This is a genomic window from Mesorhizobium sp. RCAM 05104 (genome assembly GCF_059683645.1).
On the sequence record NZ_CM185033.1, the window covers coordinates 1,909,095 to 1,965,401 of the forward strand.

54 protein-coding genes and 1 pseudogene (2 of these 55 running past the window's edge) are annotated in these 56,307 nt (G+C 62.7%); 20 read left to right on the forward strand and 35 right to left on the reverse strand.

Features of this window, described 5'->3' with window-relative positions:
- The 5 genes from AC56QP_RS09530 to AC56QP_RS09550 form a co-directional block, all read right to left on the reverse strand.
- Window positions 1-265, reverse strand: the 5' end (the start) of a protein-coding gene (locus tag AC56QP_RS09530; protein WP_489859935.1) for an ABC transporter ATP-binding protein. Its footprint begins 440 nt before the window's first position; 265 of the gene's 705 nt are visible here — the first part of the coding sequence; its start codon is at window positions 263-265; its stop codon lies beyond the left edge, outside the window.
- Window positions 265-984, reverse strand: a complete 720-nt coding sequence (locus AC56QP_RS09535; protein ID WP_489859934.1) for an ABC transporter ATP-binding protein — start codon at window positions 982-984, stop codon at window positions 265-267. The genes AC56QP_RS09530 and AC56QP_RS09535 overlap by 1 nt, the downstream gene beginning before the upstream one ends.
- 166 nt (window positions 985-1,150) lie before the next feature.
- The gene (locus AC56QP_RS09540; RefSeq protein WP_489859933.1) at window positions 1,151-2,431 is read right to left on the reverse strand and encodes an ABC transporter substrate-binding protein; all 1,281 of its coding nucleotides are present in this window, start codon (window positions 2,429-2,431) and stop codon (window positions 1,151-1,153) included.
- A 39-nt stretch (window positions 2,432-2,470) separates the two neighbouring features.
- Window positions 2,471-3,532, reverse strand: coding sequence for a maleylacetate reductase (locus tag AC56QP_RS09545; RefSeq protein ID WP_489859932.1), 1,062 nt, complete (start codon window positions 3,530-3,532; stop codon window positions 2,471-2,473).
- Entirely contained in the window at window positions 3,529-4,392 is an 864-nt protein-coding gene (locus AC56QP_RS09550) for a dioxygenase family protein (RefSeq protein ID WP_489859931.1), read from the reverse strand. The genes AC56QP_RS09545 and AC56QP_RS09550 overlap by 4 nt, the downstream gene beginning before the upstream one ends.
- A gap of 91 nt (window positions 4,393-4,483) precedes the next feature.
- Here AC56QP_RS09550 and AC56QP_RS09555 point away from each other — a divergent pair, with 91 nt between their 5' ends.
- Window positions 4,484-5,434, forward strand: coding sequence for a LysR family transcriptional regulator (locus AC56QP_RS09555; RefSeq protein WP_489859930.1), 951 nt, complete (start codon window positions 4,484-4,486; stop codon window positions 5,432-5,434).
- 43 nt (window positions 5,435-5,477) lie between these two features.
- Here the strand turns inward: AC56QP_RS09555 and AC56QP_RS09560 are convergent, their stop codons facing one another.
- The 5 genes from AC56QP_RS09560 to AC56QP_RS09580 all read right to left on the reverse strand — a co-directional run bounded on the left by AC56QP_RS09560 (window position 5,478) and on the right by AC56QP_RS09580 (window position 11,006).
- A complete protein-coding gene (locus AC56QP_RS09560; protein ID WP_489859929.1) occupies window positions 5,478-6,347 on the reverse strand; it encodes an aldose 1-epimerase in 870 nt (289 codons plus the stop codon).
- 249 nt (window positions 6,348-6,596) lie between these two features.
- The gene (locus AC56QP_RS09565) at window positions 6,597-7,379 is read right to left on the reverse strand and encodes an SDR family oxidoreductase (protein WP_489859928.1); all 783 of its coding nucleotides are present in this window, start codon (window positions 7,377-7,379) and stop codon (window positions 6,597-6,599) included.
- A 90-nt stretch (window positions 7,380-7,469) separates the two neighbouring features.
- A complete protein-coding gene (gene araH, locus AC56QP_RS09570; protein ID WP_489859927.1) occupies window positions 7,470-8,420 on the reverse strand; it encodes an L-arabinose ABC transporter permease AraH in 951 nt (316 codons plus the stop codon).
- Between the two features lie 11 nt (window positions 8,421-8,431).
- Window positions 8,432-9,943: an L-arabinose ABC transporter ATP-binding protein AraG gene (araG, locus tag AC56QP_RS09575; RefSeq protein ID WP_489859926.1), complete on the reverse strand. Its 1,512-nt coding sequence runs from the start codon at window positions 9,941-9,943 to the stop codon at window positions 8,432-8,434.
- Between the two features lie 70 nt (window positions 9,944-10,013).
- Complete coding sequence (locus AC56QP_RS09580; RefSeq protein ID WP_489859925.1) at window positions 10,014-11,006, reverse strand: arabinose ABC transporter substrate-binding protein; 993 nt, start codon at window positions 11,004-11,006, stop codon at window positions 10,014-10,016.
- 259 nt (window positions 11,007-11,265) lie between these two features.
- On the opposite strand from AC56QP_RS09580, the gene AC56QP_RS09585 reads away from it, so the two are divergent.
- On the forward strand, window positions 11,266-11,955 hold the full coding sequence (locus tag AC56QP_RS09585) for a FadR/GntR family transcriptional regulator (RefSeq protein ID WP_489863642.1): 690 nt from the start codon (window positions 11,266-11,268) through the stop codon (window positions 11,953-11,955).
- 14 nt (window positions 11,956-11,969) lie between these two features.
- On the forward strand, window positions 11,970-13,118 hold the full coding sequence (dgoD, locus tag AC56QP_RS09590; RefSeq protein WP_489859924.1) for a galactonate dehydratase: 1,149 nt from the start codon (window positions 11,970-11,972) through the stop codon (window positions 13,116-13,118).
- Between the two features lie 94 nt (window positions 13,119-13,212).
- On the opposite strand, the gene AC56QP_RS09595 is transcribed toward dgoD, so the two are convergent.
- A complete protein-coding gene (locus AC56QP_RS09595) occupies window positions 13,213-13,653 on the reverse strand; it encodes an Lrp/AsnC family transcriptional regulator (protein ID WP_489859923.1) in 441 nt (146 codons plus the stop codon).
- A 136-nt stretch (window positions 13,654-13,789) separates the two neighbouring features.
- Here AC56QP_RS09595 and rocF point away from each other — a divergent pair, with 136 nt between their 5' ends.
- Both rocF and ocd read left to right on the forward strand, forming a co-directional pair.
- Entirely contained in the window at window positions 13,790-14,722 is a 933-nt protein-coding gene (gene rocF, locus AC56QP_RS09600; RefSeq protein WP_489859922.1) for an arginase, read from the forward strand.
- A 2-nt stretch (window positions 14,723-14,724) separates the two neighbouring features.
- Entirely contained in the window at window positions 14,725-15,780 is a 1,056-nt protein-coding gene (ocd, locus tag AC56QP_RS09605; protein ID WP_256753008.1) for an ornithine cyclodeaminase, read from the forward strand.
- Between the two features lie 111 nt (window positions 15,781-15,891).
- Here ocd and uxuA read toward each other — a convergent pair whose 3' ends face one another.
- Window positions 15,892-17,076, reverse strand: a complete 1,185-nt coding sequence (gene uxuA, locus AC56QP_RS09610) for a mannonate dehydratase (RefSeq protein ID WP_489859921.1) — start codon at window positions 17,074-17,076, stop codon at window positions 15,892-15,894.
- Window positions 17,077-17,264: 188 nt separating this feature from the next.
- Between uxuA and AC56QP_RS09615 the strand changes: the two genes are divergently transcribed.
- Entirely contained in the window at window positions 17,265-17,999 is a 735-nt protein-coding gene (locus AC56QP_RS09615) for a FadR/GntR family transcriptional regulator (RefSeq protein ID WP_489859920.1), read from the forward strand.
- Between the two features lie 13 nt (window positions 18,000-18,012).
- Window positions 18,013-18,798: an SDR family NAD(P)-dependent oxidoreductase gene (locus AC56QP_RS09620; protein WP_091582696.1), complete on the forward strand. Its 786-nt coding sequence runs from the start codon at window positions 18,013-18,015 to the stop codon at window positions 18,796-18,798.
- Window positions 18,799-19,320: 522 nt separating this feature from the next.
- On the opposite strand, the gene AC56QP_RS09625 is transcribed toward AC56QP_RS09620, so the two are convergent.
- A complete protein-coding gene (locus AC56QP_RS09625) occupies window positions 19,321-19,752 on the reverse strand; it encodes a hypothetical protein (protein WP_489859919.1) in 432 nt (143 codons plus the stop codon).
- A gap of 675 nt (window positions 19,753-20,427) precedes the next feature.
- On the opposite strand from AC56QP_RS09625, the gene AC56QP_RS09630 reads away from it, so the two are divergent.
- Both AC56QP_RS09630 and AC56QP_RS09635 read left to right on the forward strand, forming a co-directional pair.
- Window positions 20,428-21,468, forward strand: a complete 1,041-nt coding sequence (locus AC56QP_RS09630) for a proline racemase family protein (RefSeq protein ID WP_489859918.1) — start codon at window positions 20,428-20,430, stop codon at window positions 21,466-21,468.
- 191 nt (window positions 21,469-21,659) lie between these two features.
- On the forward strand, window positions 21,660-22,649 hold the full coding sequence (locus AC56QP_RS09635) for a GlxA family transcriptional regulator (protein WP_489859917.1): 990 nt from the start codon (window positions 21,660-21,662) through the stop codon (window positions 22,647-22,649).
- 36 nt (window positions 22,650-22,685) lie between these two features.
- On the opposite strand, the gene AC56QP_RS09640 is transcribed toward AC56QP_RS09635, so the two are convergent.
- The 16 genes from AC56QP_RS09640 to AC56QP_RS09715 form a co-directional block, all read right to left on the reverse strand.
- Complete coding sequence (locus AC56QP_RS09640; RefSeq protein ID WP_489859916.1) at window positions 22,686-23,192, reverse strand: hypothetical protein; 507 nt, start codon at window positions 23,190-23,192, stop codon at window positions 22,686-22,688.
- Between the two features lie 349 nt (window positions 23,193-23,541).
- A complete protein-coding gene (locus AC56QP_RS09645; RefSeq protein WP_489859915.1) occupies window positions 23,542-23,826 on the reverse strand; it encodes a hypothetical protein in 285 nt (94 codons plus the stop codon).
- Between the two features lie 318 nt (window positions 23,827-24,144).
- Window positions 24,145-24,906, reverse strand: coding sequence for an SDR family NAD(P)-dependent oxidoreductase (locus AC56QP_RS09650; RefSeq protein ID WP_489859914.1), 762 nt, complete (start codon window positions 24,904-24,906; stop codon window positions 24,145-24,147).
- 22 nt (window positions 24,907-24,928) lie between these two features.
- Window positions 24,929-25,900, reverse strand: coding sequence for a carbohydrate kinase family protein (locus AC56QP_RS09655; protein ID WP_489859913.1), 972 nt, complete (start codon window positions 25,898-25,900; stop codon window positions 24,929-24,931).
- Window positions 25,901-25,932: 32 nt separating this feature from the next.
- Window positions 25,933-26,922 (reverse strand): ABC transporter permease, encoded by a 990-nt coding sequence (locus AC56QP_RS09660; RefSeq protein WP_489859912.1) that lies wholly within the window; start codon window positions 26,920-26,922, stop codon window positions 25,933-25,935.
- Window positions 26,919-27,971, reverse strand: coding sequence for an ABC transporter permease (locus tag AC56QP_RS09665; RefSeq protein WP_489859911.1), 1,053 nt, complete (start codon window positions 27,969-27,971; stop codon window positions 26,919-26,921). Before AC56QP_RS09665 ends, AC56QP_RS09660 begins: the two co-directional genes overlap by 4 nt.
- Complete coding sequence (locus AC56QP_RS09670) at window positions 27,971-29,500, reverse strand: sugar ABC transporter ATP-binding protein (protein ID WP_489859910.1); 1,530 nt, start codon at window positions 29,498-29,500, stop codon at window positions 27,971-27,973. The genes AC56QP_RS09665 and AC56QP_RS09670 overlap by 1 nt, the downstream gene beginning before the upstream one ends.
- 99 nt (window positions 29,501-29,599) lie before the next feature.
- Window positions 29,600-30,604: a sugar ABC transporter substrate-binding protein gene (locus AC56QP_RS09675; RefSeq protein ID WP_489859909.1), complete on the reverse strand. Its 1,005-nt coding sequence runs from the start codon at window positions 30,602-30,604 to the stop codon at window positions 29,600-29,602.
- An 85-nt stretch (window positions 30,605-30,689) separates the two neighbouring features.
- Complete coding sequence (locus tag AC56QP_RS09680; RefSeq protein ID WP_497100589.1) at window positions 30,690-31,349, reverse strand: L-fuculose-phosphate aldolase; 660 nt, start codon at window positions 31,347-31,349, stop codon at window positions 30,690-30,692.
- Between the two features lie 26 nt (window positions 31,350-31,375).
- Window positions 31,376-32,152, reverse strand: coding sequence for an SDR family NAD(P)-dependent oxidoreductase (locus tag AC56QP_RS09685; RefSeq protein WP_489859907.1), 777 nt, complete (start codon window positions 32,150-32,152; stop codon window positions 31,376-31,378).
- 238 nt (window positions 32,153-32,390) lie between these two features.
- Window positions 32,391-33,293: a GntR family transcriptional regulator gene (locus AC56QP_RS09690; protein WP_489859906.1), complete on the reverse strand. Its 903-nt coding sequence runs from the start codon at window positions 33,291-33,293 to the stop codon at window positions 32,391-32,393.
- Between the two features lie 52 nt (window positions 33,294-33,345).
- Window positions 33,346-34,602 carry an MFS transporter gene (locus AC56QP_RS09695; RefSeq protein WP_489858173.1) on the reverse strand — a complete coding sequence of 419 codons (1,257 nt, stop codon included), beginning with the start codon at window positions 34,600-34,602 and terminating at the stop codon, window positions 33,346-33,348.
- A 9-nt stretch (window positions 34,603-34,611) separates the two neighbouring features.
- On the reverse strand, window positions 34,612-35,064 hold the full coding sequence (locus AC56QP_RS09700; protein WP_489858172.1) for a MaoC family dehydratase: 453 nt from the start codon (window positions 35,062-35,064) through the stop codon (window positions 34,612-34,614).
- Window positions 35,061-35,522 carry a Zn-ribbon domain-containing OB-fold protein gene (locus AC56QP_RS09705; RefSeq protein WP_489859905.1) on the reverse strand — a complete coding sequence of 154 codons (462 nt, stop codon included), beginning with the start codon at window positions 35,520-35,522 and terminating at the stop codon, window positions 35,061-35,063. Before AC56QP_RS09705 ends, AC56QP_RS09700 begins: the two co-directional genes overlap by 4 nt.
- Window positions 35,519-36,679: a thiolase family protein gene (locus tag AC56QP_RS09710; RefSeq protein ID WP_489859904.1), complete on the reverse strand. Its 1,161-nt coding sequence runs from the start codon at window positions 36,677-36,679 to the stop codon at window positions 35,519-35,521. The genes AC56QP_RS09705 and AC56QP_RS09710 overlap by 4 nt, the downstream gene beginning before the upstream one ends.
- Window positions 36,676-38,628: an acetoacetate--CoA ligase gene (locus tag AC56QP_RS09715; protein ID WP_489859903.1), complete on the reverse strand. Its 1,953-nt coding sequence runs from the start codon at window positions 38,626-38,628 to the stop codon at window positions 36,676-36,678. Before AC56QP_RS09715 ends, AC56QP_RS09710 begins: the two co-directional genes overlap by 4 nt.
- Before the next feature lie 135 nt (window positions 38,629-38,763).
- Between AC56QP_RS09715 and AC56QP_RS09720 the strand changes: the two genes are divergently transcribed.
- From AC56QP_RS09720 to AC56QP_RS09750, 7 genes are all read left to right on the forward strand, one after another.
- Window positions 38,764-39,942 (forward strand): acetyl-CoA C-acetyltransferase, encoded by a 1,179-nt coding sequence (locus AC56QP_RS09720; protein WP_489859902.1) that lies wholly within the window; start codon window positions 38,764-38,766, stop codon window positions 39,940-39,942.
- 397 nt (window positions 39,943-40,339) lie between these two features.
- Entirely contained in the window at window positions 40,340-41,422 is a 1,083-nt protein-coding gene (locus AC56QP_RS09725; RefSeq protein ID WP_489859901.1) for a LacI family DNA-binding transcriptional regulator, read from the forward strand.
- A 165-nt stretch (window positions 41,423-41,587) separates the two neighbouring features.
- Window positions 41,588-42,541 (forward strand): ABC transporter substrate-binding protein, encoded by a 954-nt coding sequence (locus tag AC56QP_RS09730; RefSeq protein ID WP_489859900.1) that lies wholly within the window; start codon window positions 41,588-41,590, stop codon window positions 42,539-42,541.
- Window positions 42,542-42,611: 70 nt separating this feature from the next.
- Window positions 42,612-44,135, forward strand: a complete 1,524-nt coding sequence (locus AC56QP_RS09735; protein WP_489859899.1) for a sugar ABC transporter ATP-binding protein — start codon at window positions 42,612-42,614, stop codon at window positions 44,133-44,135.
- Window positions 44,132-45,169: an ABC transporter permease subunit gene (locus AC56QP_RS09740; RefSeq protein ID WP_489859898.1), complete on the forward strand. Its 1,038-nt coding sequence runs from the start codon at window positions 44,132-44,134 to the stop codon at window positions 45,167-45,169. Before AC56QP_RS09735 ends, AC56QP_RS09740 begins: the two co-directional genes overlap by 4 nt.
- Before the next feature lie 76 nt (window positions 45,170-45,245).
- Complete coding sequence (locus AC56QP_RS09745; RefSeq protein WP_489859897.1) at window positions 45,246-46,625, forward strand: hypothetical protein; 1,380 nt, start codon at window positions 45,246-45,248, stop codon at window positions 46,623-46,625.
- Window positions 46,626-47,326: 701 nt separating this feature from the next.
- Complete coding sequence (locus tag AC56QP_RS09750; protein ID WP_256752464.1) at window positions 47,327-47,509, forward strand: hypothetical protein; 183 nt, start codon at window positions 47,327-47,329, stop codon at window positions 47,507-47,509.
- Here the strand turns inward: AC56QP_RS09750 and AC56QP_RS09755 are convergent.
- Both AC56QP_RS09755 and AC56QP_RS09760 read right to left on the reverse strand, forming a co-directional pair.
- The gene (locus AC56QP_RS09755; RefSeq protein ID WP_489859896.1) at window positions 47,506-47,667 is read right to left on the reverse strand and encodes a hypothetical protein; all 162 of its coding nucleotides are present in this window, start codon (window positions 47,665-47,667) and stop codon (window positions 47,506-47,508) included. The genes AC56QP_RS09750 and AC56QP_RS09755 overlap by 4 nt on opposite strands.
- A 422-nt stretch (window positions 47,668-48,089) precedes the next feature.
- Window positions 48,090-48,221, reverse strand: a pseudogene (locus tag AC56QP_RS09760) (transposase); the annotation flags it as partial.
- 41 nt (window positions 48,222-48,262) lie between these two features.
- Here AC56QP_RS09760 and AC56QP_RS09765 point away from each other — a divergent pair.
- Window positions 48,263-48,439, forward strand: a complete 177-nt coding sequence (locus AC56QP_RS09765; protein ID WP_489859895.1) for a hypothetical protein — start codon at window positions 48,263-48,265, stop codon at window positions 48,437-48,439.
- A gap of 468 nt (window positions 48,440-48,907) precedes the next feature.
- Here the strand turns inward: AC56QP_RS09765 and AC56QP_RS09770 are convergent, their stop codons facing one another.
- From AC56QP_RS09770 to AC56QP_RS09785, 4 genes are read right to left on the reverse strand one after another with little or no spacing between them, the layout of a single operon-like run.
- Window positions 48,908-50,512, reverse strand: a complete 1,605-nt coding sequence (locus tag AC56QP_RS09770; RefSeq protein ID WP_489859894.1) for a GMC family oxidoreductase — start codon at window positions 50,510-50,512, stop codon at window positions 48,908-48,910.
- Window positions 50,513-50,566: 54 nt separating this feature from the next.
- Entirely contained in the window at window positions 50,567-51,628 is a 1,062-nt protein-coding gene (locus AC56QP_RS09775) for an SIS domain-containing protein (protein WP_497100588.1), read from the reverse strand.
- 60 nt (window positions 51,629-51,688) lie between these two features.
- Window positions 51,689-52,603 carry an ROK family protein gene (locus AC56QP_RS09780; RefSeq protein WP_489859892.1) on the reverse strand — a complete coding sequence of 305 codons (915 nt, stop codon included), beginning with the start codon at window positions 52,601-52,603 and terminating at the stop codon, window positions 51,689-51,691.
- 6 nt (window positions 52,604-52,609) lie between these two features.
- Window positions 52,610-53,380 (reverse strand): GntR family transcriptional regulator, encoded by a 771-nt coding sequence (locus tag AC56QP_RS09785; RefSeq protein WP_489859891.1) that lies wholly within the window; start codon window positions 53,378-53,380, stop codon window positions 52,610-52,612.
- A 106-nt stretch (window positions 53,381-53,486) separates the two neighbouring features.
- Between AC56QP_RS09785 and AC56QP_RS09790 the strand changes: the two genes are divergently transcribed.
- From AC56QP_RS09790 to AC56QP_RS09800, 3 genes are all read left to right on the forward strand, one after another.
- Window positions 53,487-54,815 (forward strand): ABC transporter substrate-binding protein, encoded by a 1,329-nt coding sequence (locus AC56QP_RS09790; RefSeq protein WP_489863641.1) that lies wholly within the window; start codon window positions 53,487-53,489, stop codon window positions 54,813-54,815.
- Between the two features lie 72 nt (window positions 54,816-54,887).
- Complete coding sequence (locus AC56QP_RS09795) at window positions 54,888-55,754, forward strand: carbohydrate ABC transporter permease (RefSeq protein WP_489859890.1); 867 nt, start codon at window positions 54,888-54,890, stop codon at window positions 55,752-55,754.
- A 44-nt stretch (window positions 55,755-55,798) separates the two neighbouring features.
- Window positions 55,799-56,307 carry the 5' portion of a carbohydrate ABC transporter permease gene (locus AC56QP_RS09800; RefSeq protein ID WP_489859889.1) on the forward strand. Its footprint extends 265 nt past the window's final position, so only the first 509 of its 774 coding nucleotides appear in the window; its start codon is at window positions 55,799-55,801; the stop codon falls past the right edge of the window.

Sequence of the window (56,307 nt, forward strand, 5' to 3'; positions counted from 1 at the left end):
GCTTTCGCCCCTCCGGCACCATGGCGATGCCGCGCGCGACGATGTCGGGGGCGGGCATCGCGCCGATTTCCTCGCCGTCGAAGAGCACGGCTTTCGGCTGGTTGGTGAGAATGCCCGCAATCGAGCGCATCAGCGTCGTCTTGCCGGCACCGTTGGCGCCGATGATGGCGATGGTCTCGCGCGGGTCGAGCGCGATGTCGACGCCGAACAGCGCCTGGAAGTCGCCATAACGGGCAGTCAGCCCCTTTGTCTCGAGCAAGGCCATCAGACTTCGATCCCGAGATAGATTTCGCGGACCTCGCGCGACGCCATGACGGCATCGGGTGTGCCCATGCCGATGATCTTGCCGAAATTGAGCACCAGCAGCCGCTCGACGACCGAGTTCAGCGCGTGCAGCACATGCTCGATCCAGATGATCGACATGCCGGCCCTGTGGATGGTGCGGATCGTGTCGACCAGCATGCCGCATTCGTCTTCGGTCAGGCCGCCGGCGATTTCATCCAGCAACAGCAGCCGGGGCTCGGTCGCCAGTGCGCGGGCAAGCTCCAGCCGCTTGCGCTGCAGCAGGCTCAGGCCGCCGGCCGGGTGGTTGGCGCGGCCGATCAGCCCGGTCTCGACCAGGATCTCGGCGCAGCGGTCGCCAACCTCGGCTTCGGTCTTTTTCGCCCCGAAGGCGCCGGCGACCAGCAGGTTTTCGAACACGGTCAGCTTCTCGAATGGCTGCGGGATCTGGAAGGAGCGGCCGACGCCGGCAAGGCAGCGTTGCATCGGCGGCAGTTTTGTTACGTCGCGACCATCGAAGACGATGGTGCCGGCGTCTGCGGCGATGTTGCCGGTGATCAGGTTGAACAGCGTCGATTTGCCGGCGCCGTTCGGGCCGATGATGCCGAGTGCCTCGCCCTGCCGCAGCTCGAGTGAAACCGCATCGGCGACCGTCAGGGCGCCGAAGCGTTTCGAGACGTTGGAAAGCGCGAGGATGGGCATGGTTAGAAAGCCCGCACTTCCTTCTCCCCGTTCACGGGGAGAAGGTGGCCCGAAGGACCGTATGAGGGGCAGCGCGGACTTCTGCTGGGCTGGCTCCGCCCCTCATCTGCCTGCCGGCATCTTCTCCCTGTGAACGGGGAGAAGGACGCTGTTTCTACCGTCCCACTCATCCGATGGCTTCCATCTTGCCGCCTGTCGGGATGTTCGGCGCGGTCTTGTTGTCGGTGATGACGAGATCGTAGCCGCCGCTGTCCTTCAGCCGCCATTGGCCGCCGACCAGCGGCGTCTTGGCAATGTTCTTGGCGGCAAAGGGCGGAAGCTTGGCACCGTCCCAGGCGATCGGCCCGACCAACGTGTCGAGCTTGGTCGCGGCGATCGCCGCCGCTACCTTGTCGCCATCGCCGGCCTCGCCTGCCCGCTTCATGACATCGGCGGCGATCTCGAACAGGGCATGGACAAAGCCGATCGGCTGCGTCCACTGGCGGCCGGTGGCTTTGGTAAACCCCGCGGCCACCTGCGCCGAGCTTTCGCCGGTCAGCGACGACTTGAACGGATGGTTCGGCGTCCACCAGACTTCCGACGACAGATTGTGGCCGGATTTGCCGAGCGCCTCGACCGATTGCGGGAACAACAGCGCCTTGCCCATCGACGCCACCTTGGGGGTGAAGCCCTGTTGCTTGGCCTGGTTCCAGAAGGTGGTGAAGTCAGGCGGGATCATCACGCCGGTGATGATTTCGCACGATGCGCCCTTGAAGGCGCTGATCTGCGCCGAAAAATCATCGGTCAGGTTCTGGTAGCGGCCGGTGTCGGTCAACCCGTAGCCGCCCTTGGCCAGCACCGGCGGGAAGCCGACCGTGCCGTCGCCCCAGGCGTTGCCGTCGCCGTCATTGGGAAAGAGACCGCCGACCTTCTTGTTGGTCTCGACCTGCGCCCACATGTTGGTGAAGACGGCAATGACGTCCTCCAGCCCCCAGAAGAAATGATAGGCGTAGTTGAACGGCTTCCACGAGGCTGGGTCGCCGGGATTGCCTTGCTGGCCGATGAACCAGGGCTGCCATGGAGCAACGGTCGACAGGCACGGCACTTCTTCGGCTTCGCAGGTGGTGGCGACCGGGTTGGTGGTCTCAGGCGTCGTGGCGACAAGCATCAGATTGACCTTGTCGTTGACGATGAGCTCCTTGGCGACTTCCGCCGCGCGGTTGGGATTCGACTGGCTGTCCTTGACCACGACCTCGTAGTTGAGGCCAGCCGCCTTGGTGGCCGCCAGGAAGCCGTCGATGATGAATTTGTCGGCCTCGGCGAAGGCCGCCAGCGGGCCGGACTGCGGGCTGACATAGCCGAGCTTGATCGGCGCATTCTGCGCGATCGCCGGCATCGCTAAACCGGATGTGCCTGCAAGCATGCCGGTCGCGGCGGTATTCCTGATGAATTCGCGTCTGGTGATCATTGCTGTTCCTCCCTTTGTTGCCGTCAGCTTTGTTCGTCTTCAGTCCTGCGGGCGTCTTCCCTCCCACGCGTCCTGCAACAGGGCGCGGATTGCGGCGCGGTCGAAGGGCCGCGGATTCCAGTATGGATTCCTGGTGGCAATCTCGGCGGCGCGATCGAGGTCAGCCTGCCTAAAGCCGAGCTCCTGCAATGTGAGTGGCGCCCCGACGGACTTGGCGAAATCGTACAGACCGCTACCGGCGCTGTTACCAAGAATGTCGGCGACCGGCTCGAGCAATTCGGGTACGGCGCCGGCGTTGAAGCCGATCGTGTGCGGCAGCATGACCGCATGGGTCTCGGCATGCGGCATGTCGAACGAACCGCCCAGCGTGTGGCAGATCTTGTGGTGCAGCGCCATGCCGACCGTGCCGAGCACGGTGCCGCACAGCCAGGCGCCGTAGAGCGCGTCACTGCGTGCGGTAAGGTTCCTCGGCTCCATCACCAGCAACGGAAGTGCCGCCTTCAGAGCGCGCAGCCCTTCGGTCGCCATCAGCGTCGAAACCGGGTTGCGGTCCTGCGCGTAGAGCGCCTCGGCGGCATGCGCCATGGCGTTGAGGCCGGAGGTGACGCTCATCGCCACCGGCAGGCCGACGGTCAGTTCCGGATCGTAGATCACCACTTCCGGCAGGATTTTTGCATCACGCACGGTGGTCTTCACGCCGTTCTCGGTCTGGCCGAGGATCGGCGTCACCTCGGAGCCGGCATAGGTGGTCGGGATGACGATCTGCGGCAGGTCGGTGCGATACGCGATCGCCTTGCCGAGGCCCGTAGTCGAGCCGCCACCGAGTGCGACGACGCAGTCGACATTAACATCATGCGCCTTGGCCAATGCAGCCTGGGTCACATCGACCGGCGTATGCATGGCCGCACCCGAGAAGACCCCTGCTGCCAGGGGTCCAAGGCGCTTCGCCAGCGCCTCGCCATCGGCCGCTTGGTGCGGCGTCGACAGCACCAGCGCACGCTTGCAGCCGAGTTTCTCGACCCATGTGCCGACCTCGGATGACGCGCCGTTGCCAAAGACGATATGCGCCGGGCTGCCGGAGTAGGTGAATTGCCTCATCATGCCGCCCAGTTCCCCTTGCGTGCCATCGCCATGACGAAGCTGAAGTCGAGCGACCAGCCGTCGCCAACGCGTTTGATGTCGCCGACCAGTTCCGGTTTGACACCAAACAGCGCATCTTCGCCGAGACGTGGGTCGCCACGCTCGAACACTTGCGTGGTCAGCGTCTCGAAATTGTCGGCACGGATGAGGAAATGCAGGTGCGCCGGACGACTGAGCGGATAATTCAGCCGGCCAAGCATCTGCCCGACCGGGCCGTCATCCGGCACGCCGTAGCCGGTCGGCTTGACCGTGCGGTAGTGGAAACGGCCGTCTCTGTCGGTGATGAAGACGCCGCGCAGGTTGAATTCCGGCTGCAGGTCGGGCTGCTGGTTTTCGTAGAATCCTTGCGCATTGGCTTGCCAGGTTTCGACCGTCGCGCCTGGTATCGGCATGCCATCCAGATCGATGACCCGCCCCGAGACGGTGAGCGGCGCGCCGACACCATCGAGCGAAATGTTGGCGCCGAGCGGCAGCCTTGGCGCATCGGCGCGATAGAACGGACCGCGCCCGGTGTTGGGCGTGGCGCCACTCGGGCGGCGGGAATTGATGTCCTCGACCAGCGCGGTGACGCCGAGCAGATCCGACAGCAGCACCCATTCCTGCCTCTTGTCGTCGCTGGCGTGGCCGATTTCAGTGAGGAAGGCTATTGCCTGGCGCCAGTCCGAAGCCGTGGGGCGGGTCTCTTTGACGATCTGATGGAGATGGTCGACGACGGTTGCCAGGAAGCGCGGCAATGGCCCGGCTTTGGCCTTTGACAGGCGCTGGGCGACCATCTCGGCGGAGTTGGCCTCGTTGAACGACGGTATGCCGGCCTGTGACATGTTCCTCCCCGGTTTCATCTCACGGAGGAAGAATAACGCAGGCCGGACACAAAAATGATGATTTTTGCCTGGTTTTATATACCATATCGTTATGAAGCTCGACGAAAGGCATTTGATCCAGCTGGCGGCCGTGGTGCAGGCCGGCGGCGTCACCGAGGGGGCGGCCCTTGTCGGCCTGTCGCAGCCGGCGGTGTCGCGCACGCTGTCGATGCTGGAGAAGCGACTGGGCGAGCCGCTGTTTCTGAAGGGGCGCCGGCCGCTGCAGCCGACCCCGCTCGGCCGGGCGCTCGCCGATCATGGCCAAGTGATGCTGGCGGCATCGCGCAAAGCCTCCGACATTGTGGCCAATTTCAGCCAGGGCCGTTCCGGCGTCGTGCGGGTCGGTGGCACGCCATTCTTCATGGACGCGCTGATCTCCGGCATGATCGCCGACTTCCAGAACGCCTATCCGGATGTGCGCGTCGACCAGAGCTACGGCTATCTCTCGGATTTGCGCGCCGCGATCAACGCCGACCGCATCGATCTTGCCGTGTGTCCGATCGACATCCTGGAAGAAGGGTCGGGCATGGAATTCCGCGAGATCCTGCCCGGCCGCAATGTCGTTGCCTGCCGCGCAACGCATCCGCTGCTGCTGCGGCGCAAGCTGAAGACCGGCGACCTGCTCGACTATCCCTGGATCGCGCCGCCGCCCGGCAGCCCGCTGCTGGAGGATCTGCGCAGCCTGCTGCTGTCACTTGGCGCCACCGAGATAAAGATCCGCTATTCCGGCGGATCATTGACCAGCGCCATCAACTACATGAAGGAAACCGACGCGCTGACCGTGCTGCCACATAGCGTCGTCTTCGCCTTTCGCAAGGAGAAGTCGATTACCGCGCTTCCGGTGGCTATTCCGCATCCCGAGCGGGCACTCGGTCTGCTCCGGCTTGCCGATACGCCGCGTGCGCCGGCCGTAGATGCTTTCGCCCGGCACATCCGCCGGAGCTTCGACGATCTCAAGCACCTCATCAAGCGCCATGAGCAGGCGGTTGTCTGGGGCGCTTAGAGTCCCAGACATTTTCCCGGCGCATCGCGCTTGCCGACCGATGCTACAGCTCATTCCAACCCAGACGCATATGCGCGGTGATCGATCCACCCGGCTCGAGTGTGGCCAGGCCACCGGTGTGATGGGCGTCCACCGTGTGCGAAACAGGTTCGAAACAAAAGAAATCGGCATCTCGCGCTGGCGAATAGAGAACGAAGACGTTCAGCGTCGACAATGTATCGACCGTGACCATGATGGCGTCATCCGGCTGGGTGATCGAGGCACGGCCGTCCCAGCCTTCGAAGGCGTTGTTGATCCAGGTGTCGGGAAGGAGCGCAACTTGCGAAAAATCCCAGTCGGGGCGGGAGGTGAGCGACACCACCGCCGTCGGCAGGTGGCGCTCGTCCTCCAGCCATACCCTGCTGGCCGACGCCTGAAGCAAGGTGCGCGGGCTGCGTGGAAACCACGGATGGAAGCCGAGCCCGTAGGGCAGGCGGATAGTGGCCCGATTCTCGACGGTCAGCACCGCGGCGAGCGCGCCATCCTCCAGCGCGTAGCGGACGCTTGCATGGTAGCGGTAGGGCCCGATTGCCCCGTCTGCCAAAACCAGCTCCATTTCAGTGCCGCTTCGCCGTGTCAACCGCCACGGTCTTTGAAAACCGTCGCCATGGAGCGGGTACGGTTCGCCTTCGACATTGGGTTCGAGCGCATGGAAGCGTCCTTCGAACTCGAAGCCTTCGCCGGAAATACGGTTCGACCACGGAATCAGCAGTTGAGACCCGAACTTCAGCAGGCCAGTCGACGGCTTGATGAGCGGCGTGGGCGCCCGGCCGGGGCGCAGTGCGTCGTAGCGCAGGATGGCGGCGCCATCGCGAGGGCTGACGACCAGGCTTGCACGCCCGTCGGCAAGTTCGACCGCATCACTGTCTGTCATCGAGCGAGCGCCACGGCTACCAGCGACCGTCGACGCTGGTGGCGAGAACCTCGATATTGCTCACGTCGGCGCGATTTACCATGACCGTCGGACACTTGCAGGCAAGCCCGCACGAGGGCGGATTGTTCGCGGTGCGGACAGGCGTTCGAGGCAGGCCAACGTGCCATCGTTGGACCCTACCAATTGCGGCCCTAGAAGGGAGCGTTTTTGCGGGATCGTCAATCAGCTCATGGTGTTCCTCAACTGCAATCAAGCAGGGTGCTGCAATTGACTGAGCCCACCATCGACTACGAGACACGCCGCGTTCATGAACGGGCTCTCGTCTGAAATCATGAATACCGCGGCCAAGGCGATCTCGCGCGTCGAGGCGATGCGGCCGCCGGGATGCAGCGCCATCGTCTTGGCGCGCGCCTCGGCCGGATCGGCAAAGCTGTTCCAATAGTCGATGGCCTTCTGCGTCTCGACATAGCCGGGCGCCAGCGCATTCACGCGAACGCCCTGCCCCGCATATTCGAGCGCCAGCGATTTGGTCAGGCCGAGCAGCGCGTGCTTGGCGACGGGATAAGGGAAAGTGTGCGGAATGATGGTGAAGCTGTGCGTCGAGGCGACGTTGAGGATGGCGCCGCCGCCGCCGCTTGCGATCATGCCCGGCAACACCGCCTTGCTGCAGTTCCAGGCACCCTTAACGTTGACGTCGAAATTACGGTTCCACTCCTCCTCGCTGGTGTCGAGTGGCGTCGAGAACACATTCATCCCGGCGTTGTTGATCAGCGCGTTGATCGGGCCGATCTCGGCGGCTGCCTGACCAACTGCAGCGGCAATCGCGGCACCGTCGCTGATGTCGGCCGCAACATGCCCGACATGGCCTTGCGGCGCGGAAAGGCCGGCGACGGTCTTGTCCAGCAACGCGCCGTCCTGGTCGACCAGGAACAGCTTTGCACCCTCGGCAAGGCAGGCCTCGGCGATGGCCAGCCCGATGCCTTGTGCCGCACCCGTCAGGAAGATGCGTTTGCCGGACAGGCGCTCAGTCATGGTTCTCACTCCAGTCGAAGACGGGTCATTCGCATCTTGCGCCGTGCGCCGTTTATAGCGCGGCTGCAGGCCGACATGCCCTGCCCTTGCTCAACGCCGCCCCAGCGCCGATGAGCGCAGATTGTCGAGCAGCACGGCGAGCAGCAGGATCACGCCACGCACGATGTACTGGTAGAAGGCCGGGATGTTGAGCAGGTTCATGGCGTTTTCGGCAATGCCCATGATCAGCACGCCGACGATGACGCCCGACATCATGGCGCGGCCACCGGCGAGCGAGACGCCGCCGAGCACGCAGGCCGAGATGACGGAGAGCTCGAGCCCGACCGCCGCGTTTGGCTGGCCCGAAGTGATGCGCGAGGCGAGCAGGATGCCGGCGATGCCGCAGACGACGCCCTGCAGCGTGAATATCCAGATGCGTGTCCTGTCGACGTTGACGCCGGCCAGCCGCGAGGCCTCCGGATTGCCGCCGATGGCAAGTGTGTTCTTGCCGAAGACTGTGCGGTTCAAGACGAAGCCGAATATGCCGAACAAAATGGCCAGCACCCAGATCGGCGTCGGGATGCCGAGCAATTTCGACAACGCCAGCTGATAGAAATCCGGGCTGTTGATGCCGACTGCGCGGCCGTCCGACGCGATCAGCGCCAGGCCGCGCACGATCTGCATGGTGGCTAACGTCGTGATTAGCGCGTTAATGCGGAATTTGGCGATGACGACGCCATTGATAAAGCCGACGAACGCGCCGCAAGCGATTGCCGCCAGAAGCCCGAGCAGGATCGAGCCGGTCGCGTTCGACGCCATCACCGCGACCATGCCGGCAAAGGCGACGATCGAGCCGACCGAGAGGTCGAAGTCGCGCGCGGCAAGGCAGAACATCATGGTGCAGGCGACGATGCCGACGGTGACCACCGACTGCAAAAGGCCAAGCATGTTGCGGTCGGTGAGGAAGTTCGGCACCAGAGCCGACACCAGCGCGAAGGCGACGACGAAGATGACGACGAGCCCCTGTTCGCCGAGCAGGATTTTCTTCAACTGGTCGGTCATGGCAGAAGTCCTCAGGATGCGATCGCGTCGGGGGTTTTCGTGTCGGGAAGAGCGGCGGCCAGGATCGCCTTTTCGGCGAACTGGTCACGGGCGAGTTCGGCGCTTATGCGCCCTCCGCACATCACCAGGATGCGGTCGCAGATGCCCATCACCTCAGGCAGTTCGGAGGAGACGACGACGATTGCCATGCCGTCCTCGGCAAGCTGGTAGAGCAGTTCGTAGATTTCCGCCTTGGCGCCGACATCGATGCCGCGCGTCGGCTCGTCGACGATGAGAACCCGCACGCCCTGTTCCGACAGCCAGCGGCCAAGAATGACTTTCTGCTGGTTGCCGCCGGAGAGGTTTATGATGTCCTGCTTGCGTGAGGGGGTGCGCACCTTGAGCTTGTTGATGAAGGTTTCGGCGGTCGCGATCTCGCTGGCGCGATTCAGCACGCCGAAGCGCGTGTGATGGCGCCGCGACGAGATGTTGATGTTCTCCTCGATCGAACGGCCCTGGATGATGCCGTCATGCTTGCGGTCTTCCGAGCACAGCACGATGCCGGCCCGGATCGCGTCATGCGGATCGGTGGCATGAACGACCTTGCCGTCGACGGTAATGGTGCCGCGCGAGCGCGGGTCGGCGCCAAAGACCAGCCGCATCAGTTCCGACCGCCCGGCGCCGATCAGGCCGAAGAAGCCGACGATCTCACCGGCCTTCGCCTCGAAGCTTGCCGGTGCCCTGAGCTTTGCTCCAGAGACAGTGTCGACTTTCAGGCGAACCTCTCCGGCCCGACGCGGACGAAAACCCCAGATGTCGGAGATTTCGCGGCCGACCATCTCGGCGACGACCTGGTCGCGGGTGACACCTTGCAGCGAAGCGTGGTGCGCCGCGAGCTTGCCGTCGCGCAGCACGGTTAGGCTGTCGCAGAGCCGGAACACCTCGTCGAGCCGATGCGACACATAGATGATGACCTTGCCTTCGCCGCGCAGGCGGTCGATCAGGGCAAACAGGATTTCGCTTTCGCGCGACGACAGCGACGAGGTCGGCTCGTCCAGTGCGATGACACGCGCGTCGAGCATGATCGCCTTGGCGATCTCGACCATCTGGCGTTCGCCGATGGACAGCGTCTTGACCTTGCGGCGCATGTCGATGTCGATGCCGGCCGACTTCAGCTTGGCGCCGACGTCGTCCAGCATCCGGCGGCCGGCGATGATGCCGGCGCTGGCGGGAAAACGGCCGAGGCTGAGGTTTTCGGCAACGGTGAGTTCGGGAACGAGCTGCAGTTCCTGGTGGATGACGATGACGCCACTGTCGAAAGCATCCCGGGTCGAGGCATAGGCCTGGACCTTGCCATCGATGCGGATCTCGCCCTCTTCGGCATGCTGGTCGCCGGAGAGAATCTTGATCAGGGTGGATTTGCCCGCGCCGTTCTCGCCCATCAGGCCATGCACCGCGCCCTTGTCGACGCCGAACGAGACGTCCGACAACGCCTTGACGCCTGGATAGGTCTTGGTGATGTGGGAGAATTCGAGAAAGGACACCGCGCCGATCCTTCTTGTGCCATGGCAAACAGGCGGCGGGATGAGCCGCCGCCTGTTTGTACAGGGAGGATTATTCGATGCCGAGGCCCTGCCGGACCTTTTGATAGTCGTCGCGCTTGGCCAGCGCGCCGGAGGTCAGGATCAGCTTCTCCGGTTCCTTGTTGTTGGCAACCCAGTCGTACATGTTGAGCGCCGTCTCATAGCCGTGGCGCTTCGGCGAGATGATCACCGTGCCAACAAAGCCGGTGGCGGTCGGCTTCTTGAACTCGTTGATTGCCGAATCCGCGCCGCCAATGCCAACGCCGATCATGCCGTCGGCCGGAATGCCGACGCTTTCGGACGCGCGCACAGCACCCAGCACCGCTTCGTCGTTGAGGCCGAAGGAAACCCATTTCTTGATGTCGGCATGGGCGTTGAGCACGACCGTCGCGGCGTTGAGCGCGGCTTCCGTGTCGGTCTTGGCCTGCGGGGCGTCGAAGATGTTCTCGGCCTTGAAGCCATTCGCCTTCAGTACCGAGATGGCGCCTTCGACACGGTCGACGGCTGTCGGCAGCTGGTCGTAGGAGACGCGGATGGCACCGACCTCGTCGGCCTTCCAGCCGCGCGCCTTCATTTCGTCGACGATCGCCTGGCCGACGGCCTCGCCGATCTTGGTTGCCGAGATGCCCATATGCGGCACCTCTTCCAGGGCCTTGCCGTCGGCACCGACCAGGCGGTCGTCGACGGTCATCAGCTTGAGATTGTTGGCGGCGGCCTTGGCGACGATGCCGGGGCCAAGCTTCACGTCCGGGGTGCAGACGATGAAGCCCTGGGCGCCCTGGGCGCCGAGATTGTCGATCGCCGACATCAGCTTCTCACCATCCTCGGCACCGATCTTGACGAGGGTAAAGCCCTTTTCCTTGGCGGCCTGGTCGGCGAACTTCCATTCGTCCTGAAACCACGGCTCCTCGGGCTGTTTGACGATGAAACCGATCTTGGTGTCCTGAGCATAGGCAGAAGCGATCGTCGTGACGGACAGCACGGCAAGCGCGCCCGCGACGAGCGCGGTTTTTAAAAGTCGCATGATTACCTCCCAGCGATAGACCGGGCGCTCAGCCCGGGTGCCGGAGTGTTTATTCGCTTTTATCATACTCGTCAATTGATCTGGTATGATAATTAATGTACATGCTCCGACCAACGATCGCTGGCGCAATTGATCCGCATCCGTTAAGGCCGGACAGATTGTGCGAAACCAGCGGATTCGCCGCCTTTGGAGGAGGGCCGAGGTGACCGATATCGTGAAGAAGGCACAGGGCGAAGCGGTCATCCGTCGCCCGCGCGTCATGCCCGATGTGACCAAGGCCATTGCTTCGGACATCTTTTCCGGACGCTACCCGGCCGGATCCTCCTTGCCGACCGAAAACGAACTTGGCGTCGAGTATGGCGTCAGCCGCACCGTCATCCGCGAAGCCCTGAAGGTGCTGGCCGCCAAGGGACTGATACTGTCACGGCCCCGTGTCGGCACCGTCGTCTGCAATGAGGACGACTGGAACATCATCGATCCGCAGGTGCTGGCCTGGCACGCGCCGCATGCGCTGGACGACAAGCTCTTCGACGCCATCCTCGAAACGCGCCGCGCCATCGAGCCGCTGGTCGCCGAGCTTGCCGCCACGCGCGCAACACTGCAGGAGATCGCCGATCTCGAAGCGGCCTGGCGAGGCATGGCAGGCGCGGGTGAGGATCTCGCGATGTTCTCGCGCTCCGACATCGCCTTCCACCAGATCGTCTATGCCGCGAGCCATAACCCGATCTTTCGCCAGATCGGAAATTTGATCGACGCTGGCCTTAAATTCTCGCTGGAAGCGACGGCGACCATTTCGCTCGAGCGGCGCATGGAAGCGGTGGCGGCGCATCGCGAAGTGGTGGAGGCGCTGCGCATGCGCGATGCCCAAGCGGCGCGCGGCGCGGCCAATCGAATTCTCGACCTCGCGGCGCGCGACCTCGTCAGCGCAAAAAAACTCAAGAACAACTGAGACAGACAGACCGCATGAAAATCATCTCGCTCACCACCTATATCGTGCCGCCGCGCTGGCTGTTCCTGAAGATCGAGACCGATGCCGGCGTCACCGGCTGGGGCGAGCCGGTCGTCGAAGGCAGGGCGCTGACCGTCGAGGCGGCGGTCAAGGAGCTTGGCGATTATTTGATCGGCAAGGACCCTCGCCTGATCGAGGACCACTGGACGGTAATGCATCGCGGCGGCTTTTATCGCGGCGGGCCGATCCTGATGAGCGCCATCGCCGGCATCGACCAGGCCCTGTGGGACATCAAGGGCAAGGCACTCGGCGTGCCAGTGCATGAGCTGCTCGGCGGCAAGCTGCGCGACTCTATCAAGGTTTATTCCTGGATCGGCGGCGACCGGCCGGCGGAGGTCATCGCCGGTGCGAAGGAAATGGTGGCGCGGGGCTTCCTGGCGCTCAAGATGAACGGCACCGAGGAACTGCAGATCGTCGATAGCCATGACAAGATCGACGCGGCGGTCGAGAGGGTCGCCATGGTGCGCGAGGCGGTCGGCCCCGGCATTGGCATCGCCGTCGACTTCCACGGCCGGGTGCACCGGCCGATGGCGCGTATCCTGGTCAAGGAACTGGAGCCCTATCGGCTGATGTTCATCGAGGAGCCGGTGCTCAGCGAAAACCGCGAAGCCTTGAAGGAGATCGCGGCCCTTGGTTCGACGCCGATTGCGCTCGGCGAACGCCTCTACAGCCGCTGGGACTTCAAGTCGGTGTTCGAGGAAGGCGTCGTCGACATCATTCAGCCCGACCTGTCGCATGCTGGCGGCATCACCGAGTGCCGCAAGATCGCGGCGATGGCGGAAGCCTATGACGTGGCCGTGGCGCCGCACTGCCCGCTCGGGCCCATCGCGCTTGCCGCATGCCTGCAACTCGACGCGGTCAGTTATAACTGCTTCATCCAGGAGCAGAGCCTCGGCATCCACTACAACGGCGCCAATGACCTGCTCGACTATGCCGCCAACAAGGATGTCTTCCGCTACGAGGATGGCTATGTCGCCATTCCTGATGGCCCGGGTCTGGGTGTCGAGATCGACGAGGACTATGTCAAGGAGCGCGCCAAGGAAGGACACAGCTGGCGTAACCCGATCTGGCGCCACAAGGACGGCTCCTTCGCCGAGTGGTAATTCCATGGCGGAGCCGGCTCGGAGTCGAATTGCATCCCATAGGCTTCGAGACGGCTTTTCGAGTCGGCCGTCAGTCTTCGTCGTCTCGCAGCTTCTAGGTCAGTCGTGCCCGCGTCGTGCGCGGCGTGGCCAGGAGCAGGCTCGTTTCGCTGCCGGTTATGCCGGCTATGAGCCGGATGCGCCGTAGCACGGCATCGAAATCCGTCAGCGAGGCGGTCCCGAGTTCGACCACAAGGTCCCAGCGGCCATTGGTGGTATGGATGGTCGAGACTTCAGGGAAGCCACCCAATGCCCGAACCACGCGGTCAGCGGCATGTCCCTCTATCTCGATCAGCATGATCCCGCGGATGCGCTGATCGACGGCGTCGGCGCGCAGCACCACCGTGTAGCCGATGATCTCGCCAGATCGTTCCAGCCGCTCCATGCGCGCCCTGACCGTGGCGCGCGTGACCCCGAGATCGACGGCGAGGTCCGACACGCTGCGACGCGCATCATGCCGCAGCAAGGTCACGAGCCGTTCGTCCAGCGCATCCATAGAGTCTTACCAATCTGATCAGTTTCAGTACCAATATGATAAAGCAGGCTTCTCGTATTGCCAATTATGCCTGTTCATATCGCCGGCTCGCCATGGTTCCCTCGCGGTCAATCGAACTTGAGCCGCGGAAAAAACAATGCGTTGCAGAATCGTCGGGGCGCCCGTGCAGGACGGCGCTGGCAGAATGGGATGCGAGATGGGGCCGAGCGCACTCAGGACCGCCGGACTTGCCGAGGTGCTGTCCGGCCTCGGCCACTCTGTCGAGGATATGGGCGCCGTCCAGGCAATTCCGGTGCGGCGCGTTGTGCATGGCAATTTGGCGCTGAAGGCCCTGCCCGAGGTATCGGCCTGGACATCCGCCATTGCCGAGGCTGCCTACGTCGCCAGCAAGGACGGCATGCCGATCTTTCTCGGAGGCGATCATTCGATCTCGGCCGGGACCTTGTCGGGTCTCGCCCGCCGCGCCGCAGAGGCCGGGCGCGCGCTGTTCGTGCTGTGGCTCGACGCGCATCCGGACTTCCACACGCTCGACACCACCGCCAGCGGCAATCTGCACGGTGTCCCGCTCGCTTATGCCAGCGGCCAGCCGGGTTTCAGTGGTTATTTCCCGGATCTGCCGGCAGCGGTCGACCCCAAGCGTATCTGCGCCATGGGCCTGCGCAGCGTCGACCCGGCCGAGCGCAGCGCGCTCAACCAGGCGGGGGTCACGGTGCACGACATGCGCGCCATCGACGAGCATGGCATCGCGCCGCTGCTGCGCGCCTTCCTGGCGCGGGTATCTGCCGAAGACGGGCTGCTGCATGTCAGTCTCGACGTTGACTTCCTCGACCCGTCGATCGCGCCCGCGGTCGGCACCACGGTTCCCGGCGGCGCGACATTCCGTGAGGCGCATCTGGTGATGGAGATGCTGTCCGACAGCGGCCTCGTTTCCAGCCTGGACCTGGTCGAGTTGAACCCTTTTCTGGACGAGCGTGGCCGAACCGCGACGCTGATGGTCGACCTGACGGCGAGCCTGATGGGACGTCGCATCATGGAACGCCCGACTCGTAGCCATTCCGGGAGCTTTTGATCATGACCACGGCAAAACTGAACATCGTCCCCTTCGTCAGCGTCGATCGCATGATGAAGCTGGTGATTGCCATCGGTGTCGAGCGCTTCCTGACTGAGCTCGCCGGCTACATCGAGGAAGACTTCCGTCGCTGGGAACTCTTCGACAAGACGCCTCGCATCGCCTCGCACAGCCACGACGGCGTTATCGAACTGATGCCGACAAGCGATGGACGCCTCTATGGCTTCAAATATGTCAACGGCCACCCCAAGAACATGCGCCAGGGTTTGCAGACGGTCACCGCCTTCGGCGTGCTCGCCGATGTCGGCAGCGGCTACCCGATGCTGCTCACCGAAATGACCATCCTGACCGCGCTGCGCACCGCCGCCACATCCGCTGTCGCCGCCAAGTATCTGGCGCCGAGCGGCGCGCGCACCATGGCCATCATCGGCAATGGCGCCCAATCGGAATTCCAGGCGATCGCCTTCAAGGCGCTGACCGGCATAGACCGGCTGAGGCTCTACGACATCGACCGGTCAGCCTCGCTGAAATGCGCGAGGAACCTGGCTGGCATGGGGTTCGACATCACCATCTGCGGGACCGGGCAGGAAGCGGTTGAAGGTGCGGGGATCATCACGACCGTTACCGCCGACAAGCAGTGTGCCACCATCCTCACCGACAACATGGTCGGCTCCGGCGTCCACATCAACGCCGTCGGCGGTGATTGCCCGGGCAAGACAGAACTGCACAAGGACATCCTGCTGCGCTCCGACATTTTCGTCGAGTTCCCGCCACAGACACGCATCGAGGGCGAGATCCAGCAGCTGGATCCCAACCATCCGGTAACCGAGCTCTGGGAAGTGATTGCCGCCAAAGCCCAAGGACGCCGGGACGCCAAGCAGATCACGCTGTTCGATTCGGTCGGCTTCGCGATCGAGGACTTTTCGGCACTGCGGTACGTTCGTGACCAGTTGCAAGCAACAGGCCTTTATGAGGAACTCGATCTGCTCGCCGATCCCGACGAGCCTCGAGACCTGTTCGGCATGCTGCTGAGGGCCGCCATGCAGCCTGCCGCATGAAGATCCGACGGGATGTCCCTCCTCAGGGATATACATCGTTGGAGATGGGGCCTTCGTAGACATAGCACGACACGAGGCGCAAATAGCGACCCTTCGTCCGCCTGGCGACCCTTAGGCCAGCCCGAACCGCTCCACGGCGCGCATGATGCCACGCAGTTCGGCGAGGCCTTTCAGCCGGCCAATCAGCGAGTAGCCGGGATTGATCCTGGTCTTGCCGATATCGTCGGCGAGCAGATGGCCATGGTCTGGTCGCATCGGAATGCGCCAGTCGGCACGGCCTTCGCCGCGACGGCGCGCCTCTTCCCGCATCAAGGCCAGAATGACATGCGCCATGTCGGTGCCACCCTCGAGATGCTCGGCTTCATGGAACGAGCCGTCATCCTCGATGGTGATGTTGCGCAGGTGGACGAAATGGATGCGGTCGGCGAATTCCTTGACCATGCCGACAATGTCGTTGTCGGCCCGTGTGCCGTAGGAGCCGGTGCAGAACGTCAGGCCATTGGCCGGGCTGTCGACGGCATTGAGGATGAACCGCGCGTCGTCGGCGGTCGAGACGATCCGCGGCAAGCCATAGAGCGAGAATGGCGGGTCGTCGGGATGGATGCACATGCGCACCCCCTCCTGCTCGGCCAACGGTATGATCTCGCGCAAGAACCAGGCAAGGTTGTCACGCAATTCCTTCGGCCCGATGGAATCGTATTCGGCCAGGGCCTCGCGAAAACTGTCGCGGTTGTAGCTGCGCTCGGTCGCTGGCAGGCCGGCGATGAGGTTGCGCTCGATCCTGCCGATGTCTTCGTCGCTCAGTTCCCTCAGTCGCGATTCCGCCTCGGCGATACGGGCGGCGGTGTAGCCGGCCTCGGCATTCCTGCGCTTCAGCACAAACAGGTCGTAGGCAGCGAAGTCGATCGCATCGAAACGCAGAGCATAGCCCGTCGTCGGAAGCCGATAGGCCAGATCCGTGCGGGTCCAGTCGACCACCGGCATGAAATTGTAGCAGATCGTCGCGATGCCGGCCTTGGCAAGCGCGCGGATCGTTTCCTTGTACCAGCCGACATAGCGAAGCCTTTCCGCCGAGCCGATCTTGATCGAGTTATGGACGGGAATGCTCTCGACGACCGACCAGGTCAGCCCTGCCGCCTCAATGATCCGCTTGCGCTCCAGGATGCTCTCGAGCGGCCAGGCGCGCCCGTCATAGATATCGTGCAAGGCCGAGACCACGCCTGTCGCACCTGCCTGCCTGACATGATCGAGCGTCACCGGATCGTCCGGTCCATACCAGCGCCAGCACTGTTCCATTGCGACTTTCCTTCTGCGAGAGGTCGGCAATCTATTGTTGGACCACAATGGGAGTCAAACTAAAATTCGACCACCAGCCCTTGAGGTTTTGCCAGTTCTGACCATAATTTCAAGAATTATAGCCAAAATCGGTTGTTCTCCCCAATGTCTGCGATATGTTGGTCCAACAATTAGAGGAAGGCGTGACGTTGAAAGACTCTCAAGCCGTGCGCGAGAATGCCGCCGCGCGGCGCGTCAGCGGCAGGTCCGCGGTCGACACCACGGCCGGGCGGATTCTTGATCTCATCCGCGTGCGGCAGCTGAATGTCGGCGACGTGCTGCCGACCGAGCGTGAGCTTGGCGAGCTCACCGGCGCCAGCCGCAATACGGTGCGCGAGGCGTTGCGCACCATCCGCACCTACGGGCTTATCGAGCCAAAGCCCCGCGTCGGCGCCGTCCTGGCCAACGGGCAGAGCATCGCCATCCAGAATTTTTTCGCCGCGCACATGGATATTTCGCGCTCGTCCTTCGCCGACATACAGGGCTACAGGCGCATCATCGAAGTCGGCATCGGCGACCATATCATCCTGCATGCCTCGAACGAACAGATCGAGGCACTCGACGAAATCAACGCCCGGATCGTTGCGAGCCGCTCGGTCGAAGAGGCCGCCGAGAACGATTTCAATTTCCACATGGCGCTGATCGGTCTGGCGGACAATCGCATGCTGGCGGACATGTATTCCTTCCTTGCCCCAGTGATCCTGCGGATCATGACCATCGGCAAGGAAATGCGCCCGGTGCTGGCCGATACAAGGGCTGCACATGGCGAGATCATTGCGGCGCTGCGCGCGCGCGACAGGCTGGCTTACGCCTACCTGATGAGCCGCCATCTCGATTTCGCCTTGCGTTTCCTGCCGGAAGAGCCGGCTTCCGATCGTGAATGAAGGAGTTCCCACAATGAAGGAGTTCGACGGCAAGGTGGCATTGGTGACAGGGACGACGGGGATCGGACTCGCAACCGCCAGACGCCTTGCGTCGGGAGGTGCCGCGATCATCGCCTGCGGCATCGACCGCGCGGCAAACGCGGCGATGAAAGCAGAACTGGAAGGCTCCGGAGCCGGGGCGCTGGTCATAGGCGCCGACGTCTCCGTGCCCGATCAGGTTCGCGACGCGCTGGCGGCCGGCGTCGAACGGTTCGGCGGCCTCGACATCATCGTCAATTCGGCGGCGGTCCATCCCTATGGAACGGCGACCAGCACCGATTTCGAGACCTGGAACAAGGCGATGTCGGTCAATGTCGGTTCGATCTACCTGACCGCGCATTTCGGCATCCCGGAAATGACCCGCCGAGGCGGTGGCGCCATCGTCAACGTGGCCTCGGTGCAGGGCTTCGCCTGCCAGCAGAACGTCGCCGCCTATGCCACGACCAAGGGCGCCATCCACACGCTGACGCGCGCTCTGGCCCTCGACCATGCTCGCTCCGGCATCCGCGTCAATTCCGTCAGCCCGGGCTCGATCCGCACCCCGATCCTGGAGAAGGCCGCGCGCGGTGACAATGGTAGCGATGCCGATGTCGAGGCCGCCTACAAGCGCTTCGGCGAAGCGCATCCGATCGGGCGCATCGGCGAGCCGGAAGAAGTGGCGGAACTCATCGCATTCCTGTGTTCGGCGAAAGCCGGGTTCTGCACCGGCGCGGACTACAAGATCGATGGCGGCCTGACCGCCGGCATTGGCGTGAAGTAGAACCATGAAGATCGGTCTTGGCCTTTACCGGGAGTCGCTGACCCCAGACAATTTCTGCTTCGCCCGGCAGGCTGGCGCCACCACATCGTTGCCCACCTCACCAACTATTTTCGCGGCCGCGACCTTCTCTTTCCGCCGGTGGCGAGAGGGAAGGCTGGGGCGACTGCTCCACCGATGAGCTCTGGACCTATGAGGCTTTCGCCAGACAAGGAAGGCGTCATTGTCATTCCGCGACATGCGGAGGAAGAGGTGGTTCGGCTGGCCCTCGAAAAGTGCGCGGTGAACGGCTGGTCGCCAAGGCGATCCGGGAGGGCATGAGCGCGGTCGAAGCGTACAGACCTTCGGCGTCATGTGATAAGTCGAGCAGGAAACCAGGTTCTTCAAGGCATAAGGCTGAAGGGCTCGCGAGCTTATTGGCCGCGAGCGCGAGGGCATGCATCGACTGTCACTCTGCAGACCGGGGTCAGCGGGATCATATCGCGGTCACAGACACGCAACGATCCTCACCTCAAGCCGGCCAATTCAGTACATGATCCTTTGCCTCAGCCATGCAAAAAATCCATTCCCTCGAACTGTTGCGCGGACTCGGGCGGCGGCCCAACGCGCTTTCATGGTAGCACCGGCATGGCAATCGCAGACGATCTCGTGCAGTTGCCAGTCGCTCAGTTCGAAGAAACGCTTGGCTTCACCATACGTGTCATCTTTCAGGCCCGAAGCGCGCAGCACCGGGTCTTCGAAGGCAACAGCGATTGGTGATCCTTCCCCACGCACCGTGGCACGTTCCTCCAGGGGCAAATATTCGGTACCTGCAAACGCTGCAAGGCATCGCTCGGGATGTTGCTCGAGAAGTTCAGCCCAGCGCTCGATACGCTGGTTCCGTGTCATTGCCGAATATGCAGCCGAAGATTCAATCTTGGCGACCGCATGCAGTTGATCGAGTGTCTGATGTTTCATGGTCGGCTCCTGTCAAGAGGGAGAAGCACCCACGCCTTCAAGGAAATTATCGCGCGGTGAGGCTTCGACAAGAGCAGGCGCGCATAGCCCACGGCCTGACAAAAGTTCTTCTCGAAATCAGCCTGCCTGCCGGCCAGCGCACCAAGTCCGAAATCGGCCTTGCTGTCACCTACAGGTGTTGATGCCGAGCAGCTGCAGGCCGCGATTTAGGCAGCGGAAGTGATGCGGCATCTCCATTTGCGGGCAAAGGGGGGCAAGTCTCCCCGTTCATGGAAACAGGAGCAAGGAACATGGCGACGAGCGTCGTAGCGGCGATGTCGTGCCGGGCGCCCGTGTAGGCGCGACGTGCGCCGCACAAATTATGATTTCAGTCGTTCGGCTTAGGCTGGACCTAACCAGACCGGCGCCGAAACGCGTCCGCACCGTCGGCAGGCACCATGGCTCACCCACAGACATTGGCGCGAGAATTGCCCAGCCGAGGCACTCCGCCGTAATCGACGTGCCCGCCGTTGTCCCACCCTCTCAGGGACCAGTTGGATTTTTGGGCTGAACACGATCGTATTGGACAACGACGATCCTTTCCCAGAAAGTTTCGCCGTGGGGGCATCCGGGCCTGACCTTCGGGACTCGCTGCTCGTTTCGCCGCAAAGAGCTTGCAATCGACAAGGAAAAACAATGCGTACGAAAACCGCTATTCGTGTCGTCGGCTGCCATGCCGAAGGTGAGGTGGGCGACGTCATCGTGGGCGGCGTGCTGCCGCCGGCGGGCCGCACGATGATGGACAAGATGATCACGATGGAACGTGATCACGACCATATAAGGCGGATGCTGATCTGCGAGCCGCGCGGCAGCGTTGCGCGCCACGTCAATCTGCTCGTTCCCTCGACGCGCGAGGATTGCGTCGCGGGCGCCATCATCATGGAGCCGACCGAATATCCTCCGATGTCCGGTTCCAACACGATCTGTGTTGCCACCGTGCTGCTCGAGACCGGCATGGTGCCGATGCAGGAGCCCGAGACACGTTTCAAGCTCGACATGCCGGGTGGCGTCATCGAGGTGCGCGCCGAATGCCGCGACGGCAGATGCCTGTCGATCACCTTCCGCAACGCGCCCGCCTTTGTAGATCGCCTGGACGCCAACATCGAGGTCGAAGGACTCGGCACGCTTACGGTCGATATCGCCTATGGCGGCATGTTCTATGCGATCGTCGATGCCAGGGCGCTCGGCTTCTCGGTCGCCCCCGACGAGGCTCGCGAACTGGCGGTGGCCGGCGAGAAGGTCCGCCGGGCCGCGCGCGAACAGCTCGATGTCGTCCATCCCGAATTCGACCACGTGCGCGGCGTGTCGATCGTGCAGTTCGCCATGCCGTTCCAGGGCCCGGGCAATGTCACCCGCAACACCTGCATCGTCTCGCCGGGCCGCTCGGACCGCAGCCCTACCGGGACCGGCACATCGGCCCGCATGGCCGTGCTGCAAGCCCGCGGCTTGATGGGGGTGGGCGACGTACTGGTCCATGAATCGATCATCGGCTCCCGCTTCACCGGCAGGATCGTGGCGCTGACGGAGATTGGCGACCGCAAGGCGATCGTTCCGGAGATCACCGGCCGGGCCTGGATCACAGGCGAACACAGCTACTATCTCGATCCGACGGACCCGTACCCCCAAGGCTATGTGCTGTCCGATACCTGGGGCACCTCCACCTCGGTGAAGCAGTAGTGCACCGACGGCAGGGCTGTGGGACGATGGAAAAGTAAGGTGTTTGTGGATTGCCGGCGGACGACGATCGATTGCATCGGCGAACTGATGCAGCCGATCGCCGCGGATGCGATCACTCGTTCCATATGCGCTTGCGGGCACGGTGACATCGTCAGATGCTGTCGCCCCAATAAGCACAGAGGCAGGCGATGATGAAATCAGCCAATGAGGTTCCGGAGATCGACCGATTGAAAATCGGCTTTGTTCTCGCCCGTTCCTTCACCCTTTCCGCATTCGCCCTGTTCGTCGACACGCTCAGATTGGCGAGCGACGAGACCGACAAATCCGGCAGGGTTTTCGCTGATTGGCAGCTTCTGGCGAGCACCCGGAACCTGATCACCTCCAGTTGCGGAGTCCAGGTCGCGCCGACATCGGATTTCGTGGATCCAGGCGAGTTCAACTACATCGTGGTCGTGGGTGGGCTGCTGAACAGCGAATTCCCGGTCGACAGCGACACCGTCAGCTACCTCAAGCGAGCCGCCGCCGCGAAGGTCCCCTTGATTGGGGTCTGTACGGGAACGTTCATCCTCGCCGAGGCCGGCCTGATGAGGCACCATCAGACTTGCGTCAGCTGGCTCCACTTTCAGGCTTTCCGCGAGCGCTTTCCGGATCACGCGGTCAGGGCGGACCGCCTGTTCAATCTTGACCGCACCAGGGGATCATGTGCCGGCGGCAGCAGCGCGGCGGACATGGCGGCGTCGATCGTCAGGCGCCATATCAGCAGGGAGGCCGAGACAAACGCACTCGAAGTGCTGCAGATCGAGAAGGCGCGCTCGGCGTCGGACATCCAGCCGCGCAGGCCGCTTTCCATCGATAGCCGCGATCCCAGGCTCAAGGCGGCGCTCATCATCATGGAGAACCACATTGAGAATACAATCTCCATTCCCAAGCTGGCGGCGTTGGTTGGAATATCCCGAAGGCAACTCGAGCGCCTCTTCATGGAGAAAACAAACAGTTCTCCGGCACTTGTCTACACAAGGGTGCGTCTGGAGCGGGCGAAGCACCTGCTGATGCAGACCCGGGCTCCGATGATCGAGATCGCCATTGAGGTCGGGTTTGAAAACGCCTCGCATTTTTCGAGGCTCTTCCGCCAGACTTATGGTCAGCCGCCCAGCAAGTTCAGATCGGCGGTTTCGAACTGACTTGCCTACATTTTCCAGAATCAGATGCTTCTTTGATCATTGCCTGATGAACGCGCCCGCGTAGGTCTGGCCTGCAAGTGTATAGGTTCCGGCAAGGGTTCCGTCGGGCAGCATCTTAAAGCTGACGTCCGCGCCATTGGGGAGGCGCCCAAGCTTCAACGTAGTCCCCACAATAGTTCCAGCACCAGCGGCCTCTCCGGGATTGTTGTCGCCCACGGTTCCCCACGCATAGGTGACAGTCACCTTTCCGTTCGATGAAACAGATTGAACAGCCAGCTTACCTTCATATGTGCCCTCCAATCGTCCGGCCCATATGCCCGAAAAAGCAGCGTACTTTGTTGGAACGCTCTTCGCAGGTGGAGTGATTGTCACGGATTGATCCAGGATTGCCGAGCCGGGAGAAACAGCGGCGGGATCCAAGGCAGGCTGGGGAGGAGTGGCAACAGGATTCGACGCAGGTTCGAGAGCGGGTTGCGGCGCTTCAGGAGCCGATTGGCACGCGGCGAGCGCGAGCACCGCGAGGCCAAGCATCGTGTTCCGCATCAAATTCTCCACTTTCGTTCCTCCAAGGCAGGAACGGACAATTGAGGTCCCGACGTCCGCCCCAGCCTCAAACCCGCATACCTCCGCTGCAGAGCACTTCACATTAGGCTCATCAACAGCCTATCTCCAATCATGGACCTATCCGAAAGCCCACCGACCGGCAGAAAGTTCCATTCCCACCCAAGGCCAGATGTCGGAGGCGCGGAAGGGAACTGGTGGGCTTGGTAAATAGCCGCACGTCGACCGTCTTCCACGGCCTGGCGCTAGGTGTTCGGTCTCGCCATGTGATGGATTGGGTTTAGCCTGAACCTTTGCGGCTGCTCAATCCAGATTTTGCAGATGTCCTCCGTTAGGGGGTGTGGCCATCCCCGACAATCTTGCTGCCTATAGGAGCCTTGCCGCCGAGAAGATCATACGAGCCAGAGGCGCATGGCTGCTCTTCCCGCCGTCTTACAGCCCAGATCTCAAGCTGATCGAAATGGCAGTCGCCAAGCAACACCAGATCGCGCAGCACCGTGCTCAGGTCGCCGCCGGAGTTGATCAGGCTCGCGACATCCCGCGAGGACAGGATTTGCGACTGATGATTCACGGTCAGATCTGTTCCTGCTGGCACATCGATGGCTGAGACAAGCAATTCAGAGCCTTGCGAAGCTACACGTCTTCCGACAGCTAGACACCCAGATTTTCCTCCGAAGCGGAGGAAGACGCACGACCAGACGCTTCCTAGCCTGATGCCCGAAAGGGCCGTTGGAGCGAATGGAAATCAGGAAGATCTGCACTTCCTTGAGGAGATTCTAATCGAAGGCGGAAAGGCGGCGGGCAAGCCGGTCACCACCATCGTCGTGTAGAACTTCAGATGATTGAGAATGACAGATCTCTGCTGACGATCGCCCAGCCGCTCGTTTTTTGTTCTCCTCGGAGCTTCTTTTGAGTCCGATGCCACAACCATGGCCTAGTGAAAATAAATCCCGCCGCAGACATTCAACGCCTGCCCGGTGACGAAGGCCGACTGGTCGGAGGCGAAGAAACACACTGGCCCGACAATGTCCTCGGGATAGCCAAGACGCTTCAGCGCCGCGACTTCTTCCCAGTGCCGGATGGCCTCGTCGCTGCCGAGATTGTTCTTGCCCATTTCGGTCAGGATGATGCCCGGGCAGATGGCATTGACGGTAACGCCGTCCATGCCGACTTCCTGCGCCAGCACGCGGGTCAGCGTGATGACGGTCGCCTTGGTCGCGGCATAGTGGCCCTGCGTCGGCACGCCCTGGCGTCCGGCGATCGAGGCGATGTTGACGACGCGGCCGGATTTACGCTCCCGCATATGCGGCAGCACCGCCTGGCACATCAAGAGCACGCCCTTGGCGTTGACGTCGAAATGGGCATCCCAGGACGCTTCATCGAGATCCTGGAGCAGGCTGGGCTTGAGGATGCCGGCATTGTTGACCAGCACGTCGATACGGCCGGCATCCTTCAGCAGCGCCGCGGCGGTAGCGTCCACCTCCCTCTTGCTGCTGACGTCCATCGTGTAGACATAGGCCTTGCGGCCGATGGCTTCGATCTCGGCGCGCGTCACGTCGAGCTCCTTGGCCTGCCCCGGCAGATCGGTCACCGCGACATCGTAGCCGAACCTGGCCAGGCCGACGGCGATGGAACGGCCGATGCCGCGGCTGGCGCCCGTGACCAGTGCAACCGTGCCGACTTTGGAATTGCTCATAAGATATCCTTTCAAATGCTGCTCAAGCCGCTGCGTAGGAACGCTTGGGCGTCTTGACCGGAAGTGAATTCATGGCCGCAAGCGTGTCGTCGAAGGAGACCAGCTTGCCATCCGAGCCGAGGCCCATCGCCACCTTGGCCGCGACCGCCGACGCAAAGCGCGCCGACTGATGGAGATCCCATCCCTTGACGATGCCGACGATGATGCCGGCGGTGAAACTGTCGCCACAGCCGGTGGTGTCGACGACCTCAATGTCGAAGGCCGGCAAATGGAACGGCTTGCCATGCTCAGGCGCGACATAGACGCCTTCGCCGCCAAGCGTGAGCAGGCAGTTCTTGACGCCCTTCGACATGAAGTAGGCGGCGACCATGGCGGGATCCTGCTCGTGCGCCATCTCGCTGGCCTCGTCGATGCTCGGCACGAAATAGTCGATGTAAGGCAGGCAGGGCTCGACGAAGGCAATGGTTTCCGGCGTGGCCTGGATGAGATCGAAAGTGGTGGTGCGGCCGAGCTCCTTGGCGCGCTTCAGCAGCCGCACCGTCGGCTCGCCGTCGAAGCTCTTGAGCAGGCCGGTGCCGCCGACATGTACAACAGTCGCGTCGAGCGCGGCGTCGAGATCCTCGTCGGGGACGCGGAACACCGTCGCGGTGCCGGGAACATGCAACGCCGGCCGCTCGCCATTGGGGCGAACCGGCAAAATGGTCGAAGAGGTCTGGACGCTGCCGTCGCGGCGGACCAAGTCGCAGTCGAGGCCGTATTTCTTGAGCTTGGCGACGAACCAGTCTCCCATATCGTCGGTGCCAAGCGTGGTCACGGCCTGTGTCTTCAGGCCAAGGATGGCGCAGTCCATTCCGGTCGCGCCGGCGGTACCGGCAACGGTCATGCGGATTTCCTCGATGTAGTCGGCCCTGCCGCCTTCGGGAATGCGCGAGACCGGACGGCCGAGAATGTCGAGCACGTAGAAGCCGACCGAACTGATATCAAACCTGGGCATGGAACAATTCCTTTGACGAAGCGGCAGTGAGATTAGTGACGGGCACGGCGCAGGCCGAAGCTGACGGCAAGGACCAGGAAGACGAGCACGCCGATGCCGACCTGCTGCCAATAGAAATTCCAGCCGATGAGCAGCAGCCCGTTCTTGACCACCGCCAGCAGCAGCACGCCGAGCAATGTGCCGATCACCGTCGGCCGGCGCTCCGTGCTGAGCGTGGTGCCGATGAAGGTGGCGCCGATGGCGTCGAGCAGGAAGGCGTTGCCCGACAGCGGCACATAGGATTTGACCGTCGCCGAGAGCAGGATGCCGGTGATGCCGCAGAGCAGCGCGCAGCCGATATAGACCAGCGACTGCTGGCGGGGCACCCGCAGGCCCGAATACCAGGCGACGCCCGGCTGCGCGCCCATGGCCTGCACAGCGCGGCCGAAGACCGAGCGATGCAGCAGCAGGTAGACGACGACGATGCAGGCGATCAGCACCAGCACCGGCGTCGGCACGCCGAGCAGCGTGGTCCTGGCGATGGCGTTGAACTGGTCGCCGGCATAGCCCGTGATGAGATAGATCGGCTGGCCGCCGCTGGTCGCCAGCTGCTGCGTACTCTGGCCGATGAACAGCACGCCGAGCGTCGCCAGGAACGGGCTGATCTTCAGCCGGGTGATCAGGATGGCGTTGAGCACGCCGACGACGACCGCCGCCAGCAGCCCGACCGTGACGCCGAAGACGCCGCCATAGCCGGCGGCGAGCAGCATGACGAACACCATCGAGGCCATGTCGACCGAGACGCCGACCGACAGGTCGATGCCGCCCGACGAGATGACGATGGTGAGCCCGAGCGCGACGATGGCCAGCATCACCACATTGTTGACCAGCACGTTGTAGAGGTTGGCGCCGGTCAGGAAGGTCGGGCTGGCGATGGCGAAGAACAGGCAGATGGCGAGGAAGGTGATGACCACGCTGTAGCTGGCGAGGAAGCCGCCGATCTTCTGCGCGCCGGTTGCCTGGATGTTGGGAGCGATGCTCATCGGGATGCCTCCGGTCCGCGGGCAAAGGATGTGACGGCGACGACCAGCAGGATCAACGCGCCCTGCACGCCGTTGACCCAGTAGCTGGAGACGTTGAGCAGTTGGAAGCCGTTGGCGAGGAAGCCGATGAACAACACGCTGAGCAGCGTGCCGCCGATCGTCGGCACCAGTCGCCGCGAGAAGACGGTGCCGAGAAGGGCAGCGGCCAGCACCGACAGCAGCATTTCGCCGGAGCCCGGCGTGCTGGCGCTCAGCCGCGAGACGGCCAGCACGCTGGCGATGGCCGCGCAAAAGCCTGAGAACATGTAGGTGAAGGCGACATAGAGCGGCACGCTGATGCCGGCGGCGCGCGCCGCTTCCGGATGGCCGCCGACGGCATACAGCCTGAGCCCGAAACCCGTCTTGTGGATGAAGACCAGCATGATGGCGGAGAACAGGATCAGGCACCAGGCGAGCGCCGAGATGCCGAGTAAGCTGCCCGACACCAGGAAGGCCAGCAGCGGCGAAGTGGCGCCCACCACCGTGTTCTGCGTCAGCGTCAGTTCGGCGCCGGCGGCGATGTTCATCACCGCCAGCGATGCCAGCAGCGGCAGGATGCCGAGACCGACGACTGCGATGGCGTTCAGCGCCCCGACCGCGATGCCGACGACGATGGCGGCCAGGATCGCCACCACGTCGGGATAGCCCGCCTGCAGGGCTGTCGCGAACACCGCCGCGCACAGGCCCATATTGGCGGCGATCGACAGGTCGATGCCGCCCTCGGTGACATTGGAACCGCCACCGATGATGACCACCGCCATGCCGAAGGCGAGCACGCCGAGGATCGCTGATTGCTCGACGACGTTGACCAGGTTGAAGGAGGACAGGAAGCCCGGCGCGAACAGCGCGAAGTAGGCCAGGATCGCGGCGAAGGTGGCGATGGCGCCAAGCCGCACCGCGACGGCGCCGATGCGCTTGCCGGTGTTTTGCATCCGCGGCTTTTCGCTCCGCACGACGCCAGGGGACGCGCCGGTGGCTTTCACCACAGGTTTCATCGTGGTCGCGGTCATCAGGAGGCCTCCGCTTTCACAATGCGTGCGCCCGACGAGGCGGCAAGCAGCCGGTCGCCGTCGAGGTCGTCGCCGGAAAATTCGCCTGACAGCCGCCCGCGATAGACGACCAGCACGCGGTCGCAGACGCCGACCAGTTCAAGCAGGTCGGACGACAGGAGAAGGATGGCGGCGCCCTCGCCGGCCAGCCGGTTCAGCAGATTGTAGATCTCGACCTTGGCGCCGACATCGACAGCGACGGTCGGCTCATCAAGGATGTAGACGCGCGACTGGCAACTCAGCCATTTGGCGATCGCCACTTTCTGCTGGTTGCCGCCGGAGAGCTGGCGCACCAGCGTATCGCGGCCGGGCGTCTTGATCGACAGTTCGCGGATCAGCCCGTCGATCGCCTTCTTCTCCAGCCCACGCTTGACGAAGCCGCTGCCGCTGTAGCGGCCGAGGCTGGCAAGGCTGATGTTCTCGCGCACCGACAGGTCGATGGCGACACCATGAGCGCGGCGGTCCTCCGGCAGCATGGCGATGCCGCCCTGGACGGCATGCACCGGCGACGACAGCGAGAGTGTCTTGCCCTCGACCTTGATCACGCCACGCTCGGCGCGATCCAGCCCGAACAGACACTGCACGATCTCCTTGGCGCCCGAGCCGAGCAGACCGGTCAGGCCGACGATCTCGCCGCGACGCACCGAGAACGAGATGTCCTCGAAACTGCCGGCCATGCCGAGATGCGAGACTTCGAGCATCGGCGCGCCGATGGCGACCGAGCGCTTGGGAAACATCTCGCCGACATCGCGCGCGATCATCATGGCAATGATCTCGTCGATCGGGGTCCGCGCCGGATCGACGGTGCCGACATCGGTGCCGTTGCGCATCACCGTGACGCGGTCGCAGAGCTGCTCGATCTCCTGCATGTAGTGGGAGATGAAGATGACGGCGATGCCGTCGTCGCGCAGCCGGCGCAGCACGGCAAACAGGCTGTCCACCTCGCGTTTGACCAGTGCCGCGGTCGGCTCGTCGAGCACCAGCACGGAGGCCTTCTGCGCCAGCGCGCGGGTGATCTGGACGATCTTCTGCTGCGCCGTCGTCAGGTCCTGGATCAGGACGCCAGCCGGGAGTTCGAGGTCGAAATACCGCTTGAGCAGTTCGGCGGCGCGCCGGTTCATCGAACGGCGGCTGACGAACGGGCCGAAGCCGAGCTCATGACGCAGGAACACCGCTTCGCCAACCGTCGCGGTCGGCACCAGCAGGCGGTCCTGGTGGATGAAGTGAACGCCGAGCCGCTCGACCGAAAAAGGCGTGATATTGCCGACGGTCTCGCCATTGATGGCGATGGTGCCGCTGTCGGGCTTGAGGATTCCGGCCAGCACCTTGATGATCGTCGACTTGCCGGCGCCGTTCTGGCCGACGAGGCCATGGATGGTGCCACGCGCCACCTGAAGGTCGGCGTCGTGAAGCGCCTGGACCGGACCGAAGCGTTTGGAGATGCCGGTCATCGAGATGGCGATTTCAGCTGCTGCGGGTTGCACGGTCATGCCCTGCTCCTTGCGCGGAGGAATTGAGGACCGCGCCGTCGAAACGGCGCGGCCGGAACCAGTCAATGCTTACCGACTGGAGGGGAGCCTTGGGAGGCCTTATTTCACGCCGGCTTTTTCCGCCGCCTCGAGGAACGGCTTGCCGGTGACGGCGGCGTTCTCCTTGTTGATCAGCACGGCGGGCACGAAGGTGAACGGCGCCACTTTCTGGCCGGCCAGAAATTTGGCGACGTTCTGCACCGATGTCTTGCCGATCTCATAGGGCTGCTGGGCGGCGACGGCGGCTGCCGGCGACTTCTCGTCCATCACCATCTTGATGACTTCCGGGCTACCGTCGATGCCGTAGGTCTTCAGCTCCGGCCGGCCGGCGGCTTCGGCCGCTTGGGTGGCGCCGATCTGCGGCACTTCCCAGCAGGCCCAGACCGCATTCAGCGAGCCCTTCTCCGGCGACTTGGTCAGCATGTCGCTGACGTTGGAATAGGCCGCCTGGACGGTGTTGGGAATGACATCGCGCAGTTCCGGCTCGATGATCTTGACGTCCGGGAACGACGTCAGAACATATTTCATCTGGTCGTAGCGGATCTTGCACACGGGCACGCTGTAGAAGCCGTTGAAGACCAGTACATTGCCCTTGCCGCCCATGTCGGCGACCATCTGCAGCGCGATCTCGGCGCCGATGTTGTAGTTGTTCGAGGTCGTGTTGTTGATGGCGTAAGGCGTCGCCGTGTCGACGGTGAACAGCGGAATGTTGGCTTCGCGGATCTTGGCCAGCCACGGGTTCAGCACTTCGAGGTTGCCGAGCTGCTCGATGATGGCGTCGGGCTTCTGCGCGATCAGCGTCTGCAACTGGGCGATCTGCTGCTGGTCCTTGCGGCCGGCATCGAGCGCGATCACTTCACCGCCGAGGCGCTTGACCTCGTCCTGGATGCCGCGGAACGCCATCAGGTCCCAATAGTGATCGGTGCCGATCGCCGAGACGCCGATGGTCTTGCCTTTCAGGGAAAGCTCTTCCGCCCGCGCACCAGAGGCGGCAACAACGCCGCTGGTGATGGCAAGCGCGAGAGCAACCGCCTTTACAATGCTCTTTCCGGAAATGTTTGACATCGAATTCCTCCCTAGCCAAAGAAACTCCAGAGCCGTCTCTGAAGCGTTGCACCGGACGCATCGCCCGGAATTGGTAGCCGCCTCCTCAGGCGGCATCGGCGGCATCGCGGTGGCCATAGCTGGCCATCCTGCCGATGACATTCCCGATCTCTTCATCCGAAAGCAGTGGCGGCTCGCCGATCTGCAGGCAGCCATGATATTGCCGTGCCAGCGTTTCGACCTCGACCGCCAGCCACATGGCGTTGTCGAGCGAGGTGCCGACGGCGATCATGCCGTGATGTTCCAGGAGGCACGCCTTGCGGCCCTCAAGTGCCTTGACCGCATTGACCGACAGCTCGGCCGTGCCGAAAGTTGCGTAAGGGGCGCAGCGTATATCGCTGCCGCCGGCGACGGCGATCATGTAGTGGATCGCCGGGATCTTCCTGCCCATGATGGCGATCGTCGTGCAGTAGGTGGGGTGCGCGTGGACGATCGCATTGACCTCCGGCCGCGCCTTGAGGATGTCGAGGTGAAAGCGCCATTCGCTCGAGGCGTCAAGCCTGCCTTCGGCGTCGCCGGCCCAGTTCATGAACACGATGTCCTGCGGCTTCAGCGTCGCATAGGGCGTGCTCGTCGGCGTGATCAGCATGCCCTCGCCGTGGCGCACGCTGATGTTGCCTGACGTACCCTGGTTGATGCCGACCCTGTTCATCTCGATGCAGGCATCGATGATCGACTGGCGTATTTGCGTGTCTGAGGCGGACATGTCTTTTCCCATTGCTTGTCGACCCGTCACCAGGCCGTATAACCGCCGTCGATCGACAGGATCGCGCCGGTGACGTAACTCGATGCGGGCGACGCGAGGAACAGGATCGCCGAGGCGATCTCTTGCGGCTCGCCGCAGCGCGCCATCGGCGTCATGTCCATCCACACGTTGAACAGTTCGGGCCGGTCGCGCATTTTCAGCGTCATGTCGGTCGCCACATAGCCGGGGGCGAGCGCGTTGACGCGCACGCCCATTGGCGCCCATTCGACGGCGAGCGCCTTGGTCAGCATGTGGACCGCGCCCTTGCTGACCATGTAGGACGCCGCTGTTTGCGGACGATTTACGATCAGGCCCGACATCGAGCCGAGATTGACGATGCTGCCCTTGCCTTTCGCCACCATGTGCCGGCCGAAGGCGCGCGATGCCCAGTAGACGCCGTTGACATTGACGTCCATGACCAGCCGCCATTCCTCGTCGGGCGTGTCGAGCGCCGAGTTGAGGCGGGCAATGCCGGCGCTGTTGACGAGGATATCGATCTTGCCGAATTCGGCCGCCAGATCGGCGGCGGCTGCCTCCAGCGCGCTCGGGTCGGTCACATCGAGTTGCCGGATGGAGACGCTGGTGACGCCGGCATCGGCGAGGGCCAAGACAGCGGCGTCGAGCGGGCTCCGGTCGAGGTCGATCAGCACGACATGCGCGCCGCAACTGCCGAGGGCCTTCGCGGCCTCGAAGCCGATGCCGCGAGCGCCGCCGGTGACAATGGCAATCTCGCCATCGAGATCGAGCTGACGCCTGTAGTCCATTGCAATTCCTCCACCGCGGACACGGCTTCGCCGAGCGCAGAGCAACAGCTTTGCGCTTGCCGCCAATCGCGCTGGCGGCCTTTGACAGGACCCGTGTCCGGAATACTCCTCCCGCCACCCCGTAGGACGGCGGCATGAGCAGACCCTAAAGTCCTCGATCGCTCATGTCAATCTGGTTATTACCAGAAATAATATTTCCGCTTTCTGACCTAGCCGGCAATGCCTTGCCTTGGCAAACCTAGGCGTTCGTGGCGCTGCTCTGCTCGATCGACATGTGGATGCGGGCCACCGAGGAATTGTAGAGCGCCTGGTAGTATTCAAGCGCCGCACCATCGGCATCGTAGGCGATCGATTCGATCGAGATCAGCGGCGTCGCCGGCGACACGCCCATGCGCTCTGCCTCTTCCTTGGTCGGCAGCGCCGCGGTGAACCAGCGCTCGGCGCGCAGCACGGTCAGGCCGTAGCGTTCGCGGATCGTCTGGAAGACAGACTGGTTCTCGATGTCCACGGTCTCCAGCCCCGGCACCTTGTGGCCGGGCAGGCTGATATGGGTGAGCGTGATCGGCGAGCCATCGGTCATGTAGACGCGTCCGATGCGCACGACGCTGCCGGTTTCCGGGATGCCGAAAACGCTGCTTTCCTTTTCGTTGGGCGGGCAACGGTAGAATTCGAAGGTGCGGGTCGAGACGACGTGGCCCTTCGCGGTCAAGTCGCCGAACACGCTGAGGTTCGAGGTCATGAAATCGACATGCTCGCGAGGTGCCGCGACGAACATGCCCTTGCGGGGCATCTTGATGACCCTTCCGCCATTGGACAGCGAGCCGATGGCGGCGCGCACCACGGGCCGAGAGACGCCGAAGAAGTCACACAGCGCCTGTTCGGACGGAATGCGCGAATTGGCGGCCAGCACGCCGGTGTTGATCGCCTCCTCGATCTGGTTGCGCAATTGCACCCACAGCGGCGCGGCATCGTCGCGGTTGAGCTGGATCTTCTCGCCGATGGCGCGAAAGGTTTCCGCGGCCTCCGCGTCTTCCTGATCGTAGCGCGGTCTTCCCCGGGTCTTCAGCATTCCCCACCTTGACTTCTCGGCCTCGGTCGGCGAACCGGGCACCGGCATCATCGCCGTGCCTGATACACTCAATCTTTGCGCGAGAAATCAAGCCCGGTCGTGCAAGCCGGCAAGGCCCATGAAATCACCGCCTGCCGCCGGCCATCTTCGCAGCGACGGGCAATCCGCGCAGCACGAGCATCGCGGCGGCACCGACGAGCGGCCCGGGCACCAGCATCAGGAACGCCCAGCGCCAGCCGCCAAGCAGGGTCGCGACATGCGGCAGCAGCCAGATCGCAAGCACGGTCAGGGCAAAGCCGAGGCCAAGCTGGACCGACAGTGCCGTGCCGACAAAACGCCGATCGCCAAGCTCGGTCACCGCTGCCGAGAACTGCGCGGAATCACCGATGACCGAAATGCCCCAGATGAGTGCGATCAGTGCGAACAGCCAGAGCGGTCCATCGAAGACGAAGCCGATCGTCAGCGCGCAGAAGCCGGAGACGATCATCATTGCGGCCGTGGTCAAGCTGCGGCCGAAGCGGTCGGACAGCACGCCGCCGAGCAGGCAGCCGCCGACGCCGGCGGCAATCGCGCAGAACGTCAGCAGCGACGCCAGAAAAGGAGAGGCCTGTTGCTGTGTCTCGAGGGCCGCGCGGGTATAGGCCAGCAGCCAGGCCCACATGGCATAGAGTTCCCACATGTGGCCGAGATAGCCGATGTTGACCAGCACCAGCGGCCTGTCGCGGAAGATCGCGCCGATCTGGCGCGGATCGAACACCGCCTTGCCGAACGGATGCGGGCCTTCGCTGGCAAAGAACCAGAAGAGCGCGGATCCAATGACGGTCGCGATGCTTGCGGCCAGCACGACCGACTGCCAGTCGAGCGTACCGGCGAGTGCCCGGAACAGATGCGGCAGCGAAGAGCCCAGCGTCAGCGCCCCTATAACGGCGCCGAGCGCCACTCCCCTGCCCCTTGTGAACCATGTCGAGACCAGCTTCAGCGCCGGCGGGTAAACGCCGGCCAGCGCCACGCCGGTGAGGATGCGGGCGGCGACGAGGCCGACCGGTCCGGGCTGCAACAACAGGCACGCGTTGGCGGCGGCGGCAAGCAGGGCCGAGACCGCCATCAGCCGGTTCAGCCTGACCACGTCAGGCAGGTTGACGAGGCTTGAGACAAGCGCGCCGACAACGAAGCCGATCTGCACGCCATTGGTCAGCCAGGCCTCGATCGTGCCCGACAGATGCCATGCTGCCTTCAGCTCGGGCGTGATCGCGGTTGCCGAGAACCAGGTCGTCAGCGACAGGACGACGGCAAGACAGAGCAGGCCAAGGACGCTCCAGCGATGCGCATCTTCGGCAAGCACTGCCGGCGAAGCCGCATTGGAATCCCGCCAGAGCGTCATCGCCAGAACTCAGGCCTTGGCCAGCGGCACGGTGAACACCGTCGCGGTGCCGGTCAGGCAGACATCGCCGGCCTCGTTGCGCACGGAGGTCTCGATCTTGCAGATCGGCTTGTCGGGCCGCACCTCCTTGATCTCGACGCGGCCCGTGATCATCTCGCCGACGCCGACCGCCTTGACGAATTTCCAGGCGACTTCGAGAAACACGGTTCCGGGGCCGGGAAGATCCTCGGCCACCAGCGCATTGAGGATGCCGGAGGTGACGCCGCCCTGGACGATCAGCTTGCCGAACACGGACGCCTCGGCCAGCGCCTTGTCATAGTGCAGCGGATTGCGGTCGCCGGTCATCTCGGTGAAGGCCTCGATGTCCTCGAGGCGCGTGCGCCGCGAACGCTCGGCGAAAGCGCCGACTTGCGGCCGTCCCTTGACGACGCCGATCCAGCCGTCCTTCGTCTCTGTGCTCATGAGCGTATGTCCTGTCCTGTTGTGGTGTCTGGGGTTGTGTCCTTGGCCGACGGCCTGAACGCCGGCAGCGTGCGGCCGCCGATGCGCGTCGGCGCGAGCACAAGCGGTTGGCCAACCGCGCATGCGGCCTCTTCGGCGACGATGAAACTCAACATGGTCGGCCCTTCCTCGAGCTCGACCAAGCCGACGACATAGGGCGCGGCGGGCAGCCAGCCGGGATGGCCGGGCTTGTGCACGACCGAGAAGGATTTGAGCCGGCCACAGCCCGACGCCTCGCGCCAGACCAGGCGGTTGCTCCAGCAATGCGGGCAGATCGGCCGGGGATAGAACACCGCCTTGCAGCAGGCTTCGCAGGACTGGATGACCAGCCGGCCCTCGGATGCAGCCTGCCAGAATGGTGCGGTCAGCGTGGTAATGGTCGGCCCCGGCGTCTTCAGGAGATCGAGATCGACGCTCATTGATCGGCTCCCAGGACAAGCGCTGTCGCCTCGCTCATCGTCGCGCCATTGCCGGTGACCAGCGCCAGTTTTGCGTTGGCGATCTGCCGTCCGGTTGCCTGCCCGCGCAATTGCCGCACCGCTTCGACGACATGGGTCATGCCGCCGGCGAGATCAGGTTGGCCAAAGCCGAGCTGGCCGCCATGCGTATTCAGCGGCGCATCGCCGGACGGTCCGAGGGCATGATCAGCGACCCAGCGGCCGAACTGTCCCGGCGCGCAGAGGCCGGCATCCTCGATCGTCGCCGCCACCATGATCGTGTAGCAATCGTAGAGCGACAAAAGGCTCATCTCGGCGACACTTGTGCCGGACTGCGCGAAGGCGCGCGCCATGGCCGGCTTGAGCGGGCCGGAGGTGAGGCTCGGCGCCTGCGACACGGCGCGGTGCGTCACCTTCTCGCCCGCGCCGAGCAGGTGCACTGCGGGCTTTGCCAGCCGGCGCGCGCGCTCGGCCGAGACGACGACGACCGCCTCGCCGCCGGCGACCGGCATCACGATCTCGAGCAGGTGCAAAGGCGAGGTGACGATGGGAGAAGCCAGCACGTCGCCGACGTCGGCCGGCTTGCCATAAAAGATCGCCTCGGGATTGAGCTGCGCATTGGCACGCGCCCAGGCGGCGATCGCGGCGAAATCCTGTGGCGTCGAGCCGTGCTCGGCCATATGCGCCTGCATCAGCAGCGCATAGGAAATGTTGGCGCCCGACGCACCGAACGGCACGTCGAATTCGCGGATCGGATTGCGGTTGGGGGAGCGCGCCGGCTCCGCCTCGCGAGTGTTGGCCAGAACGCACAGCACCGCCTCGCACATGCCGGCCTCGATCGCCGCCGCCGCCCGCCAGACCATGCCGGCACCGGAGGCGCCACCGAGATCGACGACATTGGCCATGTCGGGCTTGAGGCCGAGATATTCGGCGACCGTCGCGGGTACGTGCTGCGGTGTTTCGCCGACCTGCGGACCGACCAGCAGTCCGTCGATATGGCCGGGCTCCAGCCCGGCATCGAGAACGGCGAGCCGCGAGACCTCGGCGATCATTTCCAGCGTCGTGCGCCCCTCGGTGCGGCGGGCCGGCTTGAGCTCGCCAATGCCGGCAATGGCGCCGCGTGACCGTGCCGCGCTCATGCCGCATGGCTCCGGTCGAGATGGCGGTATTCGTCGAGCACTTCGGGGTTGGCCAGTGAGCCGAGGTTCTTCACCACCTTGCCCTCGATCACCGTGCGGGCAGCGCCCTCCACCCGCTTGCCGTTCAGCGTGTAGGGAATGGCGGAGACGGCGTGGATGCGATGTGGCACATGACGCGGCGACGCCTGTTCGCGAATGTGTTTGCGGATGCGCAGGGCAAGCTCCGCCGTCAGCGCGCGGCCCTCCCTAAGCTTCAGGCAGAGCAGGATTTCCTCGTCGCCGGTCACCGGCGCACCGAACACCAGACAGTCCTCGATCTCCGGGAATCTTTCGCAGGCCGCGTAGATTTCGGCGGTGCCGATCCTGACGCCGCCGGGCTTCAGAGTGGTGTCGGAACGGCCATGCACGATGGCCGAGCCATGCACCGTCATTTCAGCGATATCGCCATGGGTCCAGATCTCGCGCCGCGCGGCGAAATAGGTCGCGTGATAGCGCTCGGTGCCGCCCTCGCCCCAGAAGGTCAGCGGCATCGACGGGAACGGCTCGGTGCAGACCAGATCGCCTTGCACGGCAATGACAGGCGCATTGCGTTCGTCCATCACCGCCACCGCCAGCCCGAGGCCCTTGACGGTCAGATGGCCGCGGCGCACCGGGTGCAGCGGCGACCCCAGCAGGAAGCAGCCGATGATCTCGGTGCCGCCCGAGATCGAAGCGAAGATCATGTCCGGCTTGACGTTCTGGTAGACCCAGTCGAACTGGCCGGGCGAGACCGGCGCGCCGGCAGACAGCAACGACCGCAGCGCCGACAGATCGTGCCTTTTGCCCGGCGCATAATTCTCGTCGGCGAGTGTCGCCAGATATTTCGGACTGGTGCCGAAATGTGTGACGCCGGCCTTTTCGGCGACACGCCACAGCGGGCTCGGGTCGAGCCCCTCTGAAGTCTTCAGGATCGGCGCGCCGTCATAGAGAACGACGGCCGCGTTGCAGGCGAGGCCGGAGATCAGCCAGTGATACATCATCCAGGCGGTGTTGGTGTACCAGCTCATGATGTCGCCCGACCGGACATCGCCATGCAGCAGATGCTCCTTGACGTGCTGCATGAGCACCCCGCCGGCCGAATGCACGATGGCTTTCGGCGCGCCTGTCGTGCCTGAGGTGTAGAGGACATAGGCCGGATGGGCGAAAGGCACCCTCTCGAAGGCGAGCGGCCCTTCCCTGCCGAACGCGTCGAATCCGATGGGCGTGATACCGGCACGAACCGATATCGCGACGCGGTCGCCACAAGTCACCAGCGTCGTCAACTCCGGCATGCCTGCAACGATCTCGGCGAGCCTGCCAGCGATGTCGTGGTCCTTGCCGCCATAGCGGTAGCGCGGTGTGGCGAAAAGCACTTTCGGCCCGATCTGGCCAAGCCGATCGAGAATGGCCGCGACGCCGAAATCCGGCGAACAGGACGACCACACCGCGCCGATCGACAAGGTGGCGAGCAGCGCGGCAAGCGCCTCGATGCGGTTTGGCAGGATGCCGCCGACCCTGTCGCCGCGCACCACACCGGCCGCTCTCAGGCCATGCGCCGTGCGGGCGACCATGGCGCGCAGCTCGGCGCGGCTGAAATGTCGGAAATGGCCGGTCTCGTCGGCCTCGACGACGGCGAGCGCCGCGCCATCGCCGCGCAAAAGGTTTTCGGCAAGGTTGAGACTGGCTTGCGGAAAGAAGGCACTGCCGGTCATCGGCGCCGACGGATCGGCCCGGAACGCCTCCTCGCCTGGCTCGCCGATGATGCCGGCAAAATTCCAGACGGCGCGCCAGAAGGCGCCCATTTCACCGATCGACCAACGATGCAGCGTCTCGTAGTCATGCGGATCGAAGCCGTTTGCCGCGGCAAAACGCGCAAGGCCGGAGGTTTTGAACGCGGCCGCCGCCGGCGTCCAAAGCACGCTGGATGTCATCAAGTCCTCCCGGAAATTCGATTGGCGTTTCGCTCTTGGCGATACGCCCGACAGCAGCTAGAATATTGGTTATAACCAGAATGTCAAGAACGCCGAGGCGGCCATTTGTCCGCCTTGCCGAGGAGTGAAAAGCGTATGCAGGATGTGTTCATCGCCGCCGCCAGGCGCACGCCGATCGGCAAGCTAAACGGAGCGTTTGCCGGCGTCCCTGCAACCGAACTCGGCGCGACCGTCATTCGCGCCCTTCTCGAGGAGGCACAGGTGGAAGGCGCCGCCATCTCCGAAATCATCATGGGCCAAGTGCTGACTGGAGGCGCCGGACAAAACCCCGCAAGACAAGCTGCGCTGAAGGCCGGCATACCGGTCGGCGTGCCCGCAATGACCGTCAACAAGGTCTGCGGCGCCGGCCAGAAATCGATCCATCTCGCCGCCCAGGCGATCCGCTGCGGCGACGCCGACATCGTCATTGCCGGTGGCCAGGACTCGATGACCGAGGCGCCGCACCTCCTCTACGGCGCACGGCGCGGCATCAGGATGGGCGACCACGAGATCAAGGATTCGATGATCGTCGACGGTCTTTGGGACGCACCCAACCAGGTGCACATGGGCGTGACCGCCGAGGGCCTGGCACGGCGCTACCAGATTACCCGCGACGAGCAGGACCGCTTCGCTGTGGCTTCGCAGGAAAAGGCCGGCAGCGCCATCGCGACCGACCGCTTCGCCGGCGAGATCGTGCCTGTAGCAATCATGGGCAAGCGCGAGGAGCGTGTCGTCGCCAGCGACGAGCATCCCAACCCCGCGTCGACGCTGGCAGGCCTGTCGCGTCTGCGGCCGGTCTTCGATCGGGGAGGCACCGTCACGGCAGGCAATTCGTCCGGACTGAACGACGGTGCCGCGGCGGTGATGGTCGTATCGGAAAAGCGCATGAATGAACTCGGCCTGACGCCACTGGCGCGCATCGCCGCTTATGCCTCGGCCGGGGTCGAGCCGATGCAGATGGGACTGGGGCCGGTGGCGGCCTCGCGCAAGGCGCTTGCCAAGGCCGGGTGGGCGGCATCCGACCTCGACCTTATGGAAATCAACGAGGCCTTCGCCGCTCAGGCCATCGCCGTCAACCGCGAGATGGGCTGGGACGCTGGGCTGATCAACGTCAATGGCGGCGCCATCGCGCTCGGTCACCCGCTGGCCGGATCCGGCTGCCGCATCGTCGTCACGCTGCTGCACGAGATGCACAAGCGCGGTGCCAGGCGTGGCCTCGCCTCGCTCTGCATCGGCGGCGGGCTTGGCGTCGCGATCTGCCTGGAGCACCCATAGTAGGAATGTTTGCGGAGAAGGGGATTCCGGTCGTCACGCTCGCCACGGACCTGCCGGGGTCGCGCCGGCAGGCGTATGTCGTTTCCTCGGAGGCCAGGATCGATCTGCTTAACAAGCTATTTTTTTGTTGAATTTCTTCTGCTTTCAAGCTCGATGTGCATCACAATAGGTAGCACATTCATGGCGACCAGCCAGGTGAGCCGCGAGGCAGCTGCCCTCAAGCAACGTCCTCACGCAACGTCGACTCGCCTTGATGTTCAGGATCGTTACCTCGGGCGCGGGTCCAAACCTCAAATTGACAACGGGCGGAATAAGGACTAAACGTCATCCTAATCGTTTAGGTGGAGCCTTCCGGCTGACCTCGACGAGGGAGGATTGACCCTTGGCAAGATCAACGATGCGCGACATCAGTCGCGCCACAGGCCTGTCTGTGTTCACCGTGTCCCGGGCTCTTAGCGGAGCCGACGGGGTCTCCGAGGCAAGCCGGCAGCAGGTGCTGAAGGCGGCGAGCGATCTCGGATACGTGCTCAACCGCGCGGCCCAGGAATTGCGGCGGGCCAGCCGAGACTCGGTTGCCGTCATTACCGCAAGCACCTCGAACTCCTACTATCTCGACCTGATGGCAGGCATACAGCAAGCTCTGGAACCTTCCGAGTGGACGGTGGTTGTCGGCGACGTCGCGGTCAACGGCGTGTATGACGCCCGCCTTGAGGATCGGATGATCCGCCGCCTCATCGAGTCACGGACCGCCGGCGTGATTTCGACGCTGACCCTGAAGGCAGAGAACACGCGCCTGCTCGAGCGCTGGGATATCCCGCTGGTCTTCGTGGACTCCTCGCCGCCTGCCGAGGCCGCGCACACACCAAGCGTGACCACCGACAACTACAATGCCAGCCTGATGGTGGGTAAGCATCTTGCCGATCATGGGTACAAGGACTGGCTGTTTCTGGTCTATCCGTCGAAATGGTCGACGCGGTTCGACCGTGAGCGCGGCATCAAGGAGGCCGCGCGGATCCACGGGGCCGACCTGCTGGTGCTGGAGTCGGAGAATGACGCTCAGTCCGGCTACAGCACGCTGGCGCGCCATCTCGACTCCACCGGCAAGGTTCCGCGCGCGCTGATCGCAGGCAACAACCCGCTGCTGCTCGGCTCCATGAAACTTGCCGCTGAAAGGCGCGTCGCAATACCGCAGGAAATGGCGGTGGTGGCCTATGACGAATTCGCCTGGTCAGAGCTTACCGATCCGCCGATGACGGTGCTGAACGAGCACAGCGAGCAGATCGGCCGCCTTGCTGCGATGACCCTGCGCAGGATCATCGACAAGCAGGTCGAAGCCGAGAAAAGGGGCCAGGCGCCCACCCCGGTCTATCTTCCGGAGGACCAGCAGCGCGTGCCCGCCCGCCTGATAATCCGCTGCTCCTGCGGCTGTTCGAGAGACAGCGCGCATGCGCAAGGCCCAATGACCTCGCAGGCAGCTTAGCGACAACTGGAATGGAAGGACGATGACCGGACTACTTCGCGCTTGAACCTAAACGATTAGGCGGGTCGAAACCCGGAATCTGTCGCGGTGATAGTCGCGGCTTGGAAGTCGAGGAAACCGAATCTGCCGTCACATCACGGCGGCAGACAACAAGGAGGAAAAAACATGAAAGCAAAGACCAGTATCCGGCTTATGACTGCTGCGTCCCTTGCGGCGCTCGGCTTGTCCTTCGGGGCAGCCCCAGCCTCGGCGGAAGGCAAGCTTCCCAGCAAGATCGAGAAGATCGGCCTGATGGTGCAGGACATGTCCAATCCGTTCTTCTCCGCCATGACGAAAGGCGCGGAAGATGCGGCCAAGCAGATCGGCGCTACCGTCAACGTGCAGGACGCGCAACTCGACCTGGCCAACCAAAACACCCAGATCGACGCCTTCATGCAGCAGGGCGTCAATCTGATCGTCATTTCTGCGGTAGACGAAGCCGGCATCGAGCCGGCTATCCAGCGGGCGAAGGATGCCGGCATCATCGTCATCGCGGTCGATACTCCAGCTCACGGCGCCGACGCGGTGATCATGACCAATGCGGTACAGGCGGGCGAGAAATCGTGCGAGTACCTGTTCCAGCAAATGGGCGGAAAAGGTCAGGTGCTCCTGGTGGACGGCACACCGATCCAGACGATCATCGACCGCATCAATGGCTGCAAGACGGTCGCCGCGAAGTTTCCCGACATCAAGATCGTTGGCCAGCAAGCCTCGAAGAATGACCGGGCCTCAGGCCTCGCCGTGACGACCGACATGCTGACGGCCAACCCGGATGTCACCGGTATCTTCGGCATGAACGACCCCTCGGCGCTCGGCGCGGTGCTTGCTGTCGAACAGGCCGGCAAGACCAGCCAGATCAAGGTCACCGGCGTGGACGGCAGCCCCGAAGCGGTCGCCGAACTGAAGCGGGAAGGGTCGCCGTTCATCGGCTCCGCCACGCAGAACCCGGCGGAGATGGTGCGCCAGGCGGTGAAGGTCGCGCAGGACATGATTGCCGGCAAGGCGCCGAAGGACAAAACAATCCTCATTGAGAGCGTTCTCGTCACTCGCGACAACGTCACCCAGTATCCCGGCTGGTAACCATCTCCCAGACCAGCCCGGCGGGGAGCGGCCTTGCGCCGCTCCCCGCCTCAAGACCCGTGAGGCTGCCATGAGCACCCAACTTCCGCTTCTTGTCATCGAAGACGTCTCCAAGCGCTTCGGGGCAACGCTGGCCTTGAACAAGGTCCATTTCGACCTGAGAGCGGGCGAGGTGCATGCGCTGATGGGCGAGAATGGCGCGGGCAAGTCGACCCTCATGAAGATCCTCGCCGGCAACATCCAACGCGACGCGGGGCGTATCCTTATCGATGGCCATGAAGTCGAGATCCGCTCCCCGATCGATGCCTCCGCCAACGGCATCGCCATCATCCACCAGGAACTTAACACCGTTCGCGACATGACGGTCGCGGAAAACCTTGCGCTCGGACGTGAACCGCGCACGCGCTTCGGCATGCTCGACCGTCGCCGCATGGAGCAACAGGCGCGTGAGAAGCTGGCACGCATCCACTCGACGATCGATCCGCGGCGGCCGCTCGGCTCGTTGAGCCTGGGCATGCAGCAGTTGGTCGAGATCGCGCGCGCCGTTGGCGAAAACGCCCGCGTGCTCGTGCTCGATGAACCGACCGCGGCGCTGTCGCGCGCCGAGGCAGAGGAACTCTATCGGATCATAGGCCAGATGCGCTCGGCGGGCGTGGGGCTGATCTACATTTCGCACCGCATGGAGGAAGTTTGGCAGTTGGCGGACCGGGTCACCGTGTTCCGTGACGGCGGCTATGTGGGGACCGGCACCCTGGCCGAGATCAGTCCGCAGGACGTGGTTCGCATGATGGTCGGCCGTCCGGTCGCCGACCTCTACCACCACGACAAACGCACCCCCGGCGCCGCCGTCCTCGAGGTCGAAGGACTAGCCAGCGAAGACGTCGGCCCGGTCGACCTCTCGGTTCGCGCCGGAGAGGTGGTGTGCATGGCGGGGCTGATCGGCTCGGGTCGAACCGAAGTCGGACGCCTGATTTTCGGCGCCGACCCGCGCACCGCTGGTTCAGTCAGGATCGAAGGCCGTCCCAGTCATCCGTCTGATCCCTTCGAGGCGATTGCCGACGGCATCGGCATGGTGCCCGAGAACCGCAAGGAGCAAGGCCTGTTCCTCGACCATTCGGTGGAGGACAACATTGCCATCAGTTCGCTCGACCGCTTCGTCGCGGCAGGCGTGGTCAATCGGGCGGAACGACGCGATGCCGTCATGGAGCAGATGAAGCGGCTCAAACTCCGGCTCAACGCACTCTCGCTGCCTGTGAAGGCCCTGTCTGGAGGAAATCAGCAAAAGGCGGCACTCGCCCGATGGCTGCTTCGCGATTCCAGGGTGCTGATCCTCGACGAACCTACCCGCGGTGTCGACATCGGTGCAAAGCGCGAGATCTACGAGGAGATCGACCAACTCGCCCGCGCCGGCAAGGCAATCCTGGTCATGTCGTCGGATCTGCCGGAGGCGATCGGGATAAGCGATCGCCTGCTGGTCATGCGCGAGGGCAGAATCGTGTCCGAACTGGTTTCGGAGAAAACCTCGGAAGAGGAAGTGATGCTTCATGCGACGGGTACCGCGACCCGTGGCGGAAACACAGGAGTGCAACCGTGAATACTGCCCGAGACGAGACCACTCAGCCAACACCAACCACGCGGGATCACGCCCCCTTCGATTTCGCCAAATGGTGGGACCGCGTGGGCATTCTCATGGTGCTGGTCGCGCTGGTGATCCTGATGTCGGCCATCGCTCCGAATTTCAACCGTGTCGACAACCTGCTCAACATTGCGCGCGCCATCTCGGTGAACGCTATCCTGGCGGCAGGCATGACGCTCGTCATCCTGACCGGCGGCATCGACCTTTCCGTCGGATCGATCATTGCCGTTTCTGGCGTGGTCTCCGTCATCGCCGCCATAGCGGGCGTGCCCGCCCCCGCCGCCATCCTTGTCGGCATTGCCGTCGGCGCGGCCTGCGGCCTGGTCAACGGAGCGCTGACCGCCTACCTCTCGCTCGCGCCATTCATCGTCACCCTGGGGACGATGACCTTCCTGCGCGGCCTTGCCTATACCATCACCAAAGGCCAGCCGATCGTTTCGAGTTCCCTGAATTTCAAAGACATCGGCAATGGATACCTGTGGGGCATCCCTGTGCCGGTCATTGTGATGGCAATCGTCTACCTGATCATCTGGTTCATTCTGGAGCGGACGCGCTATGGCCGCCATGTCTATGCCGTGGGCGGCAATGCCGAGGCAGCCAAGCTCGCCGGCGTGCGCGTCAAGAGGGTCATCACATCGGTCTATGTCCTGGCCGGCGGTTGTGCCGGTCTGGCGGGCGTCATCTTCTCCGCTCGCGTCATCTCGGCCCAGCCCACCGCCGGGACCGGCTATGAGCTAGACGCGATAGCGGCGGTCGTGCTCGGCGGTACCAGCCTTGCCGGAGGCCGCGGCCGAATTGTCGGCACGCTCATAGGATCGGTGATCCTTGGTGTGCTGGGTACCGGTTTGATCCTGCTCAACGTGCCCTTCTTCACTCAGTTGCTGATCAAGGGTGTGGTCATCATCCTGGCCGTCGCCATCGACAGCCTGAAGCAGCGGCCGGGGCTTTTCCGCTTTCGCAAAACCGCGCCACCCGGCGCGTCCAGCCAATAACCGCCACGGCGTCTCGGCCCGCCCTGACGCGACAGGCGCGTTACCCAATTCACCACTTTCCACTGGAGGGACCTCCATGACCCTTGCCGTCACCATCACAGATCCTCTCGCAGGCCGGCGCGACCATGAGCCGATCGTCTTTTCCGTCGCCGCGGACCTGCCGCATGCCCTCTGGTGGGCTCGCGACGACGCTGGCAACCGGGTGTTGTGCCAGCGCCTGACACAGGACGCCAAGCCAGGCGAAACGCGTTTCACGGCGACCGTGAGCTTCAGCGGCCACCTACGGCTAACGCTGGACGAGCCCTGCGACGCAGTTTCGGTTGACGCCCCCGGCATCACTGTTCTCAAAGGCAGGGAAGCGGACTGCTTCGTACGCCTTGATACGGGTGTATTCGACCTCGAGCTCTGCTCAGGCACAGCGCAAGGCCTCGGTTCGTCCAAGTGGGGAATCCGCCACTTCCGGTCATTGGCCGACGATTTCGAACTGCTACCCTCCGGCAACAATGCCATCGGCGGCTTTTACGGGCCCTTCTTCACCCCGGAGAACGGTCTCATCAATCCTCCCGAGCATACGACCGTCGAAATCGAGACGCTGGAGCGCGGTCCGGTTCTGCACCATTACCGGATGCACGGCACGATCCCGGACGGCCTGCTGGATGAACTCAAGGGCAAGCGCTTCTCGATCGACTGGATGTTCACCCACGGGACGCCCTTTTTCCAGCGCCGCTATTGCGTCGACCCTTTCCAGACCGTCATCAACGGCCGCTCCGTCACCAACAAGATTACTGTCGGCGACGAGTTCGAGGGCGGCAAGGGCAGGCTCGTGTTCGATCGCTTCGCCGCCTATGGCGGCACGCGCTACCGTGCAGGTGACCCCTACGCCGGCGAACTCGTCGCGATGGTGGCCGACACGGTGACCAACTCGGCCAACCAGAGCCGGAAGTTCGAGGAATTCCGTTCGCATCTCGGCGACATCGAATCCGCCCATTGGGACCTCTATTGGCGGCTGTTTTGCAAATGGGAAGGCGTGCTTGGGGACGATGAGCTACGCGAACGCCTCGCACGTGTGCGCGCAGCGGCGCATGTCAAGGCTGATCTTACGGACCGGCACTGGATCCTGACAGATCAACCGGTCGACGTGTCGGCCGTCGCGCACGAAACGATCTTCCCCGGTCCAGCCGACAAGACAGTGGAATTCGACGAGGCCACGGGCCGTGCCATGATCTGGTGGACATCGGAACCGTCGGGGGCTTTCCAGATCGTCCAGCGGCGCCAGTCCGGTTGGGTCAATTGGGGCAGCAATGGCGAGAATGAATGCCCGGAACTTCCTGTCGGTGTCCAGATCAAGACCGCATACGGCCATTTCGCCGATCGCTGGCAGACTGTTGCGGATCAACTGGAGACGCAGCCAACTGTGCGCGTCGAACGGAGCGCCCCCGTGAATTCAATGGCATGACGTTCGACTGGGGCTGGAGAACCTGATCCTCGCTGTACGCCAGGGATCGATATCGCCGGCTTCCATGGCAGATGCGCGATTCCAACTATTTGATTGATCCGTCATGGGCATCGAGGCGCGGGCGTCGGACGCAAGCAATAATCGCGCTTCTCGAAAGTGCGCTTAGTTGGTCTGGACGCTCTGTGAGCTTCTCGCTGCCCCCGCCTAACTGCAACGCCGACCCTCCCTTTGGCGAATTGTTATTGGCAACGACGCATAGAACGCTGACTGGTCATTTTCGTTCCAATCGCCCATCTTCGCAGATCATCGTCGACGACTTTGGAGTGGATCGCCAATCGCCTTCTCGCGGGAGCGGAAGGTCGCGCCACAGCCGCAAAACGTCCGGGCCATCGATTGTGTGACCTCCAAAAGGCTGTGCTCGACGAACGTCGACATCATTCCCCCGGCCTCATCATAGCGGCCGCGAAACTGACGGCCGGCTTCGCTGAACGCCGTCACGAATCGACCGTCAGCGCGGTAAGCCTTACTCACAGATCCGCTACAGTTGCTCAAGGGCCTAGGCCATTGCCGTCGGCACGGGCCCTACGGGCATGCGCGGTCGATTCAAAACATTGCGACACGGCTGTGTGTAATTGTTCGCATTCAAACGACTTTACGACGCTATTTTTGCGCCCTCTCACTTGGTGATGGTGGAGGAAATCATGGAATCGCCCGAGCAGCACGCCGTCGAAATCATTCGCGACAAGAAATGGACTGTCCGCGTTACCGCCTACGGCAACACGCTGACAGTCCCATTCGAGGCTGAAAGTCACGCACGCTCCTATGCCGATGGCCAGGCGTTCCGGCTTGGCGTCGAAGTGGCGGAACGTAAGAAGAGCGCCTAAAAAGTCCCAACGATCACTTGTCGGGCACTGGTGCCGGCGTCGTCGACGATCAGCCGCGAGCGATAGCCATCGAACTTGACTTCATGAATCCAGTCGTCGCCTTCGGGGGGCTGCTCTACGAGCATCGGTATCAATGGCGGGATGAACTTCAAACGCATGAACTGACTCGCAAAACCGCGATTCAATTAGCGTATGCTTAATTAGTTCCGAAGCTTTTTAACGAGATCGTTGACCGCGCCGTCCTATTCTGGGACAGCGCGGTCGAACCCCAACCCTGACTGCGCAGGCGGCTCCGGCAACCCACCCCCGCCGCAGTGTCGGAGCCGCTACCACACCTCCCTAGAATACCAGCAATGGTTGAATCAACTGTTACCGCACGTGCTTTCCAATTTTCTATCGCCTGCACTACGGGCGCGCTTGAACACCTGCTCGTGGCCCCTGGAAGCAGCGGTGATATAGGGTAGGTTGAGTGCGTAGCGGACCCAGAAGATCCTGCAGTCGCGTTCCGATCAAGTCCTTTCCGGTCCAGCCGAACCGGTCCAGACAAACCGCATTAGGACGCGGACTCATAAAGGCGCAGCTATAGCCTGATTGACGCGAGATGTACGAAGGCTAGGTAGTTGGCGGCCAGCCTGTCGTAGCGCGTCGCCACCCGGCGACAATGTTTGATCCGGTTGAAGAACCGCTCGACCTGGTTGCGAGCGCGGTAGAGATAGAGGCTGAAGCAGATCGGATCGCTACGGTTGTGTGGCGGTGAAGCGCTACGCACCTGCGCTTGGGCCGATCACCGCTGAGCGTATCGAGCGCGCGCTCGACCGCGTGGCGGAAATTATGGTGGAGGTAGCGATCAGGATCTTCCTCTTCGCGCCTTCGCCCTTCAGAGCAAGCCTGAAAGCCAGCAGCCGAACCTTTTTAAAGCAAAAACAGTAGCTTAGGGGAGAAGTCGATGGTACCGTTGGCTGGGATCGCTTGCGACCCTACTTAATTGTTTCTATTCGTTTTTTCCCGGCTCTAATCACCGATTTGTATCACAATAGGTATCACAATACGTAGCACATTTACTGCTGCTTCGTGGGCGCAACCAGAGGTACGCGGTCGAAGCCGCCGCTATATAGTGACATCCTCATGCAATGTCGACTCTGCGCGCCATCCTGCTTCTTTCCGCCGCGCCGAGCTAAACGCCCTCTTGTCCAAATGAAATTGGTGGACCCGGTTGTGGACAAGCAACGACCGATACCGACATTCGCTGATCCTAGCTATTTAAGAAAACAGAACGTGTTCGGAACCGAGCAGACAATTGTTTAGCTCAGCCGAGAGAAACGGCCTTGGGTGGGCAGCGAAACCAGTCTTTCTATTGGCCACGCCAAGCATGCCCCGAGCATGAGTGAGTCGCATCGCTCAGGCAATTTGGTGAACGATCGCCGCTGATATTTTCTCAGCAGCCATGATAATGGGTGCATTGACGTTGGCGGAGGGGATTTTCGGCAAGATCGAGCCATCAACAACGCGCAAATGTTTAGTCCCGTGCACCATGCCCACCGCATCCGTGACCGCCTCGCCGTCCGTGCCCATGCTGCACGTGCCAACTGGATGATGTTCGGTGTTTGCGACATTGCGGATAAAGGCTTCGATTTCGGCATCCGTTGAATTGCGGCCTACCGCGTCCAATTGCCCGGCACTGTGCTTGCTCCAGGCAGCCTGTCCGGCCATTTCCAGCGTCTTGCGCACGCCGTCGACCATTTCGACCATATCGCGCCGGTCATCGAAATAGTTGAACTGAATTGCCGGATACTTTTTCGGGTCCGCTGATTTTAGTCGGATAGCGCCTCGGCTGAACGGGCGCATCTGGCTGACAAAATATTGAAAGCCGTCTCCCAGCACCACTTTTCCGGACTGGAAGTCGGCCAGAAAGGGCAGAAACTCGTGCTGCAGGTTGAAATAGTCCGTGCCGCTGCCGCCATCGAAAAAGGCGCCTACTTCAAAGAAGCTGGTAGCGCCCAGCCCGGATCTGAACAGCAGCCATTCCAAACCCAGTTTGATCCGTCCGAGACTTTCCAGTTTGCGGTTGATGGCGTCGGCGCCGTTGGAACGGAAGCGCAATGAGGCCACGACGTGATCCTGCAGGTTCCGTCCGACACCGGGGCTGTGCGCGACCAACGGAATGCCATGGCTGCGCAGGTGAGCGGCCTCGCCCACGCCCGAGAGCATCAGGAGGTGAGGTGAACCGATCGTTCCGGCAGACAGGATCACCTCACGCCCCGCCATCGCCTTTTCGACCTGACCATTGCGGCTGTAAACGACGCCCGTGGCCGTCGTGCCGTCAAAAGCGATTTTCTCGACTAGGCAGCCGGTTTTGACCGTCAGGTTGGGGCGCGACATCGCCGGGCGCAGATAGGCCGCGGCGGTGGAACAGCGCACGCCTTTGCGGATCGTTGCTTGGGTGACGTGCACGCCTTCCTGGCTTCCGCTGTTGTAGTCACCGGCGTTGCCGAGCCCATATTGCTCACCTGCCCGCAAAAAAGCATCGTAAAACGGATGTTTGGCCTCGCTGCGGGTCACGCTCAACGGGCCGGAGCCACCCCTGTTGGGATCGCGCCCACCCTCAAAACTCTCCATCTTGATAAAATAAGGCAGGCAGTCGGCGAAGCTCCAGCCCTCGACGCCGAGCCCAACCCATTGGTCATAGTCCTTGGGATTGCCACGGACGAAGACCATGCCGTTGATCGACGAACTGCCGCCAAGACAGCGGCCGCGCGCCTGGCCGATCCTTCGATGGTGCAAGGCGGGTTCCGGCTCGCTTTCGAACTTCCAGTTGTAGACGTCGCTTTCTATTGGGAACGTCAGCGCGGCCGGCATCTGGATAAAGAGGCTTCGGTCCGATGGCCCCGCTTCCAGAAGGCAGACGGATACGTTGGGGTCCTCGGTCAGGCGATTGGCCAGTACGCAACCGGCTGACCCCGCTCCCACGATGACATACTCGTATTCATTGGATTTGACACTCATGAGCGAGGTCCTCGCGTGCAATCGGTTTGGTCGGAGGCGAAGTTGGGGAGTGGACTACTCGACCGTTGTCACTTTGGTGCCATTGAGGAACACCGCGGGCGTAAAACCCCGGGCAACCGCCAAAGGCACCATCATGAACTGCAGCGGGATGATTTCCAAAGCCGGCAACAAGGCAGAAGGAGCGTCCGGCAGTTCCAAGATTTCAACCCCCGACCTTCGCAACTCCTTCCGAGGATTGGAGGCGATAACAAGACAGCGTCCTCCAAAGCGAGCGATATCCTGAGCTGTAAGTTCGTTTAGCTCGCGCACCGGGCCACTTCCCAGGAACAGCACCGCTCGAAAACCTTCGCGCACCAACTCCAGCGGACCGTGGCGGAACTGTCCGCCTGTCAAGGCAGTCGAGTCGAGCTTGGTGGCCTCCACCGTCATCAACGCAGCCATGGCTGCGCTGGAATAGCTGGCGCCGCGGGCAATGAAGTTCAGCGGTTTGTCATGACCGAGAAATTCGAAAGCTTCATGCGCACCATCTTCGAACCGGTCGAGATGGGCCGCCGCTGCATCGGCCACAAGCTCTATCTCAGCCGCAGTTTCCCGAGTTCTGTCGAGGAGGATACGCTCGACAACGCAGAGCGCGATGAAACCCGCCACATAGGTCTTGGTCGAAACCGCGTCTTCCCTGCCGGCGTCGGTTGCTATGGCGCAATCGGCCCATGCTGAAAGTGAATTGGTGGGACCGTTGGTGATTGAAATCACGAAAAACGGCCGGCTGGCGCTTTCGGTCAGTTTCTTCAGCTCTACGCTTTCTCCAGATTGGGAGATCGCGATTACCAGCGTGTCGGCACGCAGCACCTCCGGCGCTTGTTGGATAAGTTCGGAGGTGTCCCAAAGCGAAACCGGCACAGCCATTGTCCGTGCCAGCCGCTGCCAACTGCCGTAGGCACTGTGTAGCGATCCCCCCATACCAGTCAAAATGATATGACGTATCCGGCCGCTGGCCACAGCAGACGAGAGCGCCTCTATCTGAGCGGCCTTTGCCTCCGTTACACCCGCCAAAGCGCGGCGTATCGCTGCGGGTTGCTCGCGGATATCGGCCAGGAAATTTTTTGCGACAGTCATGACAACTCCATCTGTAATTTTCGGGGCAGAGGCGCGGTCGCCTCATGAAAAGAGGGTTCGTTAGAACATCTGTGCCGCCGCGCCGATGATCCCCGCATCATTGCCGAGTTCAGCGATCCCGAAACTCGTGTTTTCGACGTTCGAGGGCATGCCGCGGCGCTTGGTTTCGGCAAGGATCGCATCAACGAGGATCCCGCCGGCCGCGCTGATGCCGCCGCCAACCAGAACCTTCCTGGGTGCAAAAATGTTGCACCAACTGGCCGCGGCCATTCCGATCCAGAACCCGGCTTCGGATATAATACCGATGGCCTGAGCATTGCCGTCCAAGGTGTCGCGGACGAGCGCGGCGGTAGCACTCGTGGCTTTGTGACCCGGTCGAACCCGGCGGGCATACGCCTCGATCGCCTCGCCCGAGGCTACGGATTCGAGGCACCCCAGACAGCCTTTCCGGCAGCGCACCGCATTGTCGCGCACAACAATGACGTGGCCGGCGTCGCCAAGACAGCCATTCGCAGTGCTTGTTGGCACACCGTCCACCAGGAACGCCAGACCAATGCCGGTGCCGACGGTAATCATCAGCAGTCGATCAACGTCACGACCGGCACCGAAACGATGCTCGGCAATCGCCCCTGCGTCTGCATCGTTTATGAGCCGGACAGGGCACTGGAAGCGGCGCTTGAGAATAGCGGCGATCGGCATTCCATCGAGCGCCAGCACATTGCTGTCGTCCCCACTGACATGATCCGGGAGAATGTGACCGGGGTAGCCGATGCCGATCCCGGCTAACCGCTCGACCTTTTGACCGCGCATCAGATCGTCGATGGCGTTGGCGTAGTCGAAAAGGATCTTTTCGCCGGTTGGCGCCTTCGCATAGGTCACCCGTTGACGTGCGATGATCCTGCCGTCAGGCGAAACAAGCCCAAGCTTGGTGCTTCCTCCACCGATATCCACACCCATGACGAACCTCTCGCTCATGTGGGCTCAGTCCGCGAGGCGGTAGCGACTGACATGCAGTTTGAAATCGCCGCCCCGATAGGTTGATTTCACATACTCGGCCACGTCATCGCTTTCGGTCAGCGTGACGCGCCAAACGGCCAAAAGCGGGCTCCCTGGAGCAACCTTCAACACTCGAGCCTCCTCCTCGGTCGCTGCCACAGGCTCGAACAGGGCGTCGGTCCAGGCTGGGACCACGCCCCAGCGTTCTTCGATCTGGCTGTAGAGAGAGCCTTCTCCGACATTCAACCCTTCAATGCCGGAATACATATCGACCGGCAGGTAGACGTCCTCGATCGCAATCGGCACCTCGTTTATCGTGCGAACGCGCTTGAGATAGACGAGGGAAACATTGGCCGGGTGCTGAATCTTCAGATGGTTCTGCATGTCCTGGGGCAAGGACGCCACGATTTGTCTCTCAAGGACGATGGTGCCCGGCGTGTCGCCCGTTTTGCGAACCTCATGGGTGAAGCTGTGAAATCCAGAGACGCCGCCCATGCGTGCCGCGGTCTTGAAATACCCGCGACCCTGTTCGCTATATATTAGCCCGCGCGCTTCGAGCCGTTTCAGTGCTTGCCGCACCGTCACTCGGGATACTTTGAACTCCTTGGCCAGCGTGCTTTCCGAAGGTAGTTGCGGACCTTCGTCGCTCCTCGCGCCGCTCTCAATGTCGGCCGCTAGAATGTCGGACACCTGCGCGTACATCGGTACGCCCCCTGTCCTGCGAACCCCCATCTTACGGAACCCTCGTTCGCTCATTTTGCCGGCTCCTCGATTCGTATGTTTTCATGACTCGACATTAGGATATTAGCATGTTAATACAAGCTGTCAACGCAACGCTGCCTTAGGAGAGTTCGAAGTGAGTATGAAAAGACATGCGAAACTTCTCGCCGCCGCCGCCGCCCTGGCTATCTCGGCAGCCCCGGCTTTTGCCATCGATTGGAAAGCGCAATCAGGTACGGAAATCACCGTCCTTCTCAGCGAGCACCCCTGGACAGTCGCGCTGAGGAAGAACATTTCCGAGTTCGAGGCCCTGACCGGAATAAAGGTCAACATTTCCGCCTTCGCTGAAGACCTCTACACTGATCGCATGAACCTTGCGGTTCGTTCCACGGAGCCGCTCGCCGATGCGTATATGGTTCAGATGGACTCGGCCCTGTTCGAACAGTGGGGCGCGGATGCGGTCGAGCCACTAACCCCATTCCTCAACGACGCCAACAAGACGGATGCGGCCTACGACCTGCAGGATTACCCGGCCGGGTTCCGGCTTGGCGCGACGTTTCCGGTGAACGATCCGGCGGCCCAGCTCTATTCGATCCCGATCTCGTTCGAAGCCTACACGCTGTTCTACAACAAGGATCTCGTCGCAAAATATCTCGGCGGCAAGGTGCCGGCGACCATGGATGAGCTGATGGCCGACGCCGCCAAAGTGACGGCGGCGGGCAATGGGCAGGATTTCGGCGCCGCGATGCGCGGCAAGCGATCGGCCGAACTTGTTGATACGATGACCGGGATCGTGCTGGATGCCTGGGGCGACCAGCCCGCGGCGCTGCCGGAAAATATCTGGTTCGACGGCGACTGGGCCAAACCGCGCTTCAACGATCCGCGCATTGCCAAAGGCCTATCCTACTATGCGGGCCTGCTGAAGGCTGGCCCGCCAAGCGTGCTGTCGTATGGCTGGGAAGACGCCAGCCGCTTCTTCTCCGAAGGGCACGCAGCCTTTTTCGTCGACGCTTCGGTCTTTGGCCCCGGCTTCGAGGATCCGGCTTCATCCAAGATCGCTGGCAAGGTCGGCTATGCGCCCCTTCCCCCGTCCGCTGGCGACATCGGGTATAGCGGTCACTGGTCGTGGGGCATCTCAATCCCGAAGAACTCGAAGAAGAAGGGTGCGGCCTGGCTGTTTGTGGAATGGGCAACAGGTAAGGCCATGACAGCCGAACTTGGCAAAAACACCGGCGGCGCTCCGCGCCTCTCGTCCTGGGCGGATGCCGGCTACAAAGCCGCGCTCAACCCGGGCTATGTGGCGGCGGTGCAGACCCAGATGCAGCACACCCGCCCGACCTCGGTCTTCCGTGAAGGCTGGAGCGAAGTCGTCTTGCAGATCGTCGACACGATCCACGCGATGGTCGCGGGCACGCCCCCGCAACAAGCGGCCGATGGACTGCAAGAAACGCTGGCTGGCACTTTCCAATAACGCCTTCGGCGGGGGGGCGAACCGCCCCGCCCGCCGCACCGGTCCAAGATGCCTCTGATGTTGGAGACGACCATGCGGCGTACGGCGTTTAACCCTTACTGGCTTCTGGTGCCGGCATTGTTGATGCTAGCGCTCAACACTTTTTACCCCGTGATCTATTCGATCTATCTGTCTTTCACCGATTGGAACTGGGGCAAAACCAGCAATTTCGTCGGGCTGACGAATTTTATCAGCGTGCTGACCAAACCCCAGTTTCGCGGCGCATTCTTCAACACGCTGATCTTTTCAGTTTCCGCCGTTGTTGTGGAGACCCTGCTCGGGCTCGGGCTGGCGCTGGTCATCAATCGGCTCACGGTAGGCGCCGGAATAATCCGAACCATTCTTCTGATGCCCCTGATGGTTTCTGGTATCGCCGTGTCCCTGGTCTGGAAAGTGTTGCTGGACCCGACCCAGGGCATCATAAACTATTTCCTCGCTCAGATCGGCATCGCCGGCCCTGCCTGGCTGGGCACCGTGCCCACCGCCATGCCCTCCATCATAATGATCGACACGTGGTGGCAGACAGCTTTTACCTTCATCATTCTGTCCTCCGCGCTCAAGGGCCTGCCTGCCGAGCCCTTTGAAGCCGCGCAGCTTGAGGGCGCCGGCGCGTGGGCAACCTTCCGCCACATCACCTTGCCGATGCTCAAGCCCGTGCTCATTACCGTCATCATTTTCCGCACGGTGGACACGCTCAAGATCTTTGACATTGTCTTCGGCACCACCGGCGGTGGACCGCTTCGCGCCACTGAAGTCGTGCAGACGCTGGCTTACCAGACCGCCTTCAAGTTTCACCGCTTCGGCGAGTCGGCGGCGCTTTCGGTTGTGTTCTCCCTCATCATCCTGCTGCTTTGCCTTGCCTATCTTCGGCTCGACACCACGGAAGAGGACGCATCATGAGACCGGCATCCCTCGGCATCGTCTGGCGCTACGCAGCGGCAATTTTGGCCGCGATCATTTCGATCTTCCCAATCCTTTGGATCGCGATGATCGCCCTGAAAACCCGCACCGACGCCTTCGCCATCCCGCCGGTCTGGTTTTTTTCCCCAGTCTGGGAGCATTTCCAGCGCGCCTGGACCACCAGCGGATTTTCGGGGGCATTTTTCAACAGCGTGCTCGTATGCGTGATAGGCAACCTGCTCGCTTTCGCCGTCGGCATACCCGCTGCCTACATGCTGAACAAACGCCGCGTGCCGGCAAAGCGGACAATTCTGATCTGGCTGCTGATATCCTACATGCTTCCCGAGTTCCTGTTCGTGATCCCAATGTATGTGTTCTATCAATATGTTGGTCTCTATGACACGGTAATCGGCTTGGCGATCGTCTATCAGATCTTCACCTTGCCCTTCACGATCTGGCTCGTGCGCGCTTTCTTCGCCGATGTGCCCTCTTCCCTGGCTGAAGCCGCCCAGTTGGAGGGCGCCTCAACCAGCCAGATTATCTGGAAAATCTA

What these genes read in the sequence shown, in the direction of transcription:
- AC56QP_RS09535 (WP_489859934.1), bottom strand. Translation starts at nt 984, where the DNA reads ATGCCCATCCTCGCGCTTTCCAACGTCTCGAAACGCTTCGGCGCCCTG.
- AC56QP_RS09540 (WP_489859933.1), bottom strand. Translation starts at nt 2,431, where the DNA reads ATGATCACCAGACGCGAATTCATCAGGAATACCGCCGCGACCGGCATG.
- AC56QP_RS09545 (WP_489859932.1), bottom strand. Translation starts at nt 3,532, where the DNA reads ATGATGAGGCAATTCACCTACTCCGGCAGCCCGGCGCATATCGTCTTT.
- AC56QP_RS09550 (WP_489859931.1), bottom strand. Translation starts at nt 4,392, where the DNA reads ATGTCACAGGCCGGCATACCGTCGTTCAACGAGGCCAACTCCGCCGAG.
- AC56QP_RS09555 (WP_489859930.1), top strand. Translation starts at nt 4,484, where the DNA reads ATGAAGCTCGACGAAAGGCATTTGATCCAGCTGGCGGCCGTGGTGCAG.
- AC56QP_RS09560 (WP_489859929.1), bottom strand. Translation starts at nt 6,347, where the DNA reads ATGACAGACAGTGATGCGGTCGAACTTGCCGACGGGCGTGCAAGCCTG.
- AC56QP_RS09565 (WP_489859928.1), bottom strand. Translation starts at nt 7,379, where the DNA reads ATGACTGAGCGCCTGTCCGGCAAACGCATCTTCCTGACGGGTGCGGCA.
- araH (WP_489859927.1), bottom strand. Translation starts at nt 8,420, where the DNA reads ATGACCGACCAGTTGAAGAAAATCCTGCTCGGCGAACAGGGGCTCGTC.
- AC56QP_RS09580 (WP_489859925.1), bottom strand. Translation starts at nt 11,006, where the DNA reads ATGCGACTTTTAAAAACCGCGCTCGTCGCGGGCGCGCTTGCCGTGCTG.
- AC56QP_RS09585 (WP_489863642.1), top strand. Translation starts at nt 11,266, where the DNA reads ATGCCCGATGTGACCAAGGCCATTGCTTCGGACATCTTTTCCGGACGC.
- dgoD (WP_489859924.1), top strand. Translation starts at nt 11,970, where the DNA reads ATGAAAATCATCTCGCTCACCACCTATATCGTGCCGCCGCGCTGGCTG.
- AC56QP_RS09595 (WP_489859923.1), bottom strand. Translation starts at nt 13,653, where the DNA reads ATGGATGCGCTGGACGAACGGCTCGTGACCTTGCTGCGGCATGATGCG.
- rocF (WP_489859922.1), top strand. Translation starts at nt 13,790, where the DNA reads ATGCGTTGCAGAATCGTCGGGGCGCCCGTGCAGGACGGCGCTGGCAGA.
- ocd (WP_256753008.1), top strand. Translation starts at nt 14,725, where the DNA reads ATGACCACGGCAAAACTGAACATCGTCCCCTTCGTCAGCGTCGATCGC.
- uxuA (WP_489859921.1), bottom strand. Translation starts at nt 17,076, where the DNA reads ATGGAACAGTGCTGGCGCTGGTATGGACCGGACGATCCGGTGACGCTC.
- AC56QP_RS09620 (WP_091582696.1), top strand. Translation starts at nt 18,013, where the DNA reads ATGAAGGAGTTCGACGGCAAGGTGGCATTGGTGACAGGGACGACGGGG.
- AC56QP_RS09625 (WP_489859919.1), bottom strand. Translation starts at nt 19,752, where the DNA reads ATGAAACATCAGACACTCGATCAACTGCATGCGGTCGCCAAGATTGAA.
- AC56QP_RS09630 (WP_489859918.1), top strand. Translation starts at nt 20,428, where the DNA reads ATGCGTACGAAAACCGCTATTCGTGTCGTCGGCTGCCATGCCGAAGGT.
- AC56QP_RS09635 (WP_489859917.1), top strand. Translation starts at nt 21,660, where the DNA reads ATGAAATCAGCCAATGAGGTTCCGGAGATCGACCGATTGAAAATCGGC.
- AC56QP_RS09640 (WP_489859916.1), bottom strand. Translation starts at nt 23,192, where the DNA reads ATGCGGAACACGATGCTTGGCCTCGCGGTGCTCGCGCTCGCCGCGTGC.
- AC56QP_RS09650 (WP_489859914.1), bottom strand. Translation starts at nt 24,906, where the DNA reads ATGAGCAATTCCAAAGTCGGCACGGTTGCACTGGTCACGGGCGCCAGC.
- AC56QP_RS09655 (WP_489859913.1), bottom strand. Translation starts at nt 25,900, where the DNA reads ATGCCCAGGTTTGATATCAGTTCGGTCGGCTTCTACGTGCTCGACATT.
- AC56QP_RS09660 (WP_489859912.1), bottom strand. Translation starts at nt 26,922, where the DNA reads ATGAGCATCGCTCCCAACATCCAGGCAACCGGCGCGCAGAAGATCGGC.
- AC56QP_RS09665 (WP_489859911.1), bottom strand. Translation starts at nt 27,971, where the DNA reads ATGACCGCGACCACGATGAAACCTGTGGTGAAAGCCACCGGCGCGTCC.
- AC56QP_RS09670 (WP_489859910.1), bottom strand. Translation starts at nt 29,500, where the DNA reads ATGACCGTGCAACCCGCAGCAGCTGAAATCGCCATCTCGATGACCGGC.
- AC56QP_RS09675 (WP_489859909.1), bottom strand. Translation starts at nt 30,604, where the DNA reads ATGTCAAACATTTCCGGAAAGAGCATTGTAAAGGCGGTTGCTCTCGCG.
- AC56QP_RS09680 (WP_497100589.1), bottom strand. Translation starts at nt 31,349, where the DNA reads ATGTCCGCCTCAGACACGCAAATACGCCAGTCGATCATCGATGCCTGC.
- AC56QP_RS09685 (WP_489859907.1), bottom strand. Translation starts at nt 32,152, where the DNA reads ATGGACTACAGGCGTCAGCTCGATCTCGATGGCGAGATTGCCATTGTC.
- AC56QP_RS09695 (WP_489858173.1), bottom strand. Translation starts at nt 34,602, where the DNA reads ATGACGCTCTGGCGGGATTCCAATGCGGCTTCGCCGGCAGTGCTTGCC.
- AC56QP_RS09700 (WP_489858172.1), bottom strand. Translation starts at nt 35,064, where the DNA reads ATGAGCACAGAGACGAAGGACGGCTGGATCGGCGTCGTCAAGGGACGG.
- AC56QP_RS09705 (WP_489859905.1), bottom strand. Translation starts at nt 35,522, where the DNA reads ATGAGCGTCGATCTCGATCTCCTGAAGACGCCGGGGCCGACCATTACC.
- AC56QP_RS09710 (WP_489859904.1), bottom strand. Translation starts at nt 36,679, where the DNA reads ATGAGCGCGGCACGGTCACGCGGCGCCATTGCCGGCATTGGCGAGCTC.
- AC56QP_RS09715 (WP_489859903.1), bottom strand. Translation starts at nt 38,628, where the DNA reads ATGACATCCAGCGTGCTTTGGACGCCGGCGGCGGCCGCGTTCAAAACC.
- AC56QP_RS09720 (WP_489859902.1), top strand. Translation starts at nt 38,764, where the DNA reads ATGCAGGATGTGTTCATCGCCGCCGCCAGGCGCACGCCGATCGGCAAG.
- AC56QP_RS09725 (WP_489859901.1), top strand. Translation starts at nt 40,340, where the DNA reads ATGCGCGACATCAGTCGCGCCACAGGCCTGTCTGTGTTCACCGTGTCC.
- AC56QP_RS09730 (WP_489859900.1), top strand. Translation starts at nt 41,588, where the DNA reads ATGAAAGCAAAGACCAGTATCCGGCTTATGACTGCTGCGTCCCTTGCG.
- AC56QP_RS09735 (WP_489859899.1), top strand. Translation starts at nt 42,612, where the DNA reads ATGAGCACCCAACTTCCGCTTCTTGTCATCGAAGACGTCTCCAAGCGC.
- AC56QP_RS09745 (WP_489859897.1), top strand. Translation starts at nt 45,246, where the DNA reads ATGACCCTTGCCGTCACCATCACAGATCCTCTCGCAGGCCGGCGCGAC.
- AC56QP_RS09750 (WP_256752464.1), top strand. Translation starts at nt 47,327, where the DNA reads ATGGAATCGCCCGAGCAGCACGCCGTCGAAATCATTCGCGACAAGAAA.
- AC56QP_RS09755 (WP_489859896.1), bottom strand. Translation starts at nt 47,667, where the DNA reads ATGCGTTTGAAGTTCATCCCGCCATTGATACCGATGCTCGTAGAGCAG.
- AC56QP_RS09770 (WP_489859894.1), bottom strand. Translation starts at nt 50,512, where the DNA reads ATGAGTGTCAAATCCAATGAATACGAGTATGTCATCGTGGGAGCGGGG.
- AC56QP_RS09775 (WP_497100588.1), bottom strand. Translation starts at nt 51,628, where the DNA reads ATGACTGTCGCAAAAAATTTCCTGGCCGATATCCGCGAGCAACCCGCA.
- AC56QP_RS09780 (WP_489859892.1), bottom strand. Translation starts at nt 52,603, where the DNA reads ATGAGCGAGAGGTTCGTCATGGGTGTGGATATCGGTGGAGGAAGCACC.
- AC56QP_RS09785 (WP_489859891.1), bottom strand. Translation starts at nt 53,380, where the DNA reads ATGAGCGAACGAGGGTTCCGTAAGATGGGGGTTCGCAGGACAGGGGGC.
- AC56QP_RS09790 (WP_489863641.1), top strand. Translation starts at nt 53,487, where the DNA reads ATGAAAAGACATGCGAAACTTCTCGCCGCCGCCGCCGCCCTGGCTATC.
- AC56QP_RS09795 (WP_489859890.1), top strand. Translation starts at nt 54,888, where the DNA reads ATGCGGCGTACGGCGTTTAACCCTTACTGGCTTCTGGTGCCGGCATTG.